The sequence below is a fragment of the Massilia sp. 01N417 genome, from assembly GCF_056399645.1.
In genome coordinates, this window is sequence record NZ_JBFTRS010000009.1 from 1 (window position 1) to 57,671 (window position 57,671).

The window sequence follows — 57,671 nt, forward strand, 5'->3', positions numbered from 1 at the left end:
GCTGGCACACCGCGCGCCAGTACGTGCTGGACCGCAAGCAGTTCGGCAAGCCGCTGGCTGCGCACCAGCTGGTGCAGAAGAAGCTGGCCGACATGCWGACCGAGATCACCTTGGGCCTGCAGGGCTGCCTGCGCCTGGGCCGCATGAAGGACGAAGGTACGGCGGCGGTCGAGATCACCTCGATCATGAAGCGCAATTCCTGCGGCAAGGCGCTGGACATCGCCCGCGTCGCGCGCGACATGCTGGGCGGTAACGGCATCTCCGACGAGTTCGGCATCATCCGCCACATGGTCAACCTCGAGGTGGTCAACACCTATGAGGGCACGCACGACATCCACGCCCTGATCCTGGGCCGTGCGCAGACCGGCATCGCGGCGTTCTGATCCTTGCCTTCCGGGCGGGCACGCATGAGATACTGCGCGCTCGCCCGGGACCGCTGACCCGGGAGTCATGTGGACAGGAATGCAATGGCTTTGCGCAGTTGGAGATCGAATCGGAAGCTCGGTGCCGCCTTCGCGGCATGCACGCTGGTGCTCGTCACCGTATCCGCCTACGCGATCGTCAAGAGCCGCCACCTGAACGAACTGCACCGTACCCTGGCCTCGCGGGCCGAGGTCTACGGTTCCACCATCGGCGGCGTGATCGACCGCTACGAATTCCTGCCGCTGGCGATCGCCCAGAGCGACCTGGTGTCCGCCCTGCTGGAGCATGAGGGCGGCGTGTCCGCCGGCGAGGTGAACCACTACCTCGAACGCATCAACCGGCGCGCCGGCGCCTTCGCCGTCTATGTGATCGGCCTCGACGGCACCACCTTGGCGTCCAGCAACTGGAAGGAGCCGACTTCCTACGTCGGCCAGAACTACGGTTTCCGTCCCTATTTCAAGCAGGCCGCCGGCGGCGGCACCGGCCGCTATTACGGCATCGGCGTGTCCACCGGCGAGGCCGGCTATTTCATTGCGCAACCCGTGTGGCGGCGCGAGCGGGTGATCGGCGTGGCCGTCGCCAAGGTCAATCTCGACTGGCTGGAGCGCTCGTGGCGCTCGCACGGCGGCAGCGAGCAGATCCTGGTCAAGGACGGCAACGGCGTGATCCTGCTGTCTTCCTTCGAGGGCTTCAAGTTCAAGCTCGAGGCGCCGCTGTCCGAGGCCGCCCAGCGCAGCATCCGCGAGCAGCGCCAGTTCTACCGCGAAGACCTGAGCTTGTTGCCGCACCAGGTGAGGGAGCGCTTTGCCGACGGCGCCTCGGTGCTCTCCTTCGACAATCGCACCGACTACCTGGCGGTCAGCCATCGCCTGGCGCCGCTGGAGTGGGACATCACCGTGCTCGCCGAACTCGACCAGGTGCGGGCGGCGGCCAGGAATGCGGCGTTTGCCGCCGCCCTCGGCTGGGCCCTGCTGATGCTGGGCGCCCTGTACGCGGGCCAGCGCCGCAGCCGCATCCGCGACCGCCTGAACGCCCAGCAGGCGCTGTCCCAGGCCTACGCCGAACTCGAGGTCAAGGTGGCCCAGCGCACCGAAGACCTGCAAAGCGCCAACCTGCGCCTGCAGGCCGAGGTGAGCGAGCGCGAGCGCGCCGAGCGGACCCTGCGCTATGCCCAGTCCGAACTGGTCCAGAGCGGCAAGCTGGCGGCGATCGGCCAGATGGCGGCCGGCGTCACGCACGAACTCAACCAGCCGCTGGCGGCGCTGCAGACCTTCTCGGACAATACCCGGGTGCTGCTGGCGCGCGGCCGCATCGAGGACGCGCTGGACAACCTGAATACGATCTCCGACCTGGTCAAGCGGCTCGGCTACATCACTTCGCAACTGAAGGGCTTTGCCCGCCGCAGCGACGACGGCAAGCAGTCGGCCAGCGTGCGCACCGCCTTTGCCCAGACCATGCTGCAGATCCGCACCCGTCCGGGCAGCGAGCGCCTGGTGCTGACCGAGGAATGGCCCGGCCACGACGTACTGGTGCCCTGCAATCCGATCCGGCTCGAACAGGTGTTCACCAACCTGGTGTCGAATGCGATCGAGGCGGTGGCGGCGCCGGGCGAAGTGCATATTGCCGTCGTCGTCCGGCAGGAGGGAGAGCAAGTCACGATCGAGGTCAGCGACAACGGTCCGGGCGTGCCGGTATCCCTCATCGACCGCATCTTCGAACCCTTCTACACCACCAAGGAACAGGGACTGGGGCTCGGCCTGTCGATCAGCGCCGGCATCGTCCGCGCCGCCGGCGGCGCGCTGACGGTCCGCAACCGCACCGCCAGCGAAGGCGGCGGCGCCCAGTTCATCATCAGCTTCACCTGCCAAAGGGAATCCCATGCTTGAAACCAGCTCCGACGGCATGCAAGTGCTGTACGTGGAAGACGATGCCGTGGTCCGCAAGGGCGTGCGCCAGGCGCTCGAACTGGCCGGCCTGAACGTCGTCGCCTGCGCCACGGCCGAAGAGGCGCTGCCGCACCTGTCGCCGGCCTTCCGCGGCATCCTGCTGAGCGACGTCAGGCTGCCCGGCATCGACGGCCTGAAGCTGCTGAAGATGGCGGTCGACAAGGATGCGACCCTGCCGGTGATCCTGGTGACCGGCCATGGCGACGTCTCGATGGCGGTCGACGCGATGCGCCAGGGCGCCTACGACTTCATCGAGAAGCCGTTTTCCACCGACCTGCTGCTCGAAGTCTGCCGCCGTGCGCTCGACAAGCGGCGCCTGGTGCTGGAGAACCTGGACTTGCGGCGCCAGCTGGACAACCGCGCCGGCATCGAAGCCCGGGTGATCGGGCGCAGCAGCGCGATGACCCGGGTGCGCCAGCTGGTGCTGAACCTGGCCCCCAAGGATGCCGACGTGATCATCCTGGGCGAAACCGGCACCGGCAAGGAATTGATCGCGCGCTGCCTGCACGAATTCAGCGAACGCAGCCAGCACCCCTTCGTGGCCTTGAATTGCGGCGCCCTGCCGGAGTCGATGTTCGAATCGGAACTGTTCGGCCACGAAGAGGGCGCCTTCACCGGCGCCCAGCGCCAGCGCATCGGCAAGATCGAGTATGCCAACGGCGGCACCCTGTTCCTGGACGAGATCGAAAGCATGCCGCTGGCGCTGCAGGTCAAGCTGCTGCGCGTGCTACAGGAGCGCAAGGTCGAGCGGCTCGGCTCGAACCGCCTGATTCCGGTGAATTTCCGCGTCATCACCGCGGCCAAGGAAGACCTGGCGGCGCTGGCGGAGCAGGGCAGCTTCCGCGCCGACCTGTATTACCGCCTGAACGTGGCCAGCCTGACCCTGCCGGCCCTGCGCAACCGGCGCGAAGACATTCCGCTGCTGTTCGAATTCTTCGTGCTGCAGGCGGCGCGGCGCTACGGCCAGCCGGCCCCGCTGGTGGGCGAGGAACTGCTGCATGCGCTGATGGCGCATCGCTGGTCCGGCAATGTGCGCGAACTGCAGAACGTGGCCGACCGCTTCGTGCTGGGACTGCTCGACGATAGCCTGGCGCCGGCCGAAGCCCGGCGCGAAGTCTCGCTGGCGGAACAGGTCGACGCCTTCGAGCGCTCGATCATCGAAGAAGCGCTGCGCCGCCATGGCGGTAACATCATCGATGCCGCGCAAAGCCTGAACATCCCGAAAAAGACCCTGTACGACAAGCTGAAGCGTTTCGACATCTCCACCGCGCAATTCCGCTGACGCGTATTGCTTATCGCTAAGGCCTGGGCCTATGATACGCAACGCTTTCAGGACCCTGCCATGCCGATACCCCGATTCCTCGCCGCCGCCGCCTCCCTGTCTTTCTCGTTCGCCCTGCTGCACTCGCCGGTCCAGGCCGCGCCAGCCGGCGAGCCGACGAAGGTCTTGCACATGTTCCTGTCGACCAGCGAGGCCGGCCTCGACCCGGCGGTCGGCTCGGACCTGGCCACCCTGTCGCTGCTGGAAAACCTGTTCGACCCGCTGCTGCGCTACGACTACCTGGCGCGGCCCGTCAAACTGCAGGGGAATACGGCAACCGGCCTGCCGGCGGTGGACGACGGCGGCCGCACCTACACCTTCCGGATCCGTCCCGGCATTTATTTCACGCCGGACCCGGCCTTCAAGGGCGCCAAGCGCGAAGTCACGGCCCAGGACTACGTCTACAGTTTCAAGCGCCTGTACGACCCGGCCCTGCATTCGCCCTTCGGCTACATCTTCGACGGCAAGCTGGCGGGCGACGAAGCGCTCAAGAAGAATTTCAGCTACGCCACCGAGATCCCGGGCCTGCAGGCGGTCGACCGCTACACCCTGCGCATCCGCCTGAAGGAGCCCGACAACAACTTCCTGTTCTACATGGCGATGCCGGCGGCGTCGGTGGTCGCGCGCGAGGTGATGGAAGCCTACCCGGGCCAGGCCGGCAACCACCCGGTCGGCACCGGTCCCTTCATGATCGGCGACTGGAAGCACAGCGACCGCATCGTACTGCTGAAGAATCCGGCCTCCAGCGCCGTCTTCCACACCAGCCTGGGCGAGCAGAACGATGCCGGCGATAAAACCCTGGCCGCGGCGCTGGAGGGCCGGCCGCTGCCGCGCGTGGACCGCGTCGAGGTCAAGATTGCCGAGGAATTCCAGGGCCGCATGCTGGGCTTCCTGAACGGCGAATACGATTACCTCGAGCAGGTGCCGGAATCGATGACCGACATGGTGATCCAGGACGGCAAGCTGAAGCCCGAGCTGAGCGCGCGCGGCATGCAGCTGACCCGCTTCCCTGTGCTGCAGACCTACTATATGTGGATGAACATGCAGGACCCGGTCGTCGGCGGTTATACCAAGGACAAGATCGCGCTGCGCCGCGCCATCTCCCTCAGCTACAACAATGCCGAGGACATCGCCCTGCTGAAGAAGGGCTTTGCGATGAAGGCGGATTCGCCGCTGCCGGCCGGCGTGCTGGGCTACGACCCCGATTACCGCAGCCCGGTACCCTATGATCCGGCGCTGGCGAATGCCCTGCTGGACCGCTACGGCTACGCCAAGCGCGACCCGGACGGTTTTAGACGCCAGCCGAACGGCGAACCCCTGACCCTGGTAATGAGCAGCGAAGCCACGGTCGGCGGCCGCCTGCGCGACGAGCTGTGGCGGAAGTGCCTGAACGCGATCGGCCTGCGCGTGGTGTTCAAGTCGGACAAGAAGCCGGAGATCATCAAGGCTTCGCGCCTGGGCAAGGTGCAGATGTTCGAGAGTAACTGGGTGGCCGACTTCCCCGACGGCGACAACTTCTACCAATTGCTCTACGGCCCCAACGCCGGCCGCGCGAACTATGCGCGCTTCAACCTGCCGGCCTATAACGAGCGCTACGAGCAGGCGCGTGCCCTGCACGACGGCCCCGAGCGGCAAAAGCTGTATTTCGAGATGAACCAGCTGATCCACGCCTATAACCCATGGGTGCCTCTCACCCATGTGCTCTCGGCGGATATCCGCCAACCGTGGCTGAAAAACTACAAACGCCACCCGGTCGAATTCACGCAATGGCGTTATCTGGACGTCGATGTTGCGGAAAGAGCACGCGCTACCCGAGGGAAATGATAGTTTTAGCTAGATTTTCCTTAGCTAAACATTCCCTGTAGTTATACTCAGCTCCGGATTTTTCATTGGAACGCGCAAATACGTCCGCGTACCCTCGAAATCAAAATAACGTAATGCAAAGACATTACTTGACAGTACTAAATCCCAAAAGACAGTCGCAGCACTACCCAAGGAGAGACGCGTGAAGTTGAAGAAGTTAGCACAGATGATCGCCCTGATCGGCATCGTCAGCCCGGCCGTTGCACAGGAAGTGCCGGCGGATAAGCCGATCCAGCGCGTCGAAATCACGGGTAGTAGCATCAAGCGCATCGCCAAGGAAGGCGCGCTGCCGCTGGAAATCATCAGCCGCAAGCAGATGGAAGACCAGGGCATCGTCACCGCCGAGCAGCTGATCGCCAACCTGAACGTCAACGGCAACGGCTCGGACAACCTGGCCTCGAACTCGGACGTCACCACCGGCGCCCAGCGCGGCAACAACGGCGCCTCGAGCGCCAACCTGCGCGGCCAGGGCGCCGACTCGACCCTGGTGCTGCTGAACGGCCGCCGCGTGGCGACCTACGGCATGAAGGGTTCGGCGGTCGACCTGAACTCGATCCCGATGGCGGCGGTGGAGCGCGTCGAGGTGCTGAAGGACGGCGCTTCGGCGATCTACGGTACCGACGCGATCGGCGGCGTGATCAACTTCATCACCAAGAAGAACTACCACGGCCTGGAAGCCCAGGCCTTCGAAGACGCCACCCAGCATGGCGGTGCGAACATCGCACGCGCCTCCCTGACCGGCGGCTGGGGCGACCTCGACAAGGATGGCTATAACCTGCTGGTGACCGCTGCGCGCAGCGAGAACAATGCCCTGAAAGGCAGCCAGCGCGACTTCGTCAATACCTTCCAGCCGAACCGCGGCGTCTCGGTCGATACCCGCGGCGCGCCGTTCGCGAACGTGTTCGGCGTGTCGCCGACCTCCTACGGTCCGACCCTGCTGGGCACCAACGCCAGCGGCGTGGCCAAGCCGGGCAGCACCACGCTGTACAACGGCATCAGCATCCTCGACCTGCCGGGCGGCAAAGGCTGCAACAGCATCGACGGCATGGCCGCCTACGACGAAAAACTGTGGGATACCCCGGGCGCCGCCTATGGCTGCGCATGGGATACGGGCCGTGCGGCCGTCCTGCAACAGCCGGTCACCAACAATAACGGCCTGGCGCGCCTGACCATCCAGCGCGGCGAACACCAGCTGTTCGCCGAACTGGTCGGTTCGCAAGTAACCTCGAAGAAGAGCTTCTCGCCGAACCAGATCTCGCCGTCGACCGTCAACTTCCCGTACAGCTCCTTCTACCCGAGCACCGGTTCCGCCTATGACATGGTGTACAACGCCCTGGTCAAGGAATTCCCGAGCATCGCCGCCAACTACGGCAAGCCGATCGCCTACCGCTGGCGCTGCATGGAGTGCGGCAACCGCGAGATCGAGACCGAAAGCAAGGCAGCCCGCCTGCAGGTCGGCGCCGACGGCCCGCTGACCCTGTTCGGCCGCCGCTTCGACTACCGCGTCGGCCTGTCGAAGGCCTACAGCGAAGCCGAATCGCACCTGGGCAAGGGTTATAACTACACCGTCGCCCTGGCCAATGCGCTGGGCACCGGCATCATCAATCCCTTCCTGATGCCGGGCGAGAAGCAGAGCCAGGCCGCGATCGACCTGATCAACAGCACCTCGGCCGAAGGCGTCACCATGTACGGCGGCAAGACCACCCTGACCCAAGCCGATGCCGCGCTGTCGGGCGAAGTGTTCCAGCTGCCGGCCGGCGCCGTCATGGCCGCGATCGGTACCGACCTGCGCCGCGAAGGCTATGAATTCAACGGCGACGGCCGCGCAGCCGCGGCCCGTCCGGCCATCCTGAACGCACCGTTCGACGACCAGAACGCGCTGAACGAGAAGCACCGCGACATCAAGGCGCTGTACTTCGAATTCCTGATCCCGGTCACCAAGTCGCTGGAACTGAACATCGCCGGCCGCCAGGACCATTACTCCGGCTTCGGCAACACCTTCAATCCGAAGTACTCGTTCCGCTTCCAGCCCTTCGATTCGCTGATGTTCCGTGGTTCGTACAACACCGGCTTCCGCGCACCGTCGTTCAACCAGCTGTTCAACGGCATCACCGAGTCGCAGTATGCCGGCAAGGACTTCGCCGATCCGGCCAAGTGCCCGACCCTGAAGGTCGACAGCACCAAGCCGGGCTGCGAATCGGTCACCCCGGTCATCTGGACCGGCGGCAAGGCCAACCTGGGGCCGGAAACCGCCAAGCAGGGCACGCTGGGCGTGGTCTGGCAGCCGCTGGCCAACTTCTCGATGAATGCCGACCTGTGGGAAATCCGCAAGCAGAACACCATCGACTCGTTCACGCTGACGACCATGGCCTCGAACTACAACCTGTTCAAGGACCAGTTCCTGCGTGACGCCGCCGGCAACCTGGTCGTCGTCGACCAGCGCTGGGTGAACGCCGGTGAACGCATCACCCGCGGCCTGGAACTGGGCGCCCGCGCCAACGGCAAGCTGGGCCAGGGCACCTGGAGCGCCGGCATCGACGGCACCCGCCTGCTGGAGAAGAAGTCGCGCGCTACCCAGAACAGCGATTTCGGTCCGAGCGAGATCGGCAAATTCCTCTTCACCGGCGACCTCGGCCTGAAGTGGAAGCACACCGCCAACGTGACCTACAAGCAGGGCGACTGGAGCACCACGCTGCTGAACGTCTACCGCTCGGGCTACAAGGACCAGGTGCTGCCGGGCGTGGCCAACGGCGTCGTCCATCCGGCCGACCTCAATCCGGACGTCAAGGCTTACTCGATCTTCCACCTGTCGTTGAGCTACACCGGCGTGCCGAACACCACGATCACGGCCGGCATCAAGAACCTGTTCGACAAGGACCCGCCGTTCGCGATCACCTACGACAGCAACTCGGGTGCGGGCAGCACCTGGGAGCCGCGTGTGGCCGATCCGCGTGGCCGTTCCTTCACGCTGCTGGTGAACTACAAGTTCTTCTGATCGCCCGCATCGCCAACGGCCCGTCGACCGGGGAGCGCGTCTCCCCGGCCCGCGGGCCGTTTTTCATTGTCTAATTCGAACGCTAGCGGATATGTCGAGTCACAGCAGAATCAGCAGGCGCGGTTTCGGCAAGCTGGCAGCCGCCTCGCTGCTGCTGCCGGCAGCGCTTTCAAGCCAGGCGGCCACGCGTCCGCGCACCTCTCCCATGAAACACCTGATCAAACCTCCCCGCCTCAACAAGGGCGACCTGGTCGGCCTGATCGCACCGGGCGGCTACACCAGCGACGCCTCGATCCAGAAGGCCGTGAAAAACATCGAAGCGCTGGGCTTCCGGGTCAAGCCGGGCAACTACCTGCGCGAAGTCTGGGGCAATTATGGCGGCACGGTCGCGGCCCGCATCGCCGACCTGCACGGCATGTATCGCGACCCCGAGGTGAAAGCCATCTGGGCGATCCGCGGCGGCTCCGGCTGCATCTCGCTGCTCAAGCACCTGGACTTCGACCTGATCCGCAAGCACCCGAAGATCCTGCTCGGCTACTCGGACATCACGGCCCTGCACCTGGCCATCCACCGCCACGCCGGCGTGGTGACCTTCCACGGCCCGGTGGCCTCGAGCACGCCGTCCGATTATTCGAACCAGCACATGCTGGCGGTGCTGATGGATCCGCGCGCCAGCTACACGATCCCGATGTCGGCCGAGAATGCGCGCCGCGCGCTGCAGGAGCCGCAATACGCGATCCGCACCGTGCATGGCGGCGTGGCCACCGGCCCGCTCATGGGCGGCAACCTGTCGCTGGTGAGTGCGCTGGCCGGTACGCCCTACGCCGCCGATTTCCGGGACAGCCTGCTGTTCATCGAAGAGGTGAACGAAGAGCCCTACCGGATCGACCGCTGGATGACCCAGCTCGACCTGGCCGTGGGCCTGGACAAGGCGGCCGGGGTCATGATCGGCATCTGCGAGAACTGCGGCCCGCAAGGTCAGGGCTCGTCCTTGAGCCTGGAAGAAACGCTCGACGTGCACCTGCAGCCCCTGCACGTGCCGGCGGTGAGCGGCTATTCCTTCGGCCACATCCGCAACCAGTTCACGATTCCGGTGGGCGTGCGCGCCACGCTCGATACCGAGCGCCAGACGATCACGTTGCTGGAGCCGGCGGTCAGCTGAGGCTTTGCCTCAGCGCGCGCTGAAGACCATGCAGGTGGTGGTCGCATGCGCGTACAGCCGGCCTTGCGCATCGACGATCTTGCCTTCGGCGGTGGCCAGCTGGCGGCCGCAATGCAGGACGGTGCCGATCGCGCGCAGCGGTCCGCCGTCCAGGCGCGCGCCGCGCACCAGGTTCACGCTCAGCTCCGCCGTGGTATAGGCCTGGCCGGGTTCCAGGCTGGTCTGCACCGCGCAGCCGACCGCCGAATCGAGCAGGGTGGCGTACCAGCCGCCGTGCACGGTGCCCATCGGGTTCAGGTGCTTCTGCTGCGGCGTACCCTGGAAGATCGCCTGGCCGCGGCTGACTTCGACGAGGCGGAAGTCGAGGGTCTCGGCGATCGGCGCGTAGGGAAAGCGGCCTTCGAGCAGGGCCTGCATGATGTCCAGTCCCGTCATCGACCGCGCCTGCTCGGCCGGCACCACGCCGGCACGCGCGCCGTTCCGCTCCGCCCGCGCCCGTACTTCCTCCAGTTGCCGCTGCCATTGTTCCATCGTCGCCTGCGCGTCCATGCCGCCTCCTTTTCATGATCAAAGGAGCATTCTGCACCGGCGGCGCCAAGTCTGCTGGCGGCGGCTTCAGCTGCCCAGCAGTGACTTGCAGCGGCTCACCAGGAATTCGCGCAGTACCCGCACCGCCGGCGACACCTGCTTGCGGTTCGCCACCAGCATCGTCAGCGGCGCATTGACGCCTTCCCACTCGGGCAGGATCAGGCGCAGGCGGCCACTGGCAAGGTCCGCATGCACGTCGATGCGCGAGCGGTAGCAGATGCCGAGGCCCGCCAGCGCCCAACGTTTGACGATCTCGGAATCGTCGGCCACGCGGTCGCCCTGCACGGCGATCTCGATCTCTTCGTCGCCCTTGCGGAAGCGCCAGCGGTCGTTGACGGTTTCGTCGAGCATGAAGCACAGGCAGTTGTGGTCTTCCAGCTCGCGCGGGGAAGCCGGCATCCCGTGCCGCGCCAGGTAGGCGGGCGAAGCGCACAGCACCCGCCGGTTCTCCGCCAGCAGCGGCAGCGCCACCATGCTGGATTCCGGCTGCACGCCGAAGCGCAGCGCGATGTCGACCGGCTCGCGGTAGATGTTGGCGAGGCGGTCGGTGAGCTGCAGCTTCAGCTTCACGCCCGGATAGCGCGCCTGGAAATCGTTCAGCCAGGGCAGCACCACATGGCGTCCGAGGTCGGAAGGCATCGAGATCTGCAGCTGGCCTTCGATCGTGTCCTGGCCGGCCCGTACCTCGTCTTCCGCTTCGCGCAGGCCGTCCAGTAACACCTTGCTGCGCGCCAGCAGGCGCTCGCCGGCCAGGGTCAGGCGCATGCTGCGCGTGCTGCGGATGAACAGGGCCGCGCCGAGGTCGGCCTCCAGGCGCTTCAGGCTGGCGCTGGCCACTGCCGGCGAGATGTCGAGCATTCTTGCGGCGGCCGACAGGCTGCCCTGTTCGGCGGTGGCGACGAAGGTCTCCAGGTCCTGCAGATTCTTGATTTTCAAGATTTCATTGAAAGTGATATCCGGATTGCCCAGTTTATCAAAAAGCGCCTGCTGGTCAGAATGGCATCCATCGCATCGTTATTTCGACAAGGAGCCTGCACATGAAAGCCATCGGATACCAGAACAACCTCGCCATCGATCAGCCGGAATCGCTGGCCGACATCACGCTGCCCGATCCGGTCGCCGAGGGCCACGACCTGCTGGTCGAGGTGCGCGCGGTGTCGGTCAATCCGGTCGACACCAAGGTGAGAAAGAGCGCCAAACCGGAAGCGGGGCAGTGGAAGGTGCTGGGCTGGGATGCGACCGGTATCGTGAAAGCCGTCGGCCCGGAGGTCACCCTGTTCAAACCGGGCGACCGCGTCTGGTATGCCGGCTCGATCGCCCGCGCCGGCAGCAACAGCGAGCTGCAGCTGGTCGACGAGCGCATCGTCGGCCGCATGCCGGCCTCGCTGGATTTCGGCGCCGCCGCGGCGCTGCCGCTGACCGGCCTGACGGCCTGGGAGATGCTGTTCGACCGCCTGCAGGTGCCGCGCGACGATAGCGGTAAAGGGAAGACGCTGCTGGTGATCGGCGCGGCGGGCGGCGTCGGCTCGATCCTGGTGCAGCTGGCGCGCCAGCTCACGCAATTGACCATCATCGGCACCGCTTCGCGCCCTGAAACGCAGGAATGGGTGCGCGAACTCGGCGCCCATCACGTGATCGACCACAGCAAGCCGCTGGCGGCGGAGATCGCGGCCGCCGGGCTGGCGCAGCCGGAGTACGTCGTCAGCCTGACCCACAGCGACCAGCACTTCGACCAGGTCGTCGAGGCCATCGCGCCGCAGGGCAAGTACGCGCTGATCGACGACCCGACCACGCCGCTCGACATCATGAAATTCAAGCGCAAGGCGGTGTCGCTGCACTGGGAGCTGATGTTCACGCGCTCGCTGTTCAACACGCCCGACATGATCGAGCAGCACCGTATCCTGGATCGGCTGGCGGAGCTGGTGGATGCGGGGACGATCCGTACCACGGCGAATGAGAACTTCGGGCGCATCAATGCGGAGAATCTGCGGCGGGCGCATGCGCTGATCGAGTCGGGGCGGGCGCGCGGGAAGATTGTGCTGGAGGGGATTTAAATGTAGAGACTTGCCCGACCGAAGTCGACTTATTGGCCTAGGTTTTCAGAATTTGGAAGACGCGTTGAAATTTACAAGCAACTCGCTCTTCGAATGGTTCTCTCTTAACGGGCAACGATGTGAACAGTAGAGTGAGGCCAAGAATTATATTTTCTAACTCATCTTTTCTAAAAACGATGCGTTTTCACTAAATCCTAAATCTTCTCTACCTTAAGCTAAGCCTCGGCGGAATCAGCCGGGGTTTGCCAAGACGACCATAATTATAAGAATCCAGGCATTGTGTAAAGAATGGGAGATCGAAATTATTAAATATGATCTTTTTAAATCGTATCTAAAACAATGAAAGAATGCATAGGATTGGATAAGAAAGAAGCAGAAAACTGTGATGCCCCACAGAAGGTTTTGCAATGAATGGATTCCTGATATTAATATTGAGGAAATTATAATTGAAAATTGCTTGAATTTCAGCTTAACACTGACATATATCGTAATCGAAAGTATCAATGATTCGAATAGAGGATTGAAAATTAAACTTGGGAACCATGCAATGTTTTGCTGACCTGCTGCGGTGCCAATTGTGCGAAACAACTCGGGGTGATAGACAGAAATTGCGGACGTAATCAGCGCGCCGATCAAAGTTGTTGGAAGTGATGCATACAATAGCAGCCACAACGATGCATGCATGATATTTTGGTCACATATATTTTTTAAGAACACATTGCGAAATTGTATTATTTTTTGGCTGGGGAAAAACTCGGTGATTTTTAAATACCTAAATTTTATTTTCTCCATTTTTAACCTGTGGGTTTGATGATGTCGATTTTCAATTTTTGGGTTCGTAAGGTGAACGCACATGAGCCGCAAGCACAGCCGAGTATGTGCCTGCAGCTCATTAATTCCGCCTAGGTTTTATTCATGGCCAGCGCGCGGGACGGGCGGAAATTGATTACGCCCTCCATATGAATTTTCCCATGCCCACATCGCTCCAGCTTTTACTAAGTCATAGGCTGCACTGGTTATAATAGTTTTCCCAATCTCCACTAAAAGAAAACCGCCGCTAACAGAATTGGCTTCAACCATATTCAATTCACGCATGATTATTTCCTTTGTCGTTTAAATGTTGAATCTTCCAGCTGAGTAGAGTGTATTCCCGACTAAATCTCATGCCGGATCTCAGCACAGCTTGGAAGGTTGAGGATTTCTTCCTTATTTCCTACGGCGTCGACGGTTTAATTTCATTGCCGTGATGCAATAGTATTTATTAGGTTTTCAATCGTCAAGCAAGTATTCGCATTCATAGATATAAATCAAATATATTTGACTTCATTGAATAATTGAATTCTTTTTGCGACGATTTTAGTTGCACTAAAGAGGTCTTTTACAGTATTGAATTTCGTGATCTTGGGTTAACTTGATCGACGTTTTATTGTCCCATCTGATCAATTGAGATAAGGCAGAACATCGTCAATTTTCTATGACTTGTTGATGAAGTTTTAGCGACGCAATGTTATGCGAAAGATGGTTTTTTGTCATCAATAATACTAGATTTTGTATTGATTGATTTTTCTGTTTGACAGAGCAAAAAAAATGAATGAGGGTGTGGCTTTTGGAACGGCATACCATCAATGAATAAAGTTGAAAGAGAGTCAAATTTTGGGATGGAAAAGCCATCCTACCAAGTACAGGCCCTATTCCGTCAGCAAGCTGTTGATTTTGCGAATACGCGGCAGTATGGAACGATAATTTTGGTGAGCTATGTCAACCACAGAATATTGACTGCATTCTTCTGCGCGATCGCAATTGGCATTATCACATTTTTCATTTTCTTTACCACGACACGGAAGGTCGATGCGCCAGGCGTGTTATTGCCGAGCGAAGGTTTGATTCGTGTACGCCCTGGGCAGTCGGGAGTCGTTAATCAAGTGTTGGTCAAGGAGGGGCAAAAAGTAAAAGCAGGCGACGTATTGTTCGTACTTTCTAACGAACGCAATATTGGCACTCTTCGATCAGCCGAGAGAACGGTCATCGAGTTGTTGCAGAATCGCCGCGACAGCTACGGTGACGAACTACTGCAAGCTAGCCAGCAGTCGAGTCAGCGCGTATTGGCAGCACAGAGGAAGGCGGCCGCGTTACTGGAAGAAGGAGCGCGTCTGGAATCCCAGATTGCGTTGCAAAGATCCCGTGTATCACTGGTGACACAAGCTTTTCAACGATATAGAGATTTGCATGCAACTAACTATATTTCTGCAGCGCAGCTGGAAGAACGTGAAGGAGAACTTCTGGATCAACGTCAGCGGCTGGCTGAACTTGAGCGTCTCAAAGGAATAAGCCAGCGCGATTATGTATCTGCTCAAGCCGAATATCATGATTTATGGTACCAGGCGCAGAGGGACGAAACGACATTAAAGCGCAACAAGTTAGCAATCCAACAGGATCTTGCGGAGAGCGAGGCCCGACGGGAAATCCAGGTGACCGCGCCAACCGCAGGTACGGTCGCTGCGATTACTGTGGAAGTCGGCAAGCCCATCTCCGCCGACTCGACCATGACATCTATCTTACCGACCGGCTCCGAACTCGAAGCGGAGATCTATGCACCTTCTCGCGCTGTCGGATTTATTAAGCCGGGGATGAAGGTGCTGCTACGCTATCAGGCATATCCGTACCAGAAATTCGGTCAATACGAGGCAGTCGTTCACGAGATAGCAGGCACATCGATGTCGGCGCAGGAGTTGACGCTGCCCAGTGCTGCAACGGTATCGAACCAAACGATCGAACCGTTGTACCGCATCCGCTTGAAGCTGAAGCAGCAATCAGTGCTCGCCTACGGAAAGCCGGTCAACCTCAAGCCCGGCATGCTATTGAACGCCAGCATCATCTTGGAACATCGGCGCTTGTATGAATGGATCCTTGAGCCGCTGTTTAGTATTTCTGGTCGCAGTAGTTAGGCAAAGCAGTCCGTCAACTGATCCTGCATTGTTCGGTCACTATTTCTATAGAGCGCTTATGAAGATTGCCTCATCTCTGCAATTGTCATTCTGGCGCGGCAAGCGCCTTCCCATCATTCTGCAAACCGAAGCCGCCGAGTGTGGATTGGCCTGCATTGCGATGGCCGCATCCTACTGGGGTCACCAGATTGACCTGTCGAGCATGCGTGAACGGTTTTCCGTTTCGCTCAAGGGCGCCACGCTGAAGGGGCTGATGGCACTGGCGCAAGGCCTGAAGCTGCAGCCCCGGCCCTTGAAGCTCGAGATGGCGCACCTGCCCGAGTTGAAGCTTCCGGCAGTACTGCACTGGGACATGAACCACTTTGTTGTCCTGAAGAGGGTTACCCATTCCCACGCGTTCATCCACGATCCGGGGATTGGAGAACGGCACCTGGCACTCGATGAAGTTGCCAAGCATTTCACGGGAGTCGCGCTTGAACTGACGCCAACAGGTGAGTTCTCGCCAAAAAATGAAAGCAGGGATATTCCGCTGCTGTCCCTCATGGGCCGGGTGGTAGGGCTGTGGCGGGGCTTGGCGCAAGTGCTGCTTCTTGGCCTTGCGCTGCAGGTATGTGCGCTGGTGGCTCCGTTCTATATGCAATGGGTGATTGACGAAGCCGTCCTTGCAGCCGATCACGAACTGATGACGGTCCTCGGCTGCGGCTTCCTGCTGCTGGTCATGTTGCAGGCTTCGATTGGCGCAGTCCGTTCATGGGTCACGACCGTGCTGTCGACCAACCTTAATTTCCAGTGGTTCGGGAACGCGTTTACCCATCTGATGAAGCTGCCGCTACCTTACTTCGAAAATCGTCACACCGGAGATATCGTTTCGCGTTTCGGGTCGATTCAGACGATACAAAAGAGCATCACCATTCAGTTCGTCGAAGGCATCATCGATGGCGTGCTTGTGCTGGGTACGCTCGTGATGATGTGCCTGTACAGCCTGCAGCTCGCAGTGGTAGCGTTTTGTGCGGTCTTGTTGTATGTCGTCCTGCGCGCGCTGATCTTCAGACCATTGAAAGAGGCGACGTCCGAGCAGATCATCCATGCGGCCAAGCAGCAGACCCATTTCCTGGAGTCGGTGCGAGGTGTTCAGAGCGTCCGCCTGTTCGGCCGTAACGACGAGCGGCGCGCCGGTTGGCTGAACGCTCTCGCAGACCAGTTTAATTCCGAATTACGCGTCGCCAGGCTGGGTTTGTCGTACCAGACCGCGAACACACTCCTGTTTGGGGTAGAGCGGGTAATCGTCATCTGGCTCGCTGCCTTGGCAGTCATGGACGCGAAGTTCTCCGTCGGTATGCTGTTTGCGTTCATCAGCTACAAGGACCAGTTCAGCCAGCGTATGGCTAGTCTGGTCGACAAGCTATTCGAGTTCAGGATGCTGCGCCTGCATGGTGAACGCGTGGCCGATATCGTGATGACTGAAGCCGAGCAGGATTTTTTTACGCATGAGATTGACCCGACGGGGATTACGCCATCCATCGAACTGCGTCAGCTTTCCTTCCGCTATTCGGATAGTGAACCCTACATCATCAAAGATCTCGATCTCAAGATCACTCCAGGCGAATGCATTGCTTTGACCGGCCCATCGGGCAGCGGCAAGACCACTTTGGTGAAGTTGTTGCTCGGATTGCTTGAGCCCACAAGTGGCGAGATTCTCATCGGCGGAGTGAAGCTGGCAAATCTGGGCCTGCCGAATTACCGCCAACTGATCGGTACGGTCATGCAGGACGATACGCTGTTTGCCGGCTCGATCTCGGACAACATCAGCTTCTTCAGCACGTCTCCGAATCAGGAACAGATTGTCGAATGTGCGCGTCTCGCCGCCATCGATAATGAAATCATGAGTATGCCGATGGCCTACAATACGCTCGTCGGCGATATCGGTACAGGCTTGTCCGGCGGACAGAAGCAGCGAATCCTGCTCGCTCGCGCACTGTACAAGAACCCGCAATTGCTGGTCCTCGACGAAGCCACTAGCCATCTCGATGTGTGGAACGAGCAGGCAGTCAACGCAGCGATCCAGAGCCTCAAGCTGACCCGTATCATCGTGGCACACCGGCCCGAAACCATTGCCATGGCTGAGCGTGTTGTCGTCCTACATGGCGGGAAAATTGTTCAGGACGTGAGAAAAGAGCAGCCCCAAACTAAAAGTGCGCAGGTAGCCTGATCGCTTCAGCCCAGCGCGCGCATCATGTAGCTCAGATCCTGGCTCACACCATCGATCTCCAGCATGTCCTCGACCCTCGCCGTCATCGCAAAACCCGAACGCAGGTAGAGGGCAACCGCCGGCCGGTTCTCCGACAGGACTTCGAGATCGATCCACTTCAGCCCATCCTGGCTGCGCGCCCAGTCGACGGCAGTATCGACCAATTGCGTCCCCAGTCCACGCCGGCGGTAAGCCCGATGCACACCCATCCCCAGCATCGCGCGATGCCGTGCCAGAGGCTCGGGCCGCGCACGCAAATCGATATGGCCAGCGATCGAGCCACGGCTATCGACCGCCAGCCACAGGCGGCGCCAGCCCGGCTCGCCGACCGGGATGGCGAGACCTTCGATGAAGGCCACCTTCAGGCCGGGCGGCAGCTGCGACTGCGCCCGTGAGAGCGGCTGGAACAGCGGCGCGCCGTCCCTGCCGTTGTCGCGCAAATGGTCGTCCAGGTAGACGAAGAAGGGCGGCAGGTCGGCCGCACCTGCCGGCCGGATGTTCACAGCGCCCGCGCGATCAGGATCTTCTGGATGTCGCTGGTGCCTTCGTAGATCTGGCACACGCGTACGTCGCGGTAGATGCGCTCGACCGGGAAGTCGGCCACGTAGCCATAGCCGCCGAACACCTGCATCGCGCTGGAGACGACGCGCTCGGCCATCTCGGAGGCGAACAGCTTGGCCATCGCCGCTTCCTTCAGGCAGGGCAGGCCCGCGTCCTTCATCGAAGCCGCGTGCAGGATCAGCTGGCGCGCGGCTTCGATCTGCATCGCCATCTCGGCCAGGCGGAACTGCACGGCCTGGTGGTCGAAGATGGCGGTGCCGAAGCTCTCGCGTTCCTTCGCATAGGCCAGCGCCGCTTCGAAGGCTGCGCGCGCCATGCCGACCGATTGCGAGGCGATGCCGATGCGGCCGCCTTCCAGGCCGGACAGCGCGATCTTGTAGCCTTGCCCCTCTTCGCCGATCAGGTTCTCCACCGGGATGCGACAGTTCTCGAACACGATCTGCGCCGTGTCGGACGAGTGCTGGCCCATCTTGTGCTCGATGCCGGCGACGATGTAGCCGGGCGTATTCGTCGGCACCCAGAAGGCGCTGATGCCCTTCTTGCCAGCGGCCTTGTCGGTGACGGCCATGACGATGGCGACGTCGCCGTTCTTGCCGCTGGTGATGAACTGCTTGGTGCCGTTGATGATGTACTCATCGCCATCACGGACGGCGGTGGTGCGCAGGGCGGCGGCATCGCTGCCGGTATGCGGCTCGGTGAGGGCGAAGGCGCCCAGCATCTCGCCTTGCGCCAGCGGGCGCAGCCACTTTTCCTTTTGCGCCTCGTTCGCGTACATCATCGCGATCGAGCATACCGGGCAGTTGTTCACCGAGATGATGGTCGAGGTGCCGCCGTCGCCGGCCGCGATCTCTTCCAGCACCAGGGCCAGCGACACGTAGTCGAGGCCCGCGCCGCCGTACTGTTCCGGCACCGCGACACCGAAGGCGCCCAGCTGGGCCAGTTCCTTCAGTTCCTCTTTCGGAAAATGCTGCTCGCGGTCCCAGCGCGCTGCGTTGGGCGCGAGGCGCTCCTGCGAATAGCTGCGCAGGGCGTCGCGGATCATCTGGTGTTCTTCGCTCAGAATCATATGTCTCGTATCGTTATCGTTGTTCGTGACGGCTTACCAGCTGATCGGTGTGCCGTCGTGGTTCAGGAAGGCGCCGTTCTGCGAGCGGTCGGCCCCGGCCAGGGTGGCGCGCAAGGTGCGCACGCTCTCTTCGACGCTGAGCGGGGCGCCGGCGCCGCCCATGTCGGTCTGCACCCAGCCCGGGTGGAAGGTGAGGCAGGTGACGCCTTGCGGCCCGAAGCTCAGCGCGGCATCCTTCAGCACCGAATTCAGMGCCGCCTTGCTGGCGCGGTACAGCGAGCCGGAGGCATTGCTGCGCTCGCCGATCGAGCCCATGCGCGAGGAGATCACTGCCAGCTTGCCGCGCGTGTTCGCCACCAGCGGGCCGACGATGGGCAGCAGGCGCATCGCCGCCAGCACGTTGGTGTGCATGACGGCGTCGAACTCCTGCTGGGTCGGGAAGCCGTCGTGACGCGGGCCGTAGACGCCGGCCACCAGCCAGGCATGGTCGATCTTCTCGTCGTCCAGTTTCCAGCCCAGGCCGCCGATCGCTTCGGGATTGGTCACGTCGAGCTGGTGGGCTTCGGCGCCCAGTTCGCGCAGCGCGTCGCAGTCCTGCGGTTTGCGGGCGGTGGCGATCACGCGCCAGCCTTCGGCGCGGTACTGGCGCACCATTTCGTGGCCGATGCCGCGCGAGGCGCCAATAATGAGGACGGTGGACATGATGAGCTCCTAAGGCATTGGTAACAAACCGTCAGCATAGCGTAGGGTGGGCACACCGTGCCCACGCAAACGCCGAACGTGGGCACAGGAGTGCCCACCCTACGATCAGATCATCTCGATCGCCATCGCCGTCGCTTCACCGCCGCCGATGCACAGCGAAGCCACGCCGCGCTTGCCGCCGGTCTTCTTCAGCGCGCCCAGCAGGGTGACGATGATGCGCGCGCCCGAGGCGCCGATCGGGTGGCCCAGGGCGCAGGCGCCGCCGTGGATGTTGACTTTGCTGTGCGGGATGTCGAGGTCGCGCATGGCGGCCATCGGCACCGCGGCGAAGGCTTCGTTGATCTCGAAGAGGTCGACGTCGCTGGCCTTCCAGCCGGTCTTCTCGAACAGCTTCTTCATCGAGCCGATCGGCGCGGTGGTGAACAGGTTCGGTTCCTGGGCGTGGGTAGCGTGGCCGACGACGCGGGCGATCGGGGTCAGGCCGAGTTCTTTCGCGGTCGACTCGCGCATCATGACCAGCGCGGCGGCGCCGTCGTTGATCGACGAGGACGAGGCGGCGGTCACGGTGCCGTCCTTCTTGAAGGCGGGCTTGAGCGACGGGATCTTGTCGACCTTGGCCTTCAGCGGGCCCTCATCCTTTTCGATGACCTGCTCGCCCAGGCGGTTGGCGACGGTCACCGGCGCGACTTCCCATGCGAAGCTGCCGTCGTTGTTGGCGGCCTGCGCGCGCTTGACGGACTCGATCGCGAAGTTGTCCTGCTCTTCGCGCGAGAACTGGTAAGTCGCCACGCACTCTTCGGCGAAGGTACCCATCGAGCGGCCTTCGCCGGTCTTTTCGTTGCGCGAGTAGGCGTCCTCTAAACCGTCCAGCATCATGTGGTCGAACATCGGCGCGTGGCCGATGCGGTAGCCGCCGCGTGCCTTCGGGATCAGGTAGGGGGCATTGGTCATCGACTCCATGCCGCCGGCGACGATCACGTCGGCGCTGCCGGCCTTCAGGGCGTCGTAGCCGAAGATTGCGGCCTGCATCGCCGAGCCGCACATCTTGGAGAGGGTCACGGCGCCGGTCGACATCGGCAGGCCGGCCTTGATCAGCGCCTGGCGCGCCGGGGCCTGGCCCTGGCCGGCCATCAGGCAGTTGCCGAAGTAGACGTGTTCGACCTTGGACGGGTCGACGCCGGCGCGTTCGACGGCGGCCTTGATCGCCACCGCGCCCAGGTCGCTTGCGGTCTTCGAAGAGAAATCGCCCTGGAAGGCACCCATCGGGGTACGGGCTGCGCCGACGATAACGACTGGATCATTCATTGTAAGGTCTCCAAGTTGGAAGATGGCGGACTGGCCGCCGGGTTAAATGGGTGAAAACGGATCTGCTGCGGATACGGGAACACGTCCTCGACCACGCCGGCCTGGATGCGCTCCTTGTGCGACTGCCACCATGCGCGCGTGAGAAGGTCGGCGTGATGGCGCATGAAGACTGCGCGGATCTTCGGGTTCCCGAGCAGGAAGCGTTCGAACTGCTCGGGAAAGACGTCGTGCCGGCCGATCGGGTACCAGGGCTCGGCCGCCATCTCGTCCTCTTCGTTGCGCGGGGCCGGGATGTCGCGGAAATTGCAGTCGGTGAGGTACTCGATCTCGTCGTAGTCGTAGAACACGACGCGGCCGTGGCGGAGGTTTTGTCCCACCATGCCAAAATTCTTGTACAGCATATCGCCGGGGAAGATATTCGCGGCCACCAGGTCGCGGATCGCGTTGCCGTATTCGCGCACGCCGTGCTCGAGGCGGGCGTCGTCGCCGCTGCGCTCGGCCTCCTGCAGATACAGGTTCAGCGGCACCATGCGGCGCTCGATGTACAGGTGCTTGATGACGACGCGGTCGCCCTCGATCTCGAGCAGCGAGGGCGCGTCGCGCCGCAACTGGTCCAGTAGCTGCTCCGGGAAGCGCGCCAGCGGGAAGGCGACGTCCGAGTACTCCAGCGTGTCGGCCATGCGGCCCACGCGGTCGTGGTGCTTCACCAGCAGGTATTTTTCCTTGATCTGGGCGCGCGTGGTGTCCTTCGGCGGCGGATACCAGTCCTTGATCACCTTGAACACGTAGGGGAAGGACGGCAGCTCGAACACCAGCATCACCAGGCCGGGAATGCCGGGCGCGATGCGGAACTCGTCCGAGCTGTGCTTCAGGTGCTGCAGGAAGTCGCGGTAGAACAGGGTCTTGCCCTGTTTCTGCAGGCCGAGCACGGTGTAGAGCTCGCTCCTCGGCTTCTTCGGCATCAGGCTGCGCAGGAACTGCACATAGCTCGACGGGACTTCCATGTCGACCAGGAAGTAGGCGCGCGTGAACGAAAACAGGATCAGCACCTGTTCGGGTTCGGTGAGCACGGTGTCGAGGACCAGCCGCCCGGCGCGGTCGTGCAGGACCGGAATGACGAAGGGGACTTCGCGCGCGCCGTTGATGGCGCGGCCGACGATGTAGGCGCCCTTGTTGCGGAAGAACAGGCTCGATAGCACCTGCAGCTGCTGGTTCGGCTCCGCCTGGTCCAGTCCGAACTTCTCGACCATGCGGCGCTCGACCAGGGCGACGTCGCGGTCGAGGTCGGCGAACGGGCAGGCCAGCTGGAAATTGGTGACGATGCGGCGCAAAGCGAAACGCAGGCCGTCCACCCGCGGATAGTAGACGCGGTAGGTCGGCTGCGGTTCCTCGGTCTCGATATAGTCGGTCGAGACGGCCGGGCGCACGAACAGAAACTCGTTGCGGTAGTAGCGGCGGTGCAGGATGTGGCAGCTGACGGAGTTGAAGAAGCTTTCCGCCAGCTCGGGACGCTTGTGGCCGGTCAGCAGGCCAATGTAGTGGAGCTTGGTTTCGCGCCAGGTTTCGTCGTTGAAGTCCGCGGGCGCGTAGGCGTCCTCGAGGACGTGCACGCATTCCTGCACGCGCTTGTCGTAGAAGTCGATGCGCTCGCGCGCGGCGCGCTGGGCGGTACGCCAGTCGGCCTTCTCGAAATAGCCCTTGGCCGCCTGGCTGGCCTGGCGGAACAGCGAGTAATGGCGGTCGAAACCGTCCAGGATGGTCCGCGCGATGTCGAAGGCGATCTGCGACGAGAGCAGTTTGGGGAAACTTGCCTGGGTCATCGGTTTTCTGCGCGGTGGAGGGTGGACGGGGATATTGTAAGGCTGCGGTTTTGGTCGTGGGAGGACCCTGGTATTTCTACTATGACCGTTAGCTTTAAAGCCGTCGTTCGCGCGCAGGCGGGAACCCAAGTTTGGTTGATGTGCTACTAACCTAGATCCTCGCCTTCGCGGGGACGACGTTCATGAGCCGCGAGGACGACGTATTCGGGGTGCGGGCTGGCAGCGGTCGTTTCGACTCTATGCGCCAGCCCGCGTCTCCTCTCCGCTCTCTGCGTTGAAGCCTTTAGTGAATCAAGCCGTCTCGCCGAACAGCTCGCGGCCGATCAGCATGCGGCGGATTTCGCTGGTGCCGGCGCCGATTTCATACAGCTTGGCGTCGCGCCACAGGCGGCCGACCGGATACTCGTTGATGTAGCCATTGCCGCCCAGGGTCTGGATCGCTTCGCCGGCCATCCAGGTTGCCTTCTCGGCGCTGTACAGGATGGCGCCGGCGGCGTCCTTGCGCAGGGCGCGCACGGCGGCCGGGTTGTCGGCGCGGTCGCAGGCCTGGCCCACCGCGTAGACGTAGGCGCGGCAAGCCATCATGGTCGAATACATGTCGGCGATCTTGCCCTGCATGAGCTGGAATTCGCCGATCGCCTGGCCGAACTGTTTTCTTTCGTGGATATACGGCACGACCACGTCCATGCAGGCCGACATGATGCCCAGCGGGCCGCCGGACAGCACGGTGCGCTCGAAGTCCAGGCCCGACATCAGCACGTTGACGCCCTTGCCGACGCCGCCCAGCACGTTCTCGACCGGCACTTCGCAATCCTGGAACACCAGTTCGCCGGTGTGCGAGCCGCGCATGCCCAGCTTGTCCAGCTTCTGCGCGATCGAGAAGCCCTTGAAACCTTTCTCGATCAGGAAGGCGGTCATGCCGCGCGGGCCGGCGTCGATGTCGGTCTTGGCGTAGACGACCAGGGTGTCGGCGTCCGGACCGTTGGTGATCCACATCTTGGTGCCGTTCAGCACGTAGCGGTCGCCCTTCAGCTCGGCGCGCAGCTTCATGCTGACGACGTCGGAACCGGCGTTCGGCTCGGACATGGCCAGTGCGCCCACGTGTTCGCCCGAGATCAGCTTGGGCAGGTACTTGCGCTTCTGCTCTTCGTTGCCGTTGCGCTTGATCTGGTTCACGCACAGGTTCGAGTGGGCGCCGTAGGACAGGCCGACCGAGGCCGAGGCGCGCGAGATTTCTTCCATCGCGACGATGTGGGCCAGGTAGCCCATGTCGGCGCCGCCGTATTCCTCGCTCACGGTAATGCCCAGCAGGCCCAGCTCGCCCATCTTCTTCCACAAGTCCATCGGGAACTGGTCGGTACGGTCGATCTCGGCCGCGCGCGGGGCGATTTCGCTCGCCGCGAACTGTTGCACTGCTTCGCGCAGCGCGGCGATGTCTTCGCCGTGGTCAAAGGTCAAGCCTGGCAGATGCAGCATGTCGTCCTCTCGTGTCTCGTGTGTCGTTATGGCTGGATGGCCGATGTCTAGACCGGATGATAGCGCGGAGTGACGTTAACGTAAACGTCAAGCGGCACATGGCGTTGCTCTTTCCATGACGACAAGGTTTAGCCGCAAGCAGGACGTTTTGTCAGGCGGCGTCGCGCTGCGAATCGGCTGGTTGCGGCGCCGTGCCCGCCTCGGCCAGCAGGCGCCGGCATTCGTCCTCGTGGACGGCGATCTCGGCCAGCGACATCTCGATGTCGGCGCGCTGCTGCTCGAGGGTATCGCGCTGGTGGGCCAGGACGCCGAGGAAGCGGTTGATCTGGGCCACGGTGTCCTTTGGCGTTTCGTACATGTCGATGATGCTCTTGATCTCCGACAATGTCAGGCCCAGGCGCTTGCCGCGCAGGGTCAGCTTCAGGCGCGTGCGGTCGCGCGGGGTGTAGACGCGGTTGCGGCCGCCCTGGCCTTCGCGCATCGGGCTGAGCAGCCCCTGGTCTTCATAGAAGCGGATGGCGCGGGCGGTGATGTCGAATTCGCGTGCCAGTTCGGCGATGGTGTAGGTCGGGCCCATATTATTCTGCATAGTCGAAAATCACATAGAATCGCAGTCTGCGCTCTTGTTTCCGTTTACGTCAACGTCAATGTTGTATGCATTGTAGCCTGCGGCGCCCGCCCAACACGAAAGATTCTCCGCATGAACCTCCTCGAATCCCAGCTGTCCTATCCCTTCGGCGACGATATCCCGGCGCCCGGCACCGTGCACGAACTCGCGCCCGGCCTGCGCTGGCTGCGCATGCCGTTGCCCTTCGCCCTCGACCACATCAACCTGTGGCTGCTGGACGACCGCGCCGGCGAGCGGGACGGCTATGCACTGGTCGATTGCGGCGCCGGCACCGACGCTACCCGCGCCGCCTGGGAACAGGTGATCGCCGGGCCGATGGATGGCCGGCCGCTGCTGCGCGTGTTCGCGACCCATTGCCATCCGGACCACGTCGGCCTGTCCGGCTGGCTGTGCGAGCGTTTCGCGGCGCCGTTCTGGACCAGCGCCGCCGAGTTCGGCTTCGCGCGCATGATGGCGGCCGCGTTGCCGGGCGTGGACGGCCCGTCGGCGATTCCCCACTTCCAGCGCCATGGCCTGCTCGACGCCGGCCTGCTGGAGCAGATGCGGAGCCGCCGCAATTACTATCCGAGCCTGGTGCCGGCCGTGCCGCCGAGCTATACCCGGCTGCAGGATGGCCAGCGGGTGAGGATGGCCGGGCGCGAATGGCGCGTGATCACGGGCTTCGGCCACTCGCCCGAGCATGTGTCGCTGTATGCCGAGGAGGGCAGGATCCTGATCTCCGGCGACATGGTGCTGCCGCGCATCTCGACGAATGTCTCGGTGTTCGCGGTCGAGCCGGAAGGCGATCCGCTCACACAATATCTGTCTTCGCTCGACAAGTTCGCCGATCTCCCGGAAGACACCCTGGTGCTGCCCTCGCACGGCAAACCTTTCCGCGGCCTGCATGTGCGCATCCGGCAGTTGCGTGAACACCACGCCGCCCGGCTGGAAGAGGTGCGGGCCGCCTGCACCGAGCCGCGTTCCGCAGTTGACATTGTTCCGCTGATGTTCCGGCGCCAGCTCGACGCCCACCAGCTCAGCTTTGCGATCGGCGAGGCCCTGGCCCATCTGCATGCGCTCTGGTACGCCGGTATCCTCACGCGTGTAACCGGCGCCGACGGTGTCATCCGCTTCGGATTGGCCTGATTTCGGCCCCATTTCGCTTATATGATGTATTGCAGGCAAGCCTTGGGCTTGCCTTTTTCGTTTACACGACTGAAATCGTACAAGCAAACGTTTTCTTTTTCCTGTAGGATATTTTTCACACTTACCTATTCTCTTGGCCCAAAGCGCGATAATTGCTGGACAGCACTGTGAGAATTGGTCAATACTCACATGTTTGTTACTTTCAGACTTTTCATCTGTTACACAAGGTCTGAACCATGGAGAAACCATGACGGCCCTGCATGAACCACTAGTACCACCGATGAATTCGACCAACGAGCGCGAAAGCTTCAGCGAACGTCTGCAGCAAGCCTTGAAGAATGCCCATTACTCGCCGGACAGCCCGACGCGGCTGGCGCGCGAATTTAACATTCGCTTCGAAGGCCGGCCGATCACGGTCCACGCCGCGCGCAAATGGCTGGTCGGCGAAGCCATCCCGACCCAGGAAAAACTGCGCATGATCGCCCAGTGGCTGGGCGTGCCGGCCGACTGGCTGCGCTTCGGCGGCTCCGAAAACGCCCCGGCCGGCGGCGAAAGCGCCGACGCATCGGCCCGTTTCGAATCGGCCGACGTCAAGCTGATCGCCGACCTGCAGCGCCTGGACGAGCACCACAAGCAGCTGGCACGCGAGTTCATCCGCATGCTGGTGCGCATGAACCACCAGCCGAAGTAAGCCCTGCCTGTACGGCATCGCGGCCCGCCCGGAGCAGATCCGGCCGGGCCGTTGTCTATTTATTCTCTACTGCAATTTTTCTTCAACGGGACGGCACAAACTGCCGAGTCTCGCGCATAATCTACCTGCTACTGGCGCCCGCCAGCGTTATCGGTCATATAAGGATGCAGTGCCCTCATGATTAATAACTACAGCAGTACCGCGCAGTTGAAAGACCTCATGACAGCGCCGCCGATGACGGCGGCACAACACGCAGAAATCATGCGCAAACGTAACGAGCAGCGCAGAAAAATCGAAGACGCAAGAGAAGCAAGGAAGGCAGAGCAGGAGCGCTACGGAGAACCCCGCTGAGTACGTAGTCAGGCGGCGTCGTTCTTCATGCCCGCCCAGCGCGGCGCGAGCTCGTTCTCGATGCCCAGCAGGTCGATGCCGCGCGCGACCGTGTGGTCGACCATCTCGGCGATGCTGCCCGGGTTGTTGTAGAAGCTCGGCAGGGGCGGGAACACGATGCCGCCCATCTCGGTGACGGCCGTCATATTGCGCAGGTGCGCCAGGTTGAACGGCGTCTCGCGCACCATCAGCACCAGGCGCCGGCGTTCCTTCAGGATCACGTCGGCCGCGCGTGCGATCAGATTGTCCGACAGCCCATGCGCCACCGCGGCCAGGGTCTTCATCGAACAGGGTGCGATCACCATGCCGTCGGTCTGGAAGGAGCCGCTGGCAATGGAGGCGCCGATCTCGCGGTTCTTGTGCACCACATGGGCGAGCGCTTCCACGTCGCGCCGTTGCAGGCCGACTTCCTGATGCAGGGTGAGGGAAGCGGCGTCGGAAATGACCAGGTGGGTCTCGACGCCGGGAATTGCGCGCAGCCGCTCGAGCAGCCGCACGCCGTAGACCGCGCCGGTCGCGCCGGTGATGGCGACGATGATCCGCCGGTCGCCACCGCGGCGGGGGCGATCAGCCATTCTTTTTCAGCAGGGCCTGCAGTTCGCCCGATTCGTACATCTCGGTCATGATGTCCGAGCCGCCGACGAATTCGCCGTTCACATACAGTTGCGGGACGGTCGGCCAGTTCGAGAATTCCTTGATGCCCTGGCGGACTTCCGCATCATCCAGCACGTTCACGGTGGCGATGTTGTCGACGCCGCAGGCTTTCAGGATCTGGATGGCGCGGCCGGAAAAGCCGCATTGCGGGAACTGGGCGGTGCCCTTCATGAACAGCACGACCGGCGTGTTGGTCACGGTTTCTTTGATCCAGTTTTGTACGTCGCTCATTTGGTTTTGCCTTCGGTAGGAAATGGGGTGGATGGCGGCATTTTATAAGAAAAGCCGGACGTATGTAGGGCGGGCACTCCGTGCCCGCGCGGGTAAGAATACGCAGAGGTCACGCGTGGGCACGGGGTGCCCACCCTACAAGGTGCTTGCCGAGGCAGACGGCTTCGGGCTTGCCGACATACTTGCCATAGTTGGGAATGACAAGATAGCCATGCTTCTCGTAAAACCCCACTGCCCGCCCGTTTACCCTGCGCGTCTCCAGCCAGGCTTCGGTGTAGCCGAAGGCTAAAGCCTGCCGTTCCAGTGCCGCCAATACGAAGCGTCCGGCGCCGCTGCCGGGCCGCGCATACATCCGCTTCAACTCGGCCACGCCATCGGCCAGCGGCCGCAGCGCCCCGCTCTCGGGGCTGTCCGGATCGGCGGGCGTGACGGCGAACACGCGCGGCTTACTTCTTCAGCTTGGCAAACGCCGCCGCCATCGCGCCGCCGCCCGGCGCCGCCGGACGTTCCTGGCGCTGCTGGTGCTTGTTTTGGTGATCGGCCAGGCGCTTGCGATCGTCGCGGTCGCCGCGCTGCTGCGGCTGCGAGCCTGCCTGCGGTGCGGAATCCGACAAACGCATGGTCAGCGCGATGCGCTTGCGCTTGACGTCGACTTCCAGCACTTTCACTTTCACGACCTGGCCGGCCTTCACCACCGTGTGCGGATCCTTGACGAAGGTGTTCGACAGCGCCGAGATGTGCACCAGGCCGTCCTGGTGCACGCCGATGTCGACGAAGGCGCCGAAGGCGGCGACGTTGGTCACCACGCCTTCCAGGATCATGTCCGGGCGCAGGTCCGAGATCTCTTCCACGCCTTCCTTGAAGGTGGCGGTGGTGAATTCCGGACGCGGGTCGCGGCCCGGCTTTTCCAGTTCCTTCAGGATGTCGCTGACGGTCGGCACGCCGAATTTCTCGTCCGCGTACTTGGCCGGGTTCAGGGTCTTGACCAGCGAGCCGTCGCCGATCACGCTCTTGATGTCGCGCTTGATGTCGGCCAGGATCTTCTCGACCACCGGATAGGACTCCGGGTGCACCGCCGAGGCGTCTAGTGGATTGTCGCCGTTCATCACGCGCAGGAAGCCGGCGGCCAGTTCAAAGGTCTTGTCGCCCAGGCGCGGAACATTCCGTAAAGCCGCGCGCGAGGAAAACGCACCCTTCATGTCGCGATAGGTGACGATGCTCTGGGCCACGCTGCTTGACAAGCCGGACACGCGCGCCAGCAGCGGCGCCGAGGCCGTGTTGACGTCCACGCCGACCGCGTTCACGCAATCCTCGACCACGGCGTCGAGCTGGCGCGCCAGCTGGGTCTGGGAAACGTCGTGCTGGTACTGGCCGACGCCGATCGATTTCGGATCGATTTTCACCAGCTCGGCCAGCGGATCCTGCAGGCGGCGCGCGATCGAGACCGCGCCACGCAGCGAGACGTCCAGCTCCGGCAGCTCGCGCGAGGCGAATTCCGAAGCCGAATATACCGAGGCGCCGGCTTCCGACACCACGATCTTGGTCAGTTTCAGTTCCGGACGCTGCTTGATCAGGTCCTGGGCCAGTTTATCGGTCTCGCGCGAGGCGGTGCCGTTGCCGATCGAGATCAGGGATACGTTGTGCCTGGCGGCCAGCTGGCCCAGCACGTGCAGCGAGCCGTCCCAGTCGTTGCGCGGCGCGTGCGGGTAGATGGTGGCGGTGTCGACCACCTTGCCGGTGGCGTCGACCACGGCCACTTTCACGCCGGTACGCAGGCCCGGGTCCAGGCCCATGGTGGCGCGCGGACCGGCCGGCGCCGCCAGCAGCAGGTCCTTCAGGTTGCGTGCGAAGACGTGGATGGCATCGCTCTCCGCCTTGTCGCGCAGCAGGCCCATCAGCTCGGTCTCGATGTACATGAAGCTTTTCACGCGCCAGGTCCAGCGCGCGGTGTCGAGCAGCCATTTGTCGGCCGGACGTCCGGCGCCCTTGATGCCGAAGCGGGCCGCGATCCGGCTCTCGCAGGGATTGTGCGGCGCGTCCCATTTCGGCTTTTCTTCTTCGCTGTCGAGGCGCAGGGTGACGTCCAGGATGCCTTCGCGGCGGCCGCGCATCAGCGCCAGCGCGCGGTGCGAGGGCACGGTCGACAGCGGTTCCGAGTAATCGAAGTAGTCGGCGAACTTCTCGCCTTCTTCCTGCTTGCCCTCGACGACTTTCGATTCGACCACGCCGTGTTCCTGCACGTATTCGCGCAGCGATTGCAGCAGTTCGGCATCCTCGGCGAAGCGCTCCATCAGGATCTGGCGTGCGCCGTCCAGCGCCGCCTTGCTGTCCGCCACGCCGGGATTGTTGACGCCGTCGGCATTGGTGAAGGCTTCGCGCAGGTATTGGGTGGCCACTTCTTCCGGATTCTGCGACGGGTCGGCCAGCAGGGAATCGGCCAGCGGGGCCAGGCCGGCTTCGATCGCGATCTGGGCCTTGGTGCGGCGTTTCTGCTTGTAGGGCAGATAGAGGTCTTCCAGGCGGGTCTTGTCTTCCGCATGGGTGATGGCGTCGAGCAGTTCCGGCGTCATCTTGTTCTGCTCGGTAATCGAGGCGATCACCGAGGCGCGGCGGTCTTCCAGCTCGCGCAGGTAGCGCAGGCGCTCTTCCAGCAGGCGCAGCTGGATGTCGTCGAGGCCGCCGGTGGCTTCCTTGCGGTAGCGGGCGATGAAGGGGACTGTGGCGCCTTCGTCGAGCAGGGCGACGGCAGCAGCCACCTGGACCGGTTTGGCGGACAGTTCTTGGGCGAGGCGTTGTTCGATCGAAGGCAGCATGGTACGGAAATCAGTGGGTCAGACAGGCAATGATACGCAAACCCGACGGATGCGCCAGTCTTGACAGTTGTTGTCCACCAAATTATTGGCCGTGCTCGTTCGTGTGGGGGTGGTGCAAAAGCGCGGAAGCGTGTAACTTTTCTCTCTTTTGCTTTCTTTCGGCCGGTAAAGATTTCTCGGCAAGGTGCGATTCCGAACAAAACAGAACGGACCGCATGAAGGATAATATCGGTTGTTGTTTTTTTTCATACAGACTCGTGAGACCCATGCACACAGTTGATCTTCATCGCGACGACACCAGCGAGGCACCTCCGGCTAGAGCGCCAGCACGCGCGCCAGCCCTGCCTGCCCCGGTGTTGAGCTGGCTGCAAAGGGTCGAAGCGGCAGCACATCCCCAGCCCAAGCTGACCGCGGAAGTCGCCGACCCCAAAGCTGTCCAGTACAAATTCGTTTATGTCATGGCCCCGACCAGCGGCGGCCGTCACGTCGCGGTGTGCCTGTGCAAGGCGCGCCTGCGTCCGAACGGCGACGTGGCCGCCGCCAGCCCGGTGGGCGAAGTGTTTTCCCTGCTGTCGGCGCCGCCGGCTTACCTGGAGGGCGACGACGAAGACCTGGTTCGTTTCTTTATTGCAATGCGCAGCGGGTCGAACCAGAGCACCAGCGCCACCGAGCCGAAGGGCAAAGTGGGCGCCATCCTGCTGGAGCAATTGCTCGCGCAGGGCAAGCTGCTGTGGGCGAACTCCTGGTCCGACATGACCAACGGCCTGCTGTACCCATTGCAGCAGGGACCGGTACGCAAGGCCAGCCTGGCCTGGCGCGACGAGGGCCGTACGGCCAAGCTCGGCTGGTCGGTGGAGCCGGCCAAGGGCGCGACCCATGCCGGCGCCGACCTGGTCGATTACATGCTGCCGACCGATCCGCCGTGGTACATCGACAACCTGTCCTGCGGTCCCCTCGAGCTGAACCGTGGCGGCATCGACATCTCGCTGGCCGAGCTGCAGGCCCTGGTGGCGCAAGCCCCGGCGCTGGGCGGCAACGACAAGAAGCGCGTCTCGCAGTTGCTGCTGGCGCACGGCCTGCAACAGCTGATGCCGCTGCCGCAGCCGCTCACCCAGCGCCTGCGCGACGACGTCAAGCCGGTGCCCCACCTGCTGCTGGACGCGCTTCCCGTGGCCGAGGGCAATGGCCAGCGCTGGCAGGACTTCGCCGTCCTGTCCTTCGACTATGACGGCCAGCGCATCTCCTTCGACCCGGCCCAGCGCGTGGTGCGCCAGATCGGCGACGTCACCGAGATCATCGCCCGCGACGAAGCCGCCGAGGCCAAGGCGCTCGACATCCTCAACAAGATGGGCTTCCGCAAGCCGGCCACGACGCCGCTGAGCTCGCTGTCCGGCGCGCTGCTGCTGGACGGCCAGGCGCAGTGGCTGCGCTTTGCCGGCAACGACCTCGAATCGCTGACCGATCTCGGCTGGCAGGTGCAGAAATCGGCCAAGTACCGCTACGACGTGGTGCCGGTCGAAGACTGGTATGCCGACATCGACGAGCCGATCGAGGCCGGCAATGCCTGGTTCGAGCTGGAGCTGGGCATCGTCGTCAACCGCAAGCGGGTGCCGCTGCTGCCGGTGCTGGTCCAGCTGATCCGCAGCGCACCGCTGGATTTCAATCCGGAAGTGCTGGCGGTACACACCGAGGCCGACCAGATGCTGGCGACCCTGCCCGACGGCCTGCGCGTGGCGCTGCCCTGGGGCCGCGTGAAGCCCATCCTGTCGACCCTGGGCGAGCTGTATTTCAACGACAAGATCAAGTCCAGGGTGCGCCTGTCGACCCTGGACGCGGCGCGCCTGGAAGAGCTGGCCCGCGGCGCCGAGTTCACCTGGACCGGCGGCGAACGCCTGCGCGAGACCGGCCGCAAGCTGAGCCAGTTCGGCAAGGTCAAGAAAGTCGATGCGCCGAAAGGCCTGCAGGCGACCCTGCGCGACTACCAGCTCGACGGTCTGGCCTGGATGCAATTCCTGCGCGAATACGACCTGGGCGGCATCCTGGCCGACGACATGGGCCTCGGTAAAACCGTGCAGACCATCGCCCACATCCTGACGGAAAAGGAAGCGGGCCGCCTGACCAGCCCGGCGCTGGTGATCGCGCCGACCAGCCTCATGATGAACTGGATGGAAGAAGCCGCGCGCTTCGCCCCCAGCCTGAAGGTGTTGTTGCTGCAAGGTAAGGAACGCATGGAGCTGTTCGACCAGATCGACGGCGCCGACATCGTGCTGACCACCTACGCCCTGCTGCCGCGCGACGAGGAAAAGCTGCGCGAGCACCAGTATCACCTGGTGATCCTGGACGAATCGCACTACATCAAGAACACCCGCTCGAAGGCGGCGCAGACGGCCGGCTCGCTGAACGCGCGCCACCGTCTCTGCCTGTCCGGCACGCCGCTGGAAAACCACCTGGGCGAGCTGTGGTCGCAGTTCCACTTCCTGCTGCCGGGCCTGCTCGGCGACGAGAAGACCTTCAACAGCCAGTTCCGCCATCCGATCGAACGCCAGGACGATCCGGTGCGCCGCACCCTCCTCAATCGCCGCATCAGGCCTTTCCTGCTGCGCCGTACCAAGGACCACGTGGCCAAGGAATTGCCGGAAAAGACCGAGATGATCCGCCGCATCGAGCTCAGCGGTCCGCAGCGCGACCTCTACGAGACCGTGCGCCTGGCGATGGACAAGAAGGTGCGCGAGGAGATCGACCGCAAGGGCGTGGCGCGCAGCCAGATCGTGATCCTGGAAGCGCTGCTGAAACTGCGCCAGGTCTGCTGCGACCCGCGCCTGGTGAAAGCCATGCCGTCGCGCAAGAACACGGCGGCGGTATCGGCCAAGCTGACCGACCTGATGCAGATGATCGACGACCTGCTGGGCGAGGGCCGCAAGATCCTGGTGTTCTCGCAGTTCACCAGCATGCTGGCCCTGATCGAGGAAGAGCTGGAAGCGCGCGGCATCCGCTATGCGCTGCTGACCGGCGAAACCCGCGACCGCTCGGCCCAGGTGGCCGCCTTCCAGCAGGGCGCGGTGCCGATCTTCCTGATCAGCCTGAAGGCCGGCGGCGTCGGCCTGAACCTGACCGCGGCCGACACCGTGATTCACTACGACCCATGGTGGAACCCGGCAGCCGAAAACCAGGCCACCGACCGCGCCTGGCGCATCGGCCAGGACAAGCCGGTGTTCGTCTACAAGCTGATTGCGAAAGGCACGCTGGAAGAGAAGATCCAGCTGCTGCAGCAGAAGAAGTCGGAACTGGCGCAGTCGATCCTGTCCGAAGGCGAGTCGCAGAAGATGGCGTTGACGCAGGAAGACTTGCAGGCGATTTTTGCGCCGCTGGAAGACTAAAAATACCGTCGTCCCCGCGTAGGCGGGGGACCCAAGTTTGTACGCGTTTCGATAGCGCAAGCAGAACCTGGGGCCTCGCGCAGCGAGGCGCCTGCGCGGGGACGACGTTGTTTCTGCGGCGTTTCTGCGTCGTTATGCACCGCGAATACCCAAAAGCAACATCTTAGAGTCACTGTTCTATACAAATGACTAAACAGGGCACTATACTTCACGACTGAACATACTTTGGTGAAGGGTTCCATGGCCCGCAACGCCCACCTTCCTCTGTCTGGCCGTGCGGAGCCGGCGAACACCCTGGCGACGGCCGAGGCCTTCCGTAGCATTGCCGAGCTCGGCGGCGACCTGGCCTTCATCCTCGATTGCGCCAGCGGTCTGCCTGTCTATATCAGTCCAAACGTCAACGAAATGCTGGGTTATGGCGTTCTGGATGTTCATGAACATTTATCAACAAATATGGAAGGTCCGCTGGCAGCCTTGTGCGCCGGCTTGCAGGAGCGCCTGCGCCGCTTCGCCGCGGGCGACGGTTCGCGCCTGCGCGTGGTGCGCGAGTTCGACATCCTGCGGCCGGACGGCCGGGAAGTGCCGGTGGAAGTGATCTCGACCCTGCTGCTGGACGAGGCGGGCAGGGCGCAGGCGCTGGCCGGCCTGGTGCGCGACCAGTCCGCGCGGCGGGAGCGCGAACGCGAGCAGAAGCGCTTCGCCAGCATGCTGAACCATGAGTTCCGCACGCCGCTGTCGACCATCGACGGCGCCATCCAGCGGCTGGAAGCGACCAATACGAAAGCCGACGAGCCGACGCGCCAGCGCTACCGCAAGATCGCGACCGCGACCGACCGCCTGATCGCGATGCTGGACGACTATCTGTCGCCGGAACGGATGGCGGCACTGGGGCGCCAGCGCCAGGAAAAATCGGTGGCGCCGCGCCTGCTGCTGGAAGAAGTGGTGGCGCAGGCGCGCGTGGCCGGCAGGAAGGTGGCGCTGGAGGCGGACGAGCTGCCGGCCCAGCTGCGCGGCGAGCCCGCCGGCCTGCGCCTGGCGCTGAAGATGTTGCTCGAGAACGCGCTGCGCTATACGCCGGCCGATACCGCCCTCACGGTGCTGGGACGGCGCACGGGGAACGGCGTCGAGCTGGCGCTGCGCGATGCGGGGGCGGGCGTGCCGCCGGCCGACCTGCCGCGCATCTTCGACAAGGGCTATCGCGGCAGCAATGCCGCCGGCCTGCCGGGCAGCGGCCTGGGCCTGTACATGGCGCGCTCCGTCGTCGAAGTGCACGGCGGCACGCTGGAGCATGCGGCGGCGCCGGAAGGCGGGGCCGAATTCCGCCTGTGGCTCCCGGTACAAGATGCGCCGGGGAAAGGTCTTGCTTCCTGACAGACCAGCAGTGATAATCGGGACGGCCTACGGGTAGCCACCCGACCAAAAAGAGACCGGGAAAAACAAATAAAGACATGGCCAACCCATGACGCAAATACTGATTGTTGAAGACAATGGCGAATACGCCGGCGACATGGCCGACTTCCTCAAGGAACTTGGCCATGACGTCACGATCGCGACCACCGCCGGCGACATGTGGGCGGCGCTGACCCGCACGCCCGCCGCCGTGGTGGTGCTCGACCTCGGCTTGCCGGACGAAGACGGGTTCAACGTCATCCCGCGGATGCGCCAGCTGTATCCGGAGATCGGCCTGCTGGTCCTGACCGGGCGGGTCGCGTTCGACAACCGCATCCTCGGCCTGCGCCTGGGCGCGGACCACTACCTCACCAAGCCGATCAAGTTCCCCGAGCTGGCCGCCCACATCGAGGCGCTGGACCGCCGCGTGCGTCCGCAAGAACCGGCCCCGGCGCCGAGCAAGTGGACCTTGCGCGTGTCCGCCCGCCAGCTCGAGCTGATGGGCAAGGTCATCGACCTGACGGAAAAGGAGTGCAATTTCCTGCACCTGCTGACGATCAACACCCGGCCGGTGCCGCGCCAGGTGATCGTGGCCGGCATGGGCGGCGACGATCCGGACGCCAGCCGCCGCGTCGACATGCTGGTCTACCGCTTGCGCAAGAAGGCGCGCACCGGCCTCGGCCAGGACTTGCCGCTGCGCAGTGCCTACGGCGAAGGCTACAGCCTGTCGGCCGGCTTCACGCTGGCCTGAAACCCTCGAGCGCATGAGGCGCAAGACCTGGCTCCTGCTTGCATGCGCGGCTGGCGCCGGCGTCCTGCTGGCCTGGCAGTCGCTGCGCCAGGAAGCTGACGGGAATCCGTCAACCTGCAGCGCTTCGACGGAAAAGTTCATGGCCTCGCTTGCGCCGGGGATGCCTTATCCCGAGGTCGTGAAGGAAATCCAGCACAGGAAGCTGCGCTACGAGGCGCCCGAACCGCTGCCGGGGTACGACGCCGACGATACACGCCGGCTGTACGTGAGGCTCAGGGAAACCGGTTTCCTGGTCAGCCGGCGCGAGGATGTCCGCGTCGAATTCGACAGCGCCAGGAAATTGGCCCGGCTCGACTGCATGGTCATCTTCAGCCGACCCTGATACCCTAGGCTGCCGATCGCGCGCATGGAGGCAATCCGCCATGAAGTTTCCCTGCCCCTGGGAAGAAGTCGACGGTTTCACCAGCCTGGTCGAATTCCGCAGCTTCGAATGCTGGATGACCGGGCAGGTCAGCGGTGGCCTGGCCAGGCAGGTGCCGGTGGCCGTTCCCTACCGCCACGGCGATGGCGGCGGCGGCATCGTGCTGGTCGAGGTCTGGTATCTGCACCTGCAGAGCCGCGAAACCTGGCGCCTGGTATGGCCGGAGCCCCCTTTCGACGGCATTTTCAAGAAAATCCGATAATTAGGGACATGGTAATGCATTTTTTCCGTGTGCGCGGATATAATCGGGGACATAGTCAAATCCCGATACCGCCATGGCCCGCCAACCCCGCCTGATCCTGCCGAACCAGCCGCACCTGATCCTCCAGCGCGGCAACGACAACCAGCCCATCTTCCGCGACGACGAAGACCAGGAGCGCTTCCACGACTGGCTGAAGGAGTGCGCGCGGCTGTACAAGGTGGCGGTCCACGCCTGGGTCCTGATGCCGAATCACGTCATCCTGCTGGCCACACCCGCGGACGAAGACGGCCTGGCGCTGATGATGCAGAAGGTCGGCCGCCATTACGTTCCCTGGTTCAACAGCAAGTACGGCCGCTCGGGCACGCTGTTCCAGGGCCGCTTCCGCACCTCGCTGGTCGACGCCCCGCACTACCTGCTGGCGGCAAGCCGCTACCTCGAGCTGGCGCCGGTGCTCGCCCAGCTGGCGCCGGAACCGGCCGACTACCGCTGGTCCAGCTATGCCCACCACGCCGGCCTGCGGTCCGATACCCTGGTCACCGACCACATGCTGTACTGGGGACTCGGCAACACGCCCTTCCAGCGCGAAGCCGCCTACATCGAACTGGTGCAGCAGGGCTATGGCAGCGAGGAGGGGGAACTGATCGGCGGCGCGCTGGCCAAGGGCGCGCCGGTGGGCTCCCATGCCTTCAAGGTTGAGCTCGAAAAAAAGACCAAACGGCAGATTCTGCCAGCCAAGCGTGGACGCCCCTTCAAGACCAGGCAGCCGGAAGAGCTGCTCGACTGAGTCGTCGATTTCCAGCAATCCATTGATTTAAAAAGCATTTTGGTAGCGGAGATGCCGCTGGTGTACGCGTTATTACTATGTCCCTATTTATTTTGAAGGTAAAAGTTTCCAAATTTAATTCGACTCCGACCCTAATTGTTGTGATTGATGTTTACTTGACTCTGCTCTATTCTCGGCCTTCACTTCTTCAAAAATGCCGTGGAGTCCCTCATGATTGCCCAAGGTTTATACGATCCCGCCAATGAACACGATGCCTGCGGCGTCGGTTTCATCGCCCACATCAAGGGCAACAAGAGTCATTCGATTATTGAACAGGGTCTGCTGATCCTGAAGAACCTGGACCACCGCGGTGCGGTCGGCGCCGATGCGCTGATGGGCGACGGCGCCGGCATCCTGATCCAGATCCCCGACCAGTACTACCGCGACGAGATGGCCAGGCAGGGCGTCGAGCTGCCGCCGCCCGGCGAATACGGCGTCGGCATGATCTTCCTGCCGAAGGAACACGCCTCGCGCATCGCCTGCGAACAGGAAATCGAGCGCGCCGTGCGCGCCGAAGGCCAGGTCGTGTTGGGCTGGCGCAACGTGCCGGTCGACGAGACCATGCCGATGTCGCCGACCGTGCGCGCCAAGGAACCGGTGATCCGCCAGATCTTCATCGGCCGCGGTCCCGACGTCATGGTCACCGACGCGCTCGAGCGCAAGCTGTACGTGATCCGCAAATCGTCCGGCCACGCGATCCAGGCCCTGAAACTCATCCACGGCAAGGAATTCTTCGTGCCCTCGATGTCGGCCCGTACCGTCGTCTACAAGGGCCTGCTGCTGGCCGACCAGGTCGGCGTCTACTACCGCGACCTGCAGGACCCGCGCTGCGTCTCGGCCCTGGCCCTGGTGCACCAGCGCTTCTCGACCAACACCTTCCCGGAATGGCCGCTGGCCCACCCCTACCGCCTGATCGCCCACAACGGCGAGATCAACACCGTCAAGGGCAACTTCAACTGGACCCGCGCCCGCGAAGGCATGATGAAGTCGGCCGTGCTGGGCGAAGACCTGAACAAGCTGTTCCCGCTGATCTATGAAGGCCAGTCGGACACCGCCTGCTTCGACAACGCGCTGGAACTGCTGGTGATGGCCGGCTACCCGATCGCCCAGGCGATGATGATGATGATTCCGGAAGCGTGGGAAAACCATGCGACCATGGACGAGAACCGCCGCGCCTTCTACGAATACCACGCCGCGATGATGGAGCCGTGGGACGGCCCGGCCGCGATGGCCTTCACCGACGGCCGCCACATCGGCGGCACCCTCGACCGCAACGGCCTGCGTCCGGCGCGCTACGTCGTCACCGACGACGACCTGGTGGTGATGGCTTCCGAGTCCGGCGTGCTGCCGATCCCGGAATCGCGCATCGTCAAGAAATGGCGCCTGCAGCCGGGCAAGATGTTCCTGATCGACCTCGAAGCCGGCCGCATCATCGACGACAAGGAACTGAAGGACACCTACTCGAACGCCAAGCCGTACAAGGCCTGGATCAAGTCGGTGCGCATCAAGCTCAACGAAATCAAGGTCACCGACAGCCAGCTCGCCCACAGCCGCGTGAAGGATACGCCGGCCCAGGGAGAGAAGGCGGCGATCTCGCTGCTGGACCGCCAGCAGTCCTTCGGTTACACCCAGGAAGACCTGAAGTTCCTGATGGCGCCGATGGCGGTGCTGGGCGAGGAAGCCACCGGCTCGATGGGCAACGACTCGCCGCTGGCGGTGATGTCGAACAAGCTCAAGCCGCTGTACTCCTACTTCAAGCAGCTGTTTGCGCAGGTGACGAACCCGCCGATCGACCCGATCCGCGAAAGCATGGTGATGTCGCTGGTGTCCTTCATCGGCCCGAAGCCGAACCTGCTGGACACGAACAACGTGAACCCGCCGATGCGCCTCGAAGTCTCGCAGCCGATCCTCGGTTTCGACGACATGGCGCGCCTGCGCTCGATCAGCCTGCACACCGGCGGCAAGTTCAAGTCCTATGAGCTGAACATCTGCTACCCGACCAGCTGGGGCAAGGAGGGCATCGAAGCCTCGCTGGCCTCGCTGTGCGCGGAAGCCGTGGACGCGGTCAAGTCCGGCCACAACATCCTGATYGTCTCGGACCGCGCGATGTCGGCCGAGCAGGTCGCGATCCCGGCCCTGCTGGCCACCTCGGCGATCCACCAGCACCTGGTGATGCGCGGCCTGCGCGCCTCGACCGGCCTGGTGGTCGAAACCGGTTCGGCCCGCGAAACCCACCACTTCGCCCTGCTGGCCGGCTATGGCGCCGAAGCCGTGCACCCCTACCTGGCGCTGGAGACCCTGGTCGACCTGGCGGCCCACCTGCCGAAGGCGATGTCGCCGCAGGACGCGACCTACAACTACACCAAGGCGGTCGGCAAGGGCCTGATGAAGGTGATGTCGAAGATGGGCATCTCGACCTATATGTCCTACTGCGGCGCCCAGATCTTCGAAGCCGTGGGCCTGAACAAGTCGCTGGTCGACAAATACTTCCGCGGCACCTCGTCGACGGTGGAAGGCATCGGCCTGTTCGAAGTGGCCGAGGAAGCGCTGCGCCTGCACCACCTGGCCTTCGGCAAGGACCCGGTGCTGGCCAACAGCCTGGACGTCGGCGGCGAATACGCCTTCCGCGTGCGCGGCGAAGACCACTTGTGGACTCCGGACGCGATCGCCAAGCTGCAGCACTCGACCCGCGCCAACAACTTCAACACGTATAAAGAGTACGCCCAGATCATCAACGACCAGAGCAAGCGTCACCTGACCCTGCGCGGCCTGATGGAATTCAAGATCGACCCGGCCAAGGCGATCCCGCTGGGCGAAGTCGAACCGGCCAAGGAAATCGTCAAGCGCTTCGCCACCGGTGCGATGTCGCTCGGTTCGATCTCGACCGAAGCCCACGCGACGCTCGCCATCGCCATGAACCGCATCGGCGGCAAGAGCAATACCGGCGAAGGCGGCGAAGATCCGCGCCGCTACATGGGCGAGTTCAAGGGCATCAAGATCGCCAAGGGCGAGACCCTGGCCTCGATCCTGGGCTCGGACCGCGTGGTTGCCGACATCCCGCTGCAGGAAGGCGATTCGCTGCGCTCGAAGATCAAGCAGGTGGCTTCCGGCCGCTTCGGCGTCAGCGCCGAGTACCTGGCGTCGGCCGACCAGATCCAGATCAAGATGGCGCAAGGCGCCAAGCCGGGCGAAGGCGGCCAGCTGCCGGGCCACAAGGTGTCCGAGTACATCGCGTCGCTGCGCGTGTCGGTGCCGGGTGTCGGCCTGATCTCGCCGCCGCCGCACCACGACATCTACTCGATCGAAGACCTGGCGCAGCTGATCCACGACCTGAAGAACGCCAACCCGAACGCGTCGATCTCGGTGAAGCTGGTGTCGGAAGTCGGCATCGGCACCGTTGCCGCCGGCGTCTCGAAGGCCAAGGCCGACCACGTGGTCGTCGCCGGCCATGACGGCGGCACCGGCGCCTCGCCGCTGTCGTCGGTGAAGCATGCCGGCACGCCGTGGGAACTGGGCCTCGCCGAGACCCAGCAGACCCTGGTGCTGAACGGCCTGCGCAGCCGCATCCGCGTGCAGGCCGACGGCCAGATGCGCACCGGCCGCGACGTCGTCATCGCCGCCCTGCTGGGTGCCGACGAAATCGGCTTCGCCACCGCGCCGCTGGTGGTCGAGGGCTGCATCATGATGCGCAAGTGCCACCTGAACACCTGCCCGGTGGGCGTGGCGACCCAGGACCCGGAGCTGCGCGCCAAGTTCCAGGGTAAGCCGGAACACGTGGTGAACTACTTCTTCTTCGTTGCCGAGGAAGCGCGCCAGATCATGGCCCAGCTGGGCATCCGCACTTACGACGAGCTGATCGGCCGCGCCGACCTGCTCGACCAGAGCCGCGCCGTCACCCACTGGAAGGCGCAGGGCCTGGACTTCAGCAATATCTTCTACCAGCCGAAGGCCGCCAGCCCGCAGGCCCTGCTGCACAGCGAAGGCCAGGACCACGGCCTCGACAAGGCACTCGACCACAAGCTGATCGCCCAGGCCAAGCCGGCGCTGGAGCGCGGCGAGCGCGTGTCCTTCATCTCGCCGGTGCGCAACGTCAACCGCACGGTCGGCACCATGCTGTCGGGTGAAGTCGCCAAGCGCTACGGCCATGCCGGCCTGCCGGACGATACCATCCACATCCAGCTGCAGGGCACGGCGGGCCAGTCGGCCGCGGCCTTCCTGGCGGCCGGCATCACGATCGACCTGGTGGGCGAGGGCAACGACTACGTGGGTAAAGGTTTGTCGGGCGGCCGCATCATCGTGCGTCCGAATACCGAGTTCCGCGGCTGGGCGGTCGACAACATCATCGTCGGCAACACGGTGCTGTACGGCGCCATCGCCGGCGAAGCCTTCTTCAACGGCGTGGCCGGCGAACGCTTCGCGGTGCGTAACTCGGGCGCGACGGCCATCGTCGAAGGCCTGGGCGACCACGGCTGCGAATACATGACCGGCGGTACCGTGGTCGTGCTGGGCGACACCGGCCGCAACTTCGCAGCCGGCATGTCGGGCGGCGTGGCTTACGTGTACGACCCGAAGGGCGAGTTCGAGCAAAAGTGCAACACGACGATGGTCAACCTGGAGCGCGTGCTGTCCACCAAGGAGCAGGGCGACAAGTCGTCCTGGCACGCCCAGACCCGCCACGGCGAGCGCGAGTCGGACGAAGCGATCCTGAAGCGCCTGATCGAACGCCACTTCAAGCACACCGGCTCGACCCGCGCCCGCAACCTGCTGGACGACTGGGCCACCAGCCGCGGCAAGTTCGTGAAGGTCTTCCCGACCGAATACAAGCGCGCGCTGGAGGAGATGCACAACTCCAGCATGGAAGAGGCGAACGACAAGATCGAGTTGGCTGCCTGAATACCGTCGTTCCCGCGAAGGCGGGAATCCAAGTTCTGCGAGCGCTGACGATACGCGTGCAAACTTGGACCCCCGCCTGCGCGGGGGCGACGGCTGAATCGACGGAATTGATAAGGAAAATATTGTGGGTAAAATCACCGGCTTCATGGAATTTCAGCGCCAGGAAGAAGACCACCTGGAACCCGCCGCGCGCCTGAAGAACTACAAGGAATTCACGCTGACGCTCACCAACGAGCAGGCCAAGGTGCAGGGCGCGCGCTGCATGGATTGCGGCATCCCCTTCTGTAACACGGGCTGCCCGGTCAACAACCTGATCCCCGACTGGAACGACCTGGTCTATCACGGCAACTACCGCAACGCCGTCGAGAACCTCCATTCGACCAACAACTTCCCGGAATTCACGGGCCGGATCTGCCCCGCACCCTGCGAGGCCGCCTGCACGCTGGGCATCAACAACGAGCCGGTGGGCATCAAGTCGATCGAGCGCAAGATCGCCGACGCCGGCTGGGAAAACGGCTGGATCGTGCCGCAGCCGGCCGCCGTCAAGACCGGCAAGAAGGTGGCGATCGTCGGTTCGGGTCCCGCCGGCCTGGCCGCGGCCCAGCAGCTGGCGCGCGCCGGCCACGACGTGACCGTGTTCGAGAAGAGCGACCGCATCGGCGGCCTGCTGCGCTACGGCATCCCCGACTTCAAGATGGAGAAGGGCCTGATCGACCGCCGCGTGGAGCAGATGCAGGCGGAAGGCGTGAGCTTCCGCACCAGCACCCTGATCGGCAAGGACTTCCCGACCACGGTCAGCAATATGGCGCGCGAGACCATCTTCCCGGAAGACCTGGTCAAGGACTTCGACGCCGTCATCATGGCCGGCGGCGCCGAGCAGCCGCGCGACCTGCCGGTGCCGGGCCGCGAGCTGAAGGGCGTGCACTTCGCGATGGACTTCCTGCCGCAGCAGAACCGCGTGAACGCCGGCGACAAGGTGAAGGACCAGATCAAGGCCACCGGCAAGCACGTGGTCGTGATTGGCGGCGGCGACACCGGTTCCGACTGCGTCGGCACCTCGAACCGCCACGGCGCCGCGTCCGTCACCCAGTTCGAACTGATGCCGATGCCGCCCGAGATTGAAAACAAGCCGCTGGTCTGGCCCTACTGGCCGACCAAGCTGCGCACCTCGTCCTCGCACGAAGAGGGCTGCGAGCGCGACTTCGCGGTGGCCACCAAGCGCTTCGAAGGCAAGGGCGGCAAGGTCGAGAAGGTCATCGCCTGCCGCGTCGAGTGGAAGGACGGCAAGATGATCGAAGTGCCGAACACCGAGTTCGAACTGAAGGCCGACCTGGTGCTGCTGGCCATGGGCTTCGTCGCGCCGGTGCAGCAGGTGCTGGATGCCTTCAGCGTGCAGAAGGATGCGCGCGGCAATGCCCGTGCGACGGTCGATGGCGAGACCTCGTACCAGACCACGGTGCCGAAGGTGTTCGCGGCCGGCGACATGCGCCGCGGCCAGTCGCTGGTGGTGTGGGCGATCCGCGAGGGACGCCAGTGCGCGCGCGCCGTCGACGAGTTCCTGATGGGTTCTTCCGACCTGCCGCGCTGAGCGGCGGTATCGGGCGCACGTGAACAGCGGCCCTGCGGGGCCGCTTCGTCGTTCAGTGGCGTTTAGTGGAGGGCGATAAACTGCGCGTCCGTCCGGCCATTCCCGCGCCATCGGCGGCAGGATGTGCTTAACTCTGCGCATGAGAACAATCCTCCTGCTGCTCGCCATGCTCTGCGGGCCCGCCGCGTGGGCGGCATCCCAGGCCGCGGTGACGCCGAATGGCGCCACCTACAATGTCGCCACCTACAACCTCCGCTACGACAATCCCGGCGACGGTCCCAACGCCTGGCCGGCGCGCAAGGAGATGGTCAAGGCGCTGATCCGCTACCACGAGTTCGACATCCTCGGCACCCAGGAAGGCTTGTCCGGCCAGATCGCCGACCTCGCGCAGATGGACGAATTCGAGCATGTCGGCGTCGGCCGCGACGACGGCAAGGACGCCGGCGAACATTCGGCGATCTTCTTCCGCAAGAGCCGCTTTGCCTTGCTGGACAAGGGGGATTTCTGGCTCAGCGAAACGCCCGACCGGCCCTCTTTCGGCTGGGACGCCAAGTGCTGTCATCGCCTCGCCTCATGGGCGCGCCTGCGCGACCGCGCCAGCTCGCGCGTGCTGTATGTCTTCTCGGTGCATTTCGACCATGAGGGCGAACAGGCGCGCCGCGCCTCGGCCGATCTGATGCTGAAGAAGATCGCCGCGATCGCCCGCGGCGAGCCGGCCATCTGCGTCGGCGATTTCAATTCGACGCCGGACACGGCGCAGATCCGCACCATGTCGGCCGCGCTGCGCGACGCCTACCAGGCCAGCAGGACGCCGCCCTACGGCCCGGCCGGCACCTTCAACGATTTTCACATCGACAGGCTCGCCACCGATCGGATCGACTACATCTTCGTCGACCGCCACTTCGACGTCCTCAAGTACGCGGTGCTGGGCGACTCCTTCGACAGGCGCTATCCCTCCGACCACTTCCCGGTCGTCGCGCGGGTGGTGCTCAGGTAGACCGCCAGGCGATCGTCCTCGACCTGGACCGTGGTGCCGAGGGCCGCGCACAGCTCACCCATGCGCTCGGCGATCCAGGTCCGCTGCGCGCTGTTCGCCGGGAACGCCCGGCAATGCCGGATGAACAGCGGGTACATGACGATCCGCTCCAGCGCGTCTTCGCCGAACTCGAGCGCGAACAGCAGCTGGTGGTCGTTGCGAAAGCCCGGGTCGACGGCGTAATCGTCGACCAGGTCGCCGGCCGCATACAGGATCGGGCAGCCTTCGTACAGCTCGATGCCCTGGAATACGTGGGCGCTGTGGCCGAACACGATCTTCCAGCCGACCTCGATCGCGGCCCGCGCCAGGCGGCGCTGGCGCTGGTCGGGCGCGCTCGCCATGTTCGGCCCCCAGTGCAGCGACAGGATCGGCCAGCGCACCCCTTCCGCACGCAGCGGCGCCAGCGCGCGGGCGAAGGCGTCGATGGCGGCGGCCTCGTCGTGCAGGCCGATCCAGGCCATGCCGGGATGGTCTCGTGTGGCGGCGAAATCGTCCTGGTGGTCGCAGAAGGCCGCCATGCCGATGCGTACGCCCTTGCGCTCGACGATCACCGGCGCCGATGCCGCCGCTAGGTCGGCGCCGGCGCCCGTGTGGAGGATGCCGTTGGCGTCGAGGATGCGGACCGTCTCCAGCAAACCCTGCACGTCGTAGTCGAGGATGTGGTTGTTCGCCAGGCTCACCAGCCCGACGCCCGCATCGCGCAGCGCCTCGCCGGCGAGCGGCGGCGCGCGAAAATAGAAGGCTTTCGGTGCGCCGTGCCAGCGCTCTCCCGGTTCGCAGATCGCGCACTCGAGGTTGGCGACGGCGAGGTCGGCCTCGCGCAGCAGCGGCGCGAGCGCGCCGAGCGGATGATGCGCACCCTCGCGCAGCATGGCCTCGCCGGCCAGGCGCCCGAGCATCAGGTCGCCACCGAACAACAGGCGCAGCGGCGCGGGGTGCGCATCCATGCCGCTTACTCCGCGCGGTCGTAGCCGAACTGGATGCCGGCCGTGCCGCCGGTCTCGATGAACAGGTCGATGAAGGCGGGGACGGTGTCCTTGCGCTGCCAGTCGCGCTGGAGTTCGCAGAACAGCTGGGCCACGCTGATCATCTTGCCGCCGGCCTGTTCGATCCGGCGCAGGGCCATGTCGTGGGCGGTGACGGAGGTGCCGCCGACGGCATCCGCGACCACGTAGACTTCGTAGCCTTCCTGCAGCGCGTCGAGGGCCGGGAAGGTCAGGCAGGCTTCGGTCCACAGCGCCGTCATGATGAGTTTCTTGCGGCCGGTGGCTTCGACCGCCTTCTTGAACTCGACGTCTTCCCAGGAATTGATGCTGGTGCGGTCGTAGGTCGGAAAATCGCCCAGCACCTTGCGCAGCTGGCCGATCGGCGGCTTGTTCAGACCGGTCTTGACGTTCACGGTCGAGTGGACGATGGGCAGGCCGTAGGCGATCGCGGCTTTCGCCGTGCCGACGATGTTATTCACGAGCAGCTGCCGGTCCATCGAGGCGATCGAATTCACCTGCACCGGCTGGTAGTCGATGATGATGAATGCGGCGTTCTGGGGCGTCAGCAGGTGGTCCTGGCGCGGGTCGCGGATTGCTTCGCTGGTCATCTTGGTCTCCTTCGGGTGGTAAAAAAGGGCGCATGCGTGCATGCGTCCGGGGTCAAGCCATGGCGCCGAAGCGTCCGCTGTTGAAATCGGCGATCGCCTGCAAAATCTGCTCCTGGCTGTTCATGACGAAGGGGCCGTAGCCCACCACCGGCTCGCCGATCGGTTCGCCGCTCAGCAGGAGCAGCATGGCGTCGCTGTCGCCCGTCAGTTCCAGCCCGCTTCCGGCGCGGTCCAGCACGGCCATCTGCGCCTCGCCGACGGTGGCCTCGTCGTTGACGGTCACCGTGCCGCGCAGCACGATCACGGCGGTGTTCCAGCCCTCCCGGGCGGGCAGGGTGACGCTGGCGCCGGTGTTCAGGCGGATATCCCAGACATTCATCGGCGAGAAGGTGCGCGCCGGGCCGGCGTGGCCGTCGTAGTTGCCGGCGATGATGCGCGCCGTACCCGCGCCGCCGGGCAGGGGCACGGCCGGGATGCTGTCGTTCGTGATGGCCTGGTAGCGCGGCGGCGACATCTTGTCCTTCGCGGGCAGGTTCACCCACAGCTGCACCATGTCGAGCGTGCCGCCGTCGCGGGAAAAGGCGTCCGAGTGGAATTCCTCGTGCAGGATCCCGGACGCGGCCGTCATCCACTGGACGTCGCCGGGCCCGATCACGCCGCTCCGGCCGGTCGAGTCGCGGTGCGCGACTTCGCCCCGGTAGACGATGGTGACCGTCTCGAAACCGCGGTGCGGGTGCTGGCCGACGCCGCGCGCGCCGCCGGTGGGCGTGAAATCCATCGGGCCGGCCCGGTCCAGCAGCAGGAAGGGGTCGAGGCGCTCGCCATGCTCGTGGTAGGAGAACAGGGAACGTACGGGAAAACCGTCGCCGACCCAGTGCTGGCGCGGTGCGCTTTCGATGCCGATGATCTTTTTCATGACTCCCCCTGAGGCTGCGTAAATATGTGAATCGACACACACAGTATGGATGTGGGCCTGGTACACCGGTAGACGTATGATCTGGAAATCACTGTCCTATTTCGGGAACACTGTGGATGACCTGAACGATCTTTTCTATTTCGTGAAAGTGGTGGAGCACGGCGGCTTCACCCAGGCCGGGCGCGCGCTGAACATGCCGAAGTCCAAGCTCAGCAGGCGGATCGCCGCCCTCGAGGAGCGCTACGAGGTGCGCCTGCTGCAACGCTCGACGCGCCATTTCTCGGTCACGGAAACCGGCCACGAGTTCTACCAGCACTGCCTGTCGGTGCTGGTGGAAGTGGAAGCGGCGCGCGAAGTCATCGAGCGCAAGCGCGCGGAGCCCCAGGGCATCGTGCGCATGAGCTGTCCCACCGCCCTGCTCGAATACCGCATCGGCGACCTGCTGGCCGGCTTCATGGCCGCCTATCCGAAAGTCGAGGTCCGGCTCGAATCGACCAACCGCCGCGTCGACGTCCTCGGCGAAGGACTGGACCTGGCCCTGCGGGTGCGCTTCCCGCCGCTCGAAGACAGCGGCCTGGCGATGCGCTCCCTGGCCCAGAGCGTCCAGCGTCTGGTGGCCTCGCCCGCCTTCCTGGCGCGGCACGGCATGCCCGCCGCGGCGCCGCCGTCGATGGCGGCGCTGGAAGGATTGACGAGCCTGGACTGGGGGCCGCCGCGCGACCACGTCTGGCAGCTGGTCGGTCCCGGAGGCGAGGAGGCCCAGGTCCGCCACCGGCCGCGCTACATCACGGATGACATGACGGCCCTGCGCCAGGCCGCCCTGGGCGGGGTCGGCATCGTGCAGCTGCCCTGCATGGTGGTCGAGGAAGACCTGCGCAGCGGGGCGCTGCTGGACGTCATGCCCGGATGGGCGCCCAAGGGCGGCATCGTGCACGCGGTGTTCCCGTCGCGCCGCGGCCTGCTGCCGGCGGTGCGCCTGCTGATCGACTACCTGGCCACCCACATCAAGCAGGATTGAGCGGCGCGGGCGGGCCTACTTCACATCGCGGGCAAAATGCCCGCCGAACCAGTTGGCGGCCAGCCGCGCCACTTCCTCCAGGGCGCCCGGCTCCTCGAACAGGTGGGTGGCGCCGGCCACGATGGCCAGCTCGCGCGGACAGCGCAGCTGGGCGAAGGCTTGCCGGTTCAGGTCGATCACGCCGTCGTCGTTGCCGCCCACGATGAGCAGGGTCGGCGCCGTCACGCCGTGCAGGGCCGCGATGCCGGCCAGGTCGGGCCGGCCGCCGCGCGAGACCACGGCGGCAATCGATAAATACGGCGGGCCGGGATGCGGCTGTCCCAGGTAGGGGTCGCCGAGGTGGGGCTCGCCGGCCAGCCGCAGCGCGGCGGCGGCGCCGGTGCTGGCGCCGAACAGTCCCAGCGGCAGCTTCGCGGTCGCCGGCTCGCGCGCCAGCCAGCGCGCCGCGCTGCGCAGGCGCAGGGTGAGCAGGGCGATGTCGAAACGGTGATAGGCATCGGCTTCCTCGTCCTCGCTGAGCAGGTCCAGCAGCAGGGTGCCGATGCCGGCCTCGCGCAGGATGCGGGCCACGTAGTTGTTGCGCGGGCTGAGGCGGCTGCTGCCGCTGCCGTGGGCGAACAGGACGACGCCCAGCGCTTCGTGGGGCAGTTCCAGCATGCCTTCCATGTCGATGGCGTCGTGCTGGATGTGGATCAGGGCCTTGGCGTTCACGTTGGCCTCCCGGGTAAGTTCAAGCCCATGATGCGCCCGAAAATCCGGGGAGTCCATGCCCCCTCGCGAAGGGGGAATCGTTACGCATGCTTTGCATGCCAAGTGTTTGTTTCCAAGGGGAATTTGTTAATAATCTTTAGCAAAGTGCAACAATTTCAAGCATGCATATCTCATTTAAAACAAATACTTACGTTAAGAAAATATCTGACTCACTGTTCAGTAGTGTTGTAATATCACGTCGATAAGCACGCTGGAATTGGGCTGTCTCCAGCAGGGATTAACGTTTCTGCACTACAATACGAGATTCACCAAATACCAAATTTCACTGTGTCCAACCTTGTCGAAATCCGCGATCTGCATTTTTCGTATGGAGATCGCCCCATCCTGTCGAATCTGAGCATGGATTTCCCGCGCGGCAAGCTGATCGCCGTGATGGGCGGTTCCGGCTCCGGCAAGACGACGGTGCTGCGCCTGATCGGCGGCCAGATCCGTCCCCAGCGCGGCACGGTCACGGTGGGCGGCGAAGTCGTTCACCAGCTCGACACGAAAAACCTTTACCGCCTGCGCAGCAAGATGGGCATGCTGTTCCAGTTCGGCGCCCTGTTCACCGACCTGACCGTGTTCGAGAACGTCGCCTTCCCGCTGCGCGAACACACGGAGCTGCCGGAAGAAGTGCTGCGCGACCTGGTGCTGATGCGCCTGAACGCCGTGGGACTGCGCAATGCGGCCCAGCTCAAGCCGAACGAGATCTCGGGCGGCATGGCGCGCCGCGTGGCGCTGGCGCGCGCGATCGCGCTGGACCCGGAACTGATCATGTACGACGAGCCCTTCGCCGGCCTCGACCCGATCTCGATGGGGGTGACCGCCAACCTGATCCGCAACCTGAACGACACCCTCGGCTCGACCTCGATCCTGGTCTCGCACGACGTCAACGAAACCTTCAGCATCGCCGACTACGTGTATTTCCTGTCCGGCGGAAAAATCGTCGCCCAGGGCACGCCGGAAGACATGCGTGCATCGAACGACCCGTACGTAAAACAGTTCGTCAACGCCGAGCCGGACGGCCCGGTACCTTTCCACTATCCGGGCAAGTCGCTGGCCGAAGACCTGGGCCTGGAGGGCAAGCGATGATCGCGCGCTTCCTCGGCTTCATCGGCGCCTTCGTGCTGGACACGATCGCCCGCATCGGCTTCGTCACCCGCTCCTTCTTCAAGCTGCTGGGCCGGCTGCCCGGCGCCCTGAAGCGCCCGGCGCTGATCTCGGAACAGGTCCACTTCATCGGCAACTATTCGATGCTGATCATCGTCGTGTCCGGCCTGTTCGTCGGCATGGTGCTGGGCCTGCAGGGCTATTACACGCTGAGCCAGTTCGGCGCCGACGAGAAACTCGGCCAGCTGGTGGCGCTGTCGCTGCTGCGCGAGCTCGGTCCGGTGGTCACCGCGCTGCTGTTCGCGGGCCGCGCCGGCACCTCGCTGACCGCCGAGATCGGCCTCATGAAGGCCGGCGAGCAGCTGTCGGCCATGGAAATGATGGCCGTGAACCCGCTCCAGCGCGTGCTGGCGCCGCGTTTCTGGGGCGGCATGATCGCCATGCCGGTGCTGGCCACGATCTTTTCCGCCATCGGCATCATCGGCGGCTACCTGGTCGGCGTGCAGCTGATCGGCGTGGACGAGGGCGCGTTCTGGTCCCAGATGCAGAGCAATATCGACGTCCGCCGCGACATCATGAACGGCGTCCTGAAGAGCTTCGTGTTCGGCATCGCCGTCACCTTCACCGCCCTGTTCCAGGGGTATGAAGCGCAGCCGACGCCGGAAGGCGTGTCGCGCGCGACCACGCGCACCGTCGTGATCGCGTCGCTGATGGTGTTGGGCCTCGACTTCGTCATGACCGCGCTGATGTTCAACAAATGATTTAGAAGACTGGCTGATTTAACGCCTACATATATTAGGAAATCTTATGCATCGCAAATCTATTGACGTCTGGGTCGGACTTTTCGTGCTGTTGGGTGCGGTATCGCTCCTTTTCCTGGCCCTCAAGGCAGGTAACATGAGCACCATATCGTTCAGCAAGACGTATGCGATCGTCGGCAAGTTCGACAACATCGGTGGCCTCAAGCCGCAATCGCCCGTCAAGAGCGCAGGCGTGGTCGTGGGCCGGGTGGGCGATATCAGCTTCGACGACAAGAGCTTCCAGGCCCTGGTTCGCCTCGATTTGAACCCGGCCTATAAGTTCCCGAAAGATAGTTCGCTGAAGATCCTGACCTCCGGTCTGCTGGGCGAACAGTACATCGGCATCGAAGCGGGCGGCGACACCAACAACCTGGTGGACGGCGACCGCATCACCCGCACGCAGTCCGCCGCGGTGCTGGAAGACCTGATCAACCAGTTTATTTATAGCAAAGCAGCCGAAGGAAAGGACGGTAATAGCAAATGAGCATTCGTAACGCATTGACACTGGCGGCAGGCGCCGCCGTGCTGCTGAGCGGCTGCGCGACCGCCACCAATCCGAAGGACCCCTTCGAAAAGTTCAACCGGGCAATGTTCAGCTTCAACGACGCGGTCGACCGTACCGCCCTGAAGCCGACCGCGACCGTTTACCGGAACTACACCCCGGATTTCGTCCAGACCGGCGTCGGCAACTTCTTCGGCAACCTGTCGGACCTGTGGAGCTCGGTCAACAATTTTGCCCAGCTCAAGGGCCAGGACGGCTTGAACGACTTCACCCGCTTTGCCGTGAACTCGACCCTGGGCCTGGCCGGCGTGCTGGACATCGCGACCCCGGCCGGCCTGCGCAAGCACAACGAAGACCTGGGCCAGACCCTGGGTTACTGGGGCGTTCCAAGCGGCCCCTACTTGATGTTGCCGATTCTGGGCGCATCTACGGTGCGCGACACCATTGCCCTGCCGGGCGACTTCTGGGGCGATCCCTGGGATCACGTGAACGATATCCCGTGGCGTAACAGCGGCATCTTGCTGCGCGCCGTCGACCAGCGCGCCAGCGTGCTGGATGCCTCGAACCTGCTGGAAGACGCTGCCCTCGACCGCTACGAATTCATTCGCGACGGTTACCTGCAGCGCCGTAACAGCAAGGTGCTGGATACCGACAAGGCCCAGGAACGCGCCGACAAGGTGCATGAAAAGCTCGAGAAGGTACAGGAAAAAGTGCAGGAAAGGCTGGGCGTGAAGAAGACGCCGCAGCCGGACGACGCCGGCGGCGACGCCGCGCCGGCCAGCCAGGACCAGCCCCCGGCAAAACAGGATTCGGCGCCGAATAATCCGCCGGTGCCGGCGCCCGTGTCATCCGAACCGGTCCGGAAGTAGTTAACGGGATAACCAAGACAAAGGAAGCGTATGAAGCCTATCGCACAACTGATCGTGACCGCCGCCGTGGCGGCCTTTTCCACCAGCGTGATCGCTGCCCCGGCCCCGGCCGCCAACGAAGCGCCGGACGTGCTGGTCAAGCGCGTCAGCACCGACGTGATCGACGCGGTCAAGGCCGACAAGGATATCCAGGCTGGCAACAGCCGCAAGATCATCGACCTGGTCAACACCAAGATCCTGCCGTATGTCGATTCCGACAAGATGACGTCGCAGGCTGCCGGCCGCTTCTGGCGCCAGGCGACCCCGGAGCAGCAGAAGCAACTGTCGGAGGAATTCCGCCAGCTGCTGATCTACACCTATTCCGGCGCCCTCTCGCAGATCAAGAACGAAACCATCGAGTTCAAGCCCTTCCGCACCGACCCGGCCGACTCCGAAGTCGAGGTGAAGTCGCAGGTCAACATGACCCGCGGCGAGCCGATCACCCTGAACTACCGCCTGAGCAAGACCCCGCAGGGCTGGAAGATCTTCGACCTGAACGTGATGGGCGCCTGGCTGGTCGAGACCTACAAGTCGACCTTCGCTTCCGAGATCGGCAAGGGCGGCATCGATGGCCTGATCAAGAAGCTGCACGACCGTAACCAGCAGCTGGCCAACAAGCCGCTGAAGGCGCCGCAGAAGTAAGCATGGCCGAGTCCAATCCGATGCTCTCGCTGGATGCCCTGACTTTCCAGAACGCCCAGGCGGCGCTGGAGCAGGGCTGCGCGGCGCTGTCCGCCGGCGAGACCGTGTTCGACCTCGGCGGCGTGCGTGCCGCCGATTCCTCGGCCCTGGCGCTGATGCTGGCCTGGCAGCGTCGCGCCCAGGCCCACGGGCGCAAGCTCAGTTTCGTCAATGTGCCGGCCAACGTCGATGCGCTGGCGCGCCTGTATGGTGTCGATGGCCTGATCGGGCGGGTATAGGCGTTTGCACATCGCGTGGGCACGGCGTGCCCACCCTGCCGATGGGCTCACGCCGACCCGTCATGACGATTTCTTCTATAATGGCTCGTTTCCCCTGCATGGTCCGCCGTCCGGCGCGGCCACTTTCGCATGACAGCCATCCAGATTGACAGCGTCGAGAAAAGCTACAAGGGCTTCAAGGCCCTCAAGGGCGTTTCCCTGACCATCGAACAAGGCGAATTCTTCGGCCTGCTCGGCCCGAACGGCGCCGGCAAGACCACCCTCATCTCCTGCATCGCGGGCCTGATCCGGCCCGATGTCGGGAGCGTGCGCATCCACGGCCACGACGTCGTCAAGGACTTCCGCTCGGCGCGCATGGCGCTCGGCGTGGTGCCGCAGGAGCTGGTGTTCGATCCCTTCTTCACGGTGCGCGAGACCCTGCGCCTGCAATCCGGCTACTTCGGCCTGAAGAACAACGACAAGTGGATCGACGAGGTCATGGAAAACCTCGACCTGACCGCCAAGGCCGACGTCAACATGCGCGCCCTGTCCGGCGGCATGAAGCGGCGCGTGCTGGTGGCCCAGGCCCTGGTCCACAAGCCGCCCGTGATCGTGCTGGACGAACCGACCGCCGGCGTCGACGTCGAACTGCGCCAGACCCTGTGGAAGTTCATTTCGCGCCTGAACCGCGAGGGCCACACCGTGGTCCTGACCACCCACTACCTCGAGGAAGCGCAGGCCATGTGCCAGCGCGTGGCCATGCTCAAGACCGGCAACGTGGTGGCGCTGGACACCATGTCGCAGCTGCTGCGCCGCGTGTCGGGCTCCTCGCTGATCGTGCACCTGAAGCAGGGAACGCTGCCGGAAGGCCTGCGTCACCTGGTCGCCCACGACGAGCACGACGACGCCTCCAAGCAGAATGGACAGGGCAACAAGTACACCCTGCGCGTGAACGAGTACGCCGACGTCGAAGGCATCCTGGCGCGCCTGCGCGAGTCGGGCGCCGTGATCGACGAAATGCAGCTGCAGCAGGCCGACCTGGAAGACATCTTTATCCAGATCATGGAAGGGGCACCGATCCGATGAGCGTTTTTTCCGTGGGTTTCCGCACCCTGTTCTACAAAGAGATCCTGCGCTTCTGGAAGGTCGCCACCCAGACCATCGCCGCGCCGGTCGTCACCTCGATGCTCTACCTGCTGATCTTCGGCCACGTGCTGGAAGGCCGCGTGCAGATGCTCGCGGGTGTCGACTACACCGCCTTCCTGATCCCGGGCCTGGTGATGATGAGCGTGCTGCAGAACGCCTTCGCCAACTCCTCGTCCTCGCTGATCCAGTCCAAGATCACCGGCAACCTGGTGTTCATCCTGCTGCCGCCGCTGTCGCACTGGGAGATCCTGTCCGCCTACGTGACGGCATCGATCGTGCGCGGCCTGTGCGTGGGCGCCGGCGTGTTCATCATCACCGCCTGGTTCGCCCACCTGTCCTTCGTGTTCCCGCTGTGGATCGTCGTGTTTGCCCTGCTGGGCGCAGCCATCCTCGGCACCATGGGCGTGATCGCCGGCATCTGGGCCGAGAAGTTCGACCAGCTGGCCGCGTTCCAGAACTTTTTGATCATGCCTGCAACATTTTTGGCCGGTGTGTTCTATTCGATCCAGAAACTGCCCCCGTTCTGGCTGGCGGTCTCGCATTTCAACCCGTTCTTTTATATGATTGACGGGTTCCGTTACGGTTTCTTCGGCAAGTCGGACGTCTCGCCCTGGACCAGCCTGGCCATCGTCGCCGTGTTCTTCATCGTGCTGGCCGGCGTCGCCATCAACCTGCTCCGCCGCGGCTACAAGCTGCGTCATTAAGATTTATCCAAATTCACTGCGCATCATGGCTACCACACCTGAACTCATCCACGGCTACATCAAGGCCGGCCTGGACACCACCCACCTCGAAGTCGAGGGCGACGGCCAGCACTTCAGCGCCGTCATCGTGTCCCCGGCGTTTGCCGGCAAGAGCCGCATCCAGCGCCACCAGATCGTCTATGCCGCCCTCGGCGACCGCATGCGCGAAGAGATCCACGCGCTGTCGATGAAGACCCTGACCCCCGAAGAATTCGCTGGCCAATAAAAGGACAAGACATGGACAAGCTCCAGATCACCGGCGGCAAGCGCCTGAACGGCGACATCGTCATCTCGGGCGCCAAGAACGCCGCGCTGCCCATCCTCTGCGCCGGCCTGCTGACCTCGGGCGACCTCGAACTGTCGAACGTGCCGCGCCTGCACGACGTGCGCACCATGCTCAAGCTGCTCGAACAGACCGGCCTCAAGGTCACGCAGGACGACGAGAACGTCACCCTGAACGGTGCCAACATCGACAAGCTCGAAGCGCCGTACGAGCTGGTGAAGACCATGCGCGCCTCGATCCTGGTGCTGGGCCCGATGCTGGCGCGCTTCGGCGAAGCCAAGGTCTCGCTGCCGGGCGGCTGCGCGATCGGCTCGCGTCCGGTCGACCAGCACATCAAGGGCCTGCGCGCGATGGGCGCCGAGATCACGATCGAAGGCGGCTACATCCACGCCAAATGCGCGAAGCTGAAGGGCGCGCGCATCCTGACCGACATGATCACCGTGACCGGCACCGAGAACCTGCTGATGGCCGCGGTGCTGGCCGAAGGCGAGACCGTGCTGGAAAACGCCGCGCGCGAGCCGGAAGTGACCGACCTCGCCAACATGCTGGTGGCGATGGGCGCGAAGATCGAGGGCATCGGCACCGACCGCCTGGTGATCCAGGGCGTGGAGAGCCTGCACGGCACCAGGCACGCCGTGATTTCGGACCGCATCGAAGCCGCGACCTTCCTCTGCGCGGTGGCGGCGACCGGCGGCGACATCCGCATCGTCAACACCCGCACCGACATCTTCGACGTCGCCATCGACAAGCTGCGCGAGATGGGCGTGCAACTGACGGTGGAAGGCCAGGCCATCCGCGCGCGCATGGACGGCCGTCCGCGGCCGGTGTCCTTCCGCACCACCGAATACCCCGGCTTCCCGACCGACATGCAGGCCCAGTTCATGGCGGTGAACACCATCGCCGACGGCCCGAGCCGCGTGACCGAGACCATTTTCGAGAACCGCTTCATGCACGTGCAGGAACTGAACCGCCTGGGCGCGCAGATCTCGATCGAGGGCAACACCGCCTTCATGCGCGGCGTCGACCGCCTGGTCGGCGCGCCGGTGATGGCCACCGACCTGCGCGCCTCGGCCTCGCTGGTGATCGCCGGCCTGGCCGCCGAGGGCACGACCATCGTCGACCGGATCTATCACCTGGACCGGGGTTACGACCGCATGGAAGCCAAGCTGTCGGCGGTTGGGGCGGATATCGTTCGGATCAAATAAAGTTACTATAAGCGTAGTACCAGCATTACCAGCGTCGTTCCTGCGAAGGCGGGAACGACGGGCATCGGCTAACACTTAATATGACCAAATCACCCCAGGACGGCTCCCAGCTGATCCTCGCCCTCTCCAAGGGCCGCATCTTCGAAGACACGCTGCCGCTGCTGGCCGCGGCCGGCATCGAGGTGCTGGAAAATCCGGAAACCTCGCGCAAGCTGATCCTGGCGACCAACGATCCTGGCGTGCGCGTGCT

50 protein-coding genes and 1 pseudogene (1 of these 51 running past the window's edge) are annotated in these 57,671 nt (G+C 63.7%); 33 read left to right on the forward strand and 18 right to left on the reverse strand.

Annotation, left to right across the window (positions count from 1 at the left end):
• The 6 genes from AC1DOQ_RS11580 to AC1DOQ_RS11605 form a co-directional block, all read left to right on the forward strand.
• Positions 1 to 383: acyl-CoA dehydrogenase family protein (locus AC1DOQ_RS11580; protein ID WP_477363606.1), on the forward strand; the 383-nt coding region annotated here is incomplete at its 5' end.
• 147 nt (positions 384 to 530) lie between these two features.
• A complete protein-coding gene (locus AC1DOQ_RS11585; RefSeq protein WP_477363609.1) occupies positions 531 to 2,309 on the forward strand; it encodes a sensor histidine kinase in 1,779 nt (592 codons plus the stop codon).
• Positions 2,302 to 3,651 (forward strand): sigma-54-dependent transcriptional regulator, encoded by a 1,350-nt coding sequence (locus AC1DOQ_RS11590; protein ID WP_477363612.1) that lies wholly within the window; start codon positions 2,302 to 2,304, stop codon positions 3,649 to 3,651. Before AC1DOQ_RS11585 ends, AC1DOQ_RS11590 begins: the two co-directional genes overlap by 8 nt.
• Positions 3,652 to 3,711: 60 nt before the next feature.
• On the forward strand, positions 3,712 to 5,514 hold the full coding sequence (locus tag AC1DOQ_RS11595; protein ID WP_477363615.1) for an ABC transporter substrate-binding protein: 1,803 nt from the start codon (positions 3,712 to 3,714) through the stop codon (positions 5,512 to 5,514).
• Between the two features lie 181 nt (positions 5,515 to 5,695).
• Positions 5,696 to 8,548: a TonB-dependent receptor domain-containing protein gene (locus AC1DOQ_RS11600; RefSeq protein ID WP_477363618.1), complete on the forward strand. Its 2,853-nt coding sequence runs from the start codon at positions 5,696 to 5,698 to the stop codon at positions 8,546 to 8,548.
• 91 nt (positions 8,549 to 8,639) lie between these two features.
• A complete protein-coding gene (locus tag AC1DOQ_RS11605) occupies positions 8,640 to 9,710 on the forward strand; it encodes a S66 peptidase family protein (protein WP_477363621.1) in 1,071 nt (356 codons plus the stop codon).
• 9 nt (positions 9,711 to 9,719) lie between these two features.
• Here the strand turns inward: AC1DOQ_RS11605 and AC1DOQ_RS11610 are convergent, their stop codons facing one another.
• Positions 9,720 to 10,259 carry a PaaI family thioesterase gene (locus AC1DOQ_RS11610; RefSeq protein WP_477363624.1) on the reverse strand — a complete coding sequence of 180 codons (540 nt, stop codon included), beginning with the start codon at positions 10,257 to 10,259 and terminating at the stop codon, positions 9,720 to 9,722.
• Between the two features lie 66 nt (positions 10,260 to 10,325).
• Positions 10,326 to 11,234: a LysR family transcriptional regulator gene (locus tag AC1DOQ_RS11615; protein ID WP_477363627.1), complete on the reverse strand. Its 909-nt coding sequence runs from the start codon at positions 11,232 to 11,234 to the stop codon at positions 10,326 to 10,328.
• A 101-nt stretch (positions 11,235 to 11,335) separates the two neighbouring features.
• On the opposite strand from AC1DOQ_RS11615, the gene AC1DOQ_RS11620 reads away from it, so the two are divergent.
• Entirely contained in the window at positions 11,336 to 12,352 is a 1,017-nt protein-coding gene (locus AC1DOQ_RS11620; RefSeq protein WP_477363630.1) for a zinc-binding alcohol dehydrogenase family protein, read from the forward strand.
• A gap of 909 nt (positions 12,353 to 13,261) precedes the next feature.
• Here AC1DOQ_RS11620 and AC1DOQ_RS11625 read toward each other — a convergent pair.
• Positions 13,262 to 13,447: a hypothetical protein gene (locus AC1DOQ_RS11625; protein ID WP_477363633.1), complete on the reverse strand. Its 186-nt coding sequence runs from the start codon at positions 13,445 to 13,447 to the stop codon at positions 13,262 to 13,264.
• Positions 13,448 to 13,977: 530 nt separating this feature from the next.
• On the opposite strand from AC1DOQ_RS11625, the gene AC1DOQ_RS11630 reads away from it, so the two are divergent.
• Positions 13,978 to 15,297 (forward strand): HlyD family secretion protein, encoded by a 1,320-nt coding sequence (locus AC1DOQ_RS11630; RefSeq protein WP_477363636.1) that lies wholly within the window; start codon positions 13,978 to 13,980, stop codon positions 15,295 to 15,297.
• A 58-nt stretch (positions 15,298 to 15,355) separates the two neighbouring features.
• Positions 15,356 to 17,615 (forward strand): annotated as a pseudogene (locus AC1DOQ_RS11635) (peptidase domain-containing ABC transporter); the annotation flags it as partial.
• Here the strand turns inward: AC1DOQ_RS11635 and AC1DOQ_RS11640 are convergent.
• The 7 genes from AC1DOQ_RS11640 to AC1DOQ_RS11670 all read right to left on the reverse strand — a co-directional run bounded on the left by AC1DOQ_RS11640 (position 17,512) and on the right by AC1DOQ_RS11670 (position 25,052).
• Positions 17,512 to 18,048, reverse strand: coding sequence for an N-acetyltransferase family protein (locus tag AC1DOQ_RS11640; protein WP_477363639.1), 537 nt, complete (start codon positions 18,046 to 18,048; stop codon positions 17,512 to 17,514). The pseudogene AC1DOQ_RS11635 and the gene AC1DOQ_RS11640 overlap by 104 nt on opposite strands.
• Positions 18,045 to 19,172: an acyl-CoA dehydrogenase family protein gene (locus AC1DOQ_RS11645; protein WP_477363642.1), complete on the reverse strand. Its 1,128-nt coding sequence runs from the start codon at positions 19,170 to 19,172 to the stop codon at positions 18,045 to 18,047. Before AC1DOQ_RS11645 ends, AC1DOQ_RS11640 begins: the two co-directional genes overlap by 4 nt.
• 33 nt (positions 19,173 to 19,205) lie before the next feature.
• The gene (locus AC1DOQ_RS11650; RefSeq protein WP_477363644.1) at positions 19,206 to 19,874 is read right to left on the reverse strand and encodes an SDR family oxidoreductase; all 669 of its coding nucleotides are present in this window, start codon (positions 19,872 to 19,874) and stop codon (positions 19,206 to 19,208) included.
• 105 nt (positions 19,875 to 19,979) lie between these two features.
• Complete coding sequence (locus AC1DOQ_RS11655) at positions 19,980 to 21,179, reverse strand: acetyl-CoA C-acetyltransferase (protein WP_477363647.1); 1,200 nt, start codon at positions 21,177 to 21,179, stop codon at positions 19,980 to 19,982.
• Positions 21,176 to 22,999 (reverse strand): bifunctional isocitrate dehydrogenase kinase/phosphatase, encoded by a 1,824-nt coding sequence (gene aceK, locus AC1DOQ_RS11660; protein WP_477363650.1) that lies wholly within the window; start codon positions 22,997 to 22,999, stop codon positions 21,176 to 21,178. The genes AC1DOQ_RS11655 and aceK overlap by 4 nt, the downstream gene beginning before the upstream one ends.
• Positions 23,000 to 23,290: 291 nt before the next feature.
• Positions 23,291 to 24,475: an isovaleryl-CoA dehydrogenase gene (locus AC1DOQ_RS11665; protein WP_477363653.1), complete on the reverse strand. Its 1,185-nt coding sequence runs from the start codon at positions 24,473 to 24,475 to the stop codon at positions 23,291 to 23,293.
• A 151-nt stretch (positions 24,476 to 24,626) separates the two neighbouring features.
• Positions 24,627 to 25,052 carry a MerR family transcriptional regulator gene (locus AC1DOQ_RS11670; protein WP_441935229.1) on the reverse strand — a complete coding sequence of 142 codons (426 nt, stop codon included), beginning with the start codon at positions 25,050 to 25,052 and terminating at the stop codon, positions 24,627 to 24,629.
• 123 nt (positions 25,053 to 25,175) lie between these two features.
• On the opposite strand from AC1DOQ_RS11670, the gene AC1DOQ_RS11675 reads away from it, so the two are divergent.
• The 3 genes from AC1DOQ_RS11675 (at position 25,176) to AC1DOQ_RS11685 (ending at position 27,270) form a co-directional block, all read left to right on the forward strand.
• Positions 25,176 to 26,228, forward strand: coding sequence for an MBL fold metallo-hydrolase (locus AC1DOQ_RS11675; RefSeq protein ID WP_477363656.1), 1,053 nt, complete (start codon positions 25,176 to 25,178; stop codon positions 26,226 to 26,228).
• A gap of 280 nt (positions 26,229 to 26,508) precedes the next feature.
• The gene (locus AC1DOQ_RS11680) at positions 26,509 to 26,919 is read left to right on the forward strand and encodes a hypothetical protein (protein ID WP_477363659.1); all 411 of its coding nucleotides are present in this window, start codon (positions 26,509 to 26,511) and stop codon (positions 26,917 to 26,919) included.
• Between the two features lie 177 nt (positions 26,920 to 27,096).
• Positions 27,097 to 27,270, forward strand: coding sequence for a hypothetical protein (locus tag AC1DOQ_RS11685; protein ID WP_477363662.1), 174 nt, complete (start codon positions 27,097 to 27,099; stop codon positions 27,268 to 27,270).
• Positions 27,271 to 27,278: 8 nt separating this feature from the next.
• Here the strand turns inward: AC1DOQ_RS11685 and AC1DOQ_RS11690 are convergent, their stop codons facing one another.
• The 4 genes from AC1DOQ_RS11690 to AC1DOQ_RS11705 all read right to left on the reverse strand — a co-directional run bounded on the left by AC1DOQ_RS11690 (position 27,279) and on the right by AC1DOQ_RS11705 (position 31,007).
• Positions 27,279 to 27,884, reverse strand: coding sequence for a UbiX family flavin prenyltransferase (locus AC1DOQ_RS11690; protein ID WP_477363665.1), 606 nt, complete (start codon positions 27,882 to 27,884; stop codon positions 27,279 to 27,281).
• Positions 27,877 to 28,194: a Grx4 family monothiol glutaredoxin gene (gene grxD, locus AC1DOQ_RS11695; protein WP_477363668.1), complete on the reverse strand. Its 318-nt coding sequence runs from the start codon at positions 28,192 to 28,194 to the stop codon at positions 27,877 to 27,879. The genes AC1DOQ_RS11690 and grxD overlap by 8 nt, the downstream gene beginning before the upstream one ends.
• A gap of 109 nt (positions 28,195 to 28,303) precedes the next feature.
• Complete coding sequence (locus AC1DOQ_RS11700) at positions 28,304 to 28,633, reverse strand: GNAT family N-acetyltransferase (RefSeq protein ID WP_477363671.1); 330 nt, start codon at positions 28,631 to 28,633, stop codon at positions 28,304 to 28,306.
• A gap of 7 nt (positions 28,634 to 28,640) precedes the next feature.
• Positions 28,641 to 31,007, reverse strand: a complete 2,367-nt coding sequence (locus tag AC1DOQ_RS11705) for a Tex family protein (RefSeq protein ID WP_477363674.1) — start codon at positions 31,005 to 31,007, stop codon at positions 28,641 to 28,643.
• Between the two features lie 266 nt (positions 31,008 to 31,273).
• Between AC1DOQ_RS11705 and AC1DOQ_RS11710 the strand changes: the two genes are divergently transcribed.
• The 9 genes from AC1DOQ_RS11710 (at position 31,274) to AC1DOQ_RS11750 (ending at position 45,508) form a co-directional block, all read left to right on the forward strand.
• Complete coding sequence (locus AC1DOQ_RS11710; RefSeq protein ID WP_477363677.1) at positions 31,274 to 34,384, forward strand: DEAD/DEAH box helicase; 3,111 nt, start codon at positions 31,274 to 31,276, stop codon at positions 34,382 to 34,384.
• 240 nt (positions 34,385 to 34,624) lie between these two features.
• Positions 34,625 to 35,755, forward strand: a complete 1,131-nt coding sequence (locus AC1DOQ_RS11715; RefSeq protein WP_477363680.1) for a PAS domain-containing sensor histidine kinase — start codon at positions 34,625 to 34,627, stop codon at positions 35,753 to 35,755.
• A gap of 88 nt (positions 35,756 to 35,843) precedes the next feature.
• Positions 35,844 to 36,524: a response regulator transcription factor gene (locus AC1DOQ_RS11720; RefSeq protein WP_477363682.1), complete on the forward strand. Its 681-nt coding sequence runs from the start codon at positions 35,844 to 35,846 to the stop codon at positions 36,522 to 36,524.
• Positions 36,525 to 36,537: 13 nt separating this feature from the next.
• Positions 36,538 to 36,906, forward strand: coding sequence for a hypothetical protein (locus tag AC1DOQ_RS11725; protein ID WP_477363685.1), 369 nt, complete (start codon positions 36,538 to 36,540; stop codon positions 36,904 to 36,906).
• Between the two features lie 40 nt (positions 36,907 to 36,946).
• The gene (locus AC1DOQ_RS11730) at positions 36,947 to 37,207 is read left to right on the forward strand and encodes a hypothetical protein (protein ID WP_477363688.1); all 261 of its coding nucleotides are present in this window, start codon (positions 36,947 to 36,949) and stop codon (positions 37,205 to 37,207) included.
• A gap of 73 nt (positions 37,208 to 37,280) precedes the next feature.
• A complete protein-coding gene (locus AC1DOQ_RS11735; RefSeq protein ID WP_477363691.1) occupies positions 37,281 to 37,991 on the forward strand; it encodes a transposase in 711 nt (236 codons plus the stop codon).
• Between the two features lie 210 nt (positions 37,992 to 38,201).
• A complete protein-coding gene (locus tag AC1DOQ_RS11740; protein ID WP_477363694.1) occupies positions 38,202 to 42,923 on the forward strand; it encodes a glutamate synthase-related protein in 4,722 nt (1,573 codons plus the stop codon).
• Positions 42,924 to 43,047: 124 nt separating this feature from the next.
• A complete protein-coding gene (locus AC1DOQ_RS11745) occupies positions 43,048 to 44,511 on the forward strand; it encodes a glutamate synthase subunit beta (RefSeq protein WP_477363697.1) in 1,464 nt (487 codons plus the stop codon).
• Positions 44,512 to 44,650: 139 nt separating this feature from the next.
• Entirely contained in the window at positions 44,651 to 45,508 is an 858-nt protein-coding gene (locus AC1DOQ_RS11750) for an endonuclease/exonuclease/phosphatase family protein (protein ID WP_477363700.1), read from the forward strand.
• On the opposite strand, the gene AC1DOQ_RS11755 is transcribed toward AC1DOQ_RS11750, so the two are convergent.
• From AC1DOQ_RS11755 to AC1DOQ_RS11765, 3 genes are read right to left on the reverse strand one after another with little or no spacing between them, the layout of a single operon-like run.
• Complete coding sequence (locus tag AC1DOQ_RS11755) at positions 45,460 to 46,494, reverse strand: CapA family protein (protein ID WP_477363703.1); 1,035 nt, start codon at positions 46,492 to 46,494, stop codon at positions 45,460 to 45,462. The two genes, AC1DOQ_RS11750 and AC1DOQ_RS11755, sit on opposite strands and share 49 nt — an antisense overlap.
• Before the next feature lie 5 nt (positions 46,495 to 46,499).
• Positions 46,500 to 47,141, reverse strand: coding sequence for a hydrolase (locus AC1DOQ_RS11760; protein ID WP_477363706.1), 642 nt, complete (start codon positions 47,139 to 47,141; stop codon positions 46,500 to 46,502).
• A 52-nt stretch (positions 47,142 to 47,193) separates the two neighbouring features.
• Positions 47,194 to 48,057: a pirin family protein gene (locus AC1DOQ_RS11765; RefSeq protein WP_477363709.1), complete on the reverse strand. Its 864-nt coding sequence runs from the start codon at positions 48,055 to 48,057 to the stop codon at positions 47,194 to 47,196.
• Positions 48,058 to 48,169: 112 nt separating this feature from the next.
• Between AC1DOQ_RS11765 and AC1DOQ_RS11770 the strand changes: the two genes are divergently transcribed.
• Entirely contained in the window at positions 48,170 to 49,075 is a 906-nt protein-coding gene (locus tag AC1DOQ_RS11770; protein ID WP_477363712.1) for a LysR substrate-binding domain-containing protein, read from the forward strand.
• Between the two features lie 15 nt (positions 49,076 to 49,090).
• Here AC1DOQ_RS11770 and AC1DOQ_RS11775 read toward each other — a convergent pair whose 3' ends face one another.
• The gene (locus tag AC1DOQ_RS11775) at positions 49,091 to 49,741 is read right to left on the reverse strand and encodes a dienelactone hydrolase family protein (protein ID WP_477364073.1); all 651 of its coding nucleotides are present in this window, start codon (positions 49,739 to 49,741) and stop codon (positions 49,091 to 49,093) included.
• A 372-nt stretch (positions 49,742 to 50,113) separates the two neighbouring features.
• On the opposite strand from AC1DOQ_RS11775, the gene AC1DOQ_RS11780 reads away from it, so the two are divergent.
• The 11 genes from AC1DOQ_RS11780 to hisG all read left to right on the forward strand — a co-directional run.
• Complete coding sequence (locus AC1DOQ_RS11780; protein WP_477363715.1) at positions 50,114 to 50,917, forward strand: ABC transporter ATP-binding protein; 804 nt, start codon at positions 50,114 to 50,116, stop codon at positions 50,915 to 50,917.
• On the forward strand, positions 50,914 to 51,696 hold the full coding sequence (mlaE, locus tag AC1DOQ_RS11785; RefSeq protein WP_477363718.1) for a lipid asymmetry maintenance ABC transporter permease subunit MlaE: 783 nt from the start codon (positions 50,914 to 50,916) through the stop codon (positions 51,694 to 51,696). The genes AC1DOQ_RS11780 and mlaE overlap by 4 nt, the downstream gene beginning before the upstream one ends.
• 46 nt (positions 51,697 to 51,742) lie before the next feature.
• Positions 51,743 to 52,219 carry an outer membrane lipid asymmetry maintenance protein MlaD gene (mlaD, locus tag AC1DOQ_RS11790; RefSeq protein ID WP_441935249.1) on the forward strand — a complete coding sequence of 159 codons (477 nt, stop codon included), beginning with the start codon at positions 51,743 to 51,745 and terminating at the stop codon, positions 52,217 to 52,219.
• The gene (locus AC1DOQ_RS11795) at positions 52,216 to 53,106 is read left to right on the forward strand and encodes an MlaA family lipoprotein (protein ID WP_477363721.1); all 891 of its coding nucleotides are present in this window, start codon (positions 52,216 to 52,218) and stop codon (positions 53,104 to 53,106) included. The genes mlaD and AC1DOQ_RS11795 overlap by 4 nt, the downstream gene beginning before the upstream one ends.
• 30 nt (positions 53,107 to 53,136) lie before the next feature.
• Positions 53,137 to 53,787: an MlaC/ttg2D family ABC transporter substrate-binding protein gene (locus AC1DOQ_RS11800; protein WP_477363724.1), complete on the forward strand. Its 651-nt coding sequence runs from the start codon at positions 53,137 to 53,139 to the stop codon at positions 53,785 to 53,787.
• A gap of 2 nt (positions 53,788 to 53,789) precedes the next feature.
• A complete protein-coding gene (locus AC1DOQ_RS11805) occupies positions 53,790 to 54,065 on the forward strand; it encodes an STAS domain-containing protein (RefSeq protein WP_477363727.1) in 276 nt (91 codons plus the stop codon).
• A 129-nt stretch (positions 54,066 to 54,194) separates the two neighbouring features.
• The gene (locus AC1DOQ_RS11810; protein ID WP_477363730.1) at positions 54,195 to 55,130 is read left to right on the forward strand and encodes an ABC transporter ATP-binding protein; all 936 of its coding nucleotides are present in this window, start codon (positions 54,195 to 54,197) and stop codon (positions 55,128 to 55,130) included.
• Positions 55,127 to 55,894 (forward strand): ABC transporter permease, encoded by a 768-nt coding sequence (locus AC1DOQ_RS11815; protein ID WP_477363733.1) that lies wholly within the window; start codon positions 55,127 to 55,129, stop codon positions 55,892 to 55,894. Before AC1DOQ_RS11810 ends, AC1DOQ_RS11815 begins: the two co-directional genes overlap by 4 nt.
• Positions 55,895 to 55,919: 25 nt before the next feature.
• Positions 55,920 to 56,159, forward strand: coding sequence for a BolA family protein (locus AC1DOQ_RS11820; protein WP_477363736.1), 240 nt, complete (start codon positions 55,920 to 55,922; stop codon positions 56,157 to 56,159).
• 11 nt (positions 56,160 to 56,170) lie between these two features.
• The gene (murA, locus tag AC1DOQ_RS11825) at positions 56,171 to 57,421 is read left to right on the forward strand and encodes a UDP-N-acetylglucosamine 1-carboxyvinyltransferase (protein WP_477363738.1); all 1,251 of its coding nucleotides are present in this window, start codon (positions 56,171 to 56,173) and stop codon (positions 57,419 to 57,421) included.
• Between the two features lie 80 nt (positions 57,422 to 57,501).
• Positions 57,502 to 57,671: the 5' portion of an ATP phosphoribosyltransferase gene (gene hisG, locus AC1DOQ_RS11830; RefSeq protein ID WP_477363741.1), read on the forward strand. Its footprint extends 505 nt past the window's final position; only the first 170 of its 675 coding nucleotides appear in the window; the start codon lies at positions 57,502 to 57,504; the stop codon falls past the right edge of the window.

Coding starts and splice junctions, on each gene's coding strand:
- AC1DOQ_RS11590 (WP_477363612.1), top strand. CDS start 2,302: ATGCTTGAAACCAGCTCCGACGGCATGCAAGTGCTGTACGTGGAAGAC.
- AC1DOQ_RS11595 (WP_477363615.1), top strand. CDS start 3,712: ATGCCGATACCCCGATTCCTCGCCGCCGCCGCCTCCCTGTCTTTCTCG.
- AC1DOQ_RS11605 (WP_477363621.1), top strand. CDS start 8,640: ATGTCGAGTCACAGCAGAATCAGCAGGCGCGGTTTCGGCAAGCTGGCA.
- AC1DOQ_RS11610 (WP_477363624.1), bottom strand. CDS start 10,259: ATGGACGCGCAGGCGACGATGGAACAATGGCAGCGGCAACTGGAGGAA.
- AC1DOQ_RS11620 (WP_477363630.1), top strand. CDS start 11,336: ATGAAAGCCATCGGATACCAGAACAACCTCGCCATCGATCAGCCGGAA.
- AC1DOQ_RS11625 (WP_477363633.1), bottom strand. CDS start 13,447: ATGCGTGAATTGAATATGGTTGAAGCCAATTCTGTTAGCGGCGGTTTT.
- AC1DOQ_RS11630 (WP_477363636.1), top strand. CDS start 13,978: ATGAATAAAGTTGAAAGAGAGTCAAATTTTGGGATGGAAAAGCCATCC.
- AC1DOQ_RS11645 (WP_477363642.1), bottom strand. CDS start 19,172: ATGATTCTGAGCGAAGAACACCAGATGATCCGCGACGCCCTGCGCAGC.
- AC1DOQ_RS11655 (WP_477363647.1), bottom strand. CDS start 21,179: ATGAATGATCCAGTCGTTATCGTCGGCGCAGCCCGTACCCCGATGGGT.
- aceK (WP_477363650.1), bottom strand. CDS start 22,999: ATGACCCAGGCAAGTTTCCCCAAACTGCTCTCGTCGCAGATCGCCTTC.
- AC1DOQ_RS11665 (WP_477363653.1), bottom strand. CDS start 24,475: ATGCTGCATCTGCCAGGCTTGACCTTTGACCACGGCGAAGACATCGCC.
- AC1DOQ_RS11670 (WP_441935229.1), bottom strand. CDS start 25,052: ATGGGCCCGACCTACACCATCGCCGAACTGGCACGCGAATTCGACATC.
- AC1DOQ_RS11675 (WP_477363656.1), top strand. CDS start 25,176: ATGAACCTCCTCGAATCCCAGCTGTCCTATCCCTTCGGCGACGATATC.
- AC1DOQ_RS11680 (WP_477363659.1), top strand. CDS start 26,509: ATGAATTCGACCAACGAGCGCGAAAGCTTCAGCGAACGTCTGCAGCAA.
- AC1DOQ_RS11685 (WP_477363662.1), top strand. CDS start 27,097: ATGATTAATAACTACAGCAGTACCGCGCAGTTGAAAGACCTCATGACA.
- AC1DOQ_RS11690 (WP_477363665.1), bottom strand. CDS start 27,884: ATGGCTGATCGCCCCCGCCGCGGTGGCGACCGGCGGATCATCGTCGCC.
- grxD (WP_477363668.1), bottom strand. CDS start 28,194: ATGAGCGACGTACAAAACTGGATCAAAGAAACCGTGACCAACACGCCG.
- AC1DOQ_RS11705 (WP_477363674.1), bottom strand. CDS start 31,007: ATGCTGCCTTCGATCGAACAACGCCTCGCCCAAGAACTGTCCGCCAAA.
- AC1DOQ_RS11710 (WP_477363677.1), top strand. CDS start 31,274: ATGCACACAGTTGATCTTCATCGCGACGACACCAGCGAGGCACCTCCG.
- AC1DOQ_RS11715 (WP_477363680.1), top strand. CDS start 34,625: ATGGCCCGCAACGCCCACCTTCCTCTGTCTGGCCGTGCGGAGCCGGCG.
- AC1DOQ_RS11720 (WP_477363682.1), top strand. CDS start 35,844: ATGACGCAAATACTGATTGTTGAAGACAATGGCGAATACGCCGGCGAC.
- AC1DOQ_RS11725 (WP_477363685.1), top strand. CDS start 36,538: ATGAGGCGCAAGACCTGGCTCCTGCTTGCATGCGCGGCTGGCGCCGGC.
- AC1DOQ_RS11730 (WP_477363688.1), top strand. CDS start 36,947: ATGAAGTTTCCCTGCCCCTGGGAAGAAGTCGACGGTTTCACCAGCCTG.
- AC1DOQ_RS11735 (WP_477363691.1), top strand. CDS start 37,281: ATGGCCCGCCAACCCCGCCTGATCCTGCCGAACCAGCCGCACCTGATC.
- AC1DOQ_RS11750 (WP_477363700.1), top strand. CDS start 44,651: ATGAGAACAATCCTCCTGCTGCTCGCCATGCTCTGCGGGCCCGCCGCG.
- AC1DOQ_RS11755 (WP_477363703.1), bottom strand. CDS start 46,494: ATGGATGCGCACCCCGCGCCGCTGCGCCTGTTGTTCGGTGGCGACCTG.
- AC1DOQ_RS11760 (WP_477363706.1), bottom strand. CDS start 47,141: ATGACCAGCGAAGCAATCCGCGACCCGCGCCAGGACCACCTGCTGACG.
- AC1DOQ_RS11765 (WP_477363709.1), bottom strand. CDS start 48,057: ATGAAAAAGATCATCGGCATCGAAAGCGCACCGCGCCAGCACTGGGTC.
- AC1DOQ_RS11775 (WP_477364073.1), bottom strand. CDS start 49,741: ATGGAAGGCATGCTGGAACTGCCCCACGAAGCGCTGGGCGTCGTCCTG.
- mlaE (WP_477363718.1), top strand. CDS start 50,914: ATGATCGCGCGCTTCCTCGGCTTCATCGGCGCCTTCGTGCTGGACACG.
- mlaD (WP_441935249.1), top strand. CDS start 51,743: ATGCATCGCAAATCTATTGACGTCTGGGTCGGACTTTTCGTGCTGTTG.
- AC1DOQ_RS11795 (WP_477363721.1), top strand. CDS start 52,216: ATGAGCATTCGTAACGCATTGACACTGGCGGCAGGCGCCGCCGTGCTG.
- AC1DOQ_RS11800 (WP_477363724.1), top strand. CDS start 53,137: ATGAAGCCTATCGCACAACTGATCGTGACCGCCGCCGTGGCGGCCTTT.
- AC1DOQ_RS11805 (WP_477363727.1), top strand. CDS start 53,790: ATGGCCGAGTCCAATCCGATGCTCTCGCTGGATGCCCTGACTTTCCAG.
- AC1DOQ_RS11810 (WP_477363730.1), top strand. CDS start 54,195: ATGACAGCCATCCAGATTGACAGCGTCGAGAAAAGCTACAAGGGCTTC.
- AC1DOQ_RS11815 (WP_477363733.1), top strand. CDS start 55,127: ATGAGCGTTTTTTCCGTGGGTTTCCGCACCCTGTTCTACAAAGAGATC.
- AC1DOQ_RS11820 (WP_477363736.1), top strand. CDS start 55,920: ATGGCTACCACACCTGAACTCATCCACGGCTACATCAAGGCCGGCCTG.
- murA (WP_477363738.1), top strand. CDS start 56,171: ATGGACAAGCTCCAGATCACCGGCGGCAAGCGCCTGAACGGCGACATC.